The 57,671-nt window shown below is 74.0% G+C and carries 49 protein-coding genes (2 of these 49 running past the window's edge); 21 read left to right on the forward strand and 28 right to left on the reverse strand.

Annotated features, from left to right (window positions below):
* The 5 genes from J4709_RS44010 to J4709_RS44030 all read right to left on the reverse strand — a co-directional run.
* Positions 1-1,227, reverse strand: partial view of a WD40 repeat domain-containing serine/threonine protein kinase gene (locus J4709_RS44010; RefSeq protein WP_208251160.1) — the 5' portion only. It extends 708 nt beyond the left edge of the window; 1,227 of the gene's 1,935 nt are visible here — the first part of the coding sequence; it begins with the start codon at positions 1,225-1,227; its stop codon lies off the left edge, out of view.
* Between the two features lie 52 nt (positions 1,228-1,279).
* Positions 1,280-1,828: a chorismate mutase gene (locus J4709_RS44015; protein WP_208251162.1), complete on the reverse strand. Its 549-nt coding sequence runs from the start codon at positions 1,826-1,828 to the stop codon at positions 1,280-1,282.
* Positions 1,829-2,011: 183 nt separating this feature from the next.
* On the reverse strand, positions 2,012-2,344 hold the full coding sequence (locus J4709_RS44020; protein WP_307802065.1) for a TraR/DksA family transcriptional regulator: 333 nt from the start codon (positions 2,342-2,344) through the stop codon (positions 2,012-2,014).
* Positions 2,345-2,476: 132 nt separating this feature from the next.
* On the reverse strand, positions 2,477-3,919 hold the full coding sequence (locus J4709_RS44025; protein ID WP_208251168.1) for a serine/threonine-protein kinase: 1,443 nt from the start codon (positions 3,917-3,919) through the stop codon (positions 2,477-2,479).
* 69 nt (positions 3,920-3,988) lie between these two features.
* Positions 3,989-4,612, reverse strand: a complete 624-nt coding sequence (locus tag J4709_RS44030; RefSeq protein ID WP_232384961.1) for a maleylpyruvate isomerase family mycothiol-dependent enzyme — start codon at positions 4,610-4,612, stop codon at positions 3,989-3,991.
* 103 nt (positions 4,613-4,715) lie between these two features.
* On the opposite strand from J4709_RS44030, the gene J4709_RS44035 reads away from it, so the two are divergent.
* The 3 genes from J4709_RS44035 to J4709_RS55195 all read left to right on the forward strand — a co-directional run bounded on the left by J4709_RS44035 (position 4,716) and on the right by J4709_RS55195 (position 9,895).
* A complete protein-coding gene (locus tag J4709_RS44035) occupies positions 4,716-5,705 on the forward strand; it encodes a sigma-70 family RNA polymerase sigma factor (protein ID WP_307802066.1) in 990 nt (329 codons plus the stop codon).
* Positions 5,706-5,767: 62 nt separating this feature from the next.
* Positions 5,768-6,835 (forward strand): CaiB/BaiF CoA transferase family protein, encoded by a 1,068-nt coding sequence (locus J4709_RS44040; RefSeq protein ID WP_208251172.1) that lies wholly within the window; start codon positions 5,768-5,770, stop codon positions 6,833-6,835.
* A 42-nt stretch (positions 6,836-6,877) separates the two neighbouring features.
* On the forward strand, positions 6,878-9,895 hold the full coding sequence (locus J4709_RS55195; protein ID WP_307802067.1) for a helix-turn-helix transcriptional regulator: 3,018 nt from the start codon (positions 6,878-6,880) through the stop codon (positions 9,893-9,895).
* A 223-nt stretch (positions 9,896-10,118) separates the two neighbouring features.
* On the opposite strand, the gene J4709_RS44050 is transcribed toward J4709_RS55195, so the two are convergent.
* Both J4709_RS44050 and J4709_RS44055 read right to left on the reverse strand, forming a co-directional pair.
* A complete protein-coding gene (locus J4709_RS44050; RefSeq protein WP_208251173.1) occupies positions 10,119-10,937 on the reverse strand; it encodes a class I SAM-dependent methyltransferase in 819 nt (272 codons plus the stop codon).
* Between the two features lie 267 nt (positions 10,938-11,204).
* Positions 11,205-13,190 (reverse strand): acyl-CoA dehydrogenase family protein, encoded by a 1,986-nt coding sequence (locus J4709_RS44055; protein WP_208251176.1) that lies wholly within the window; start codon positions 13,188-13,190, stop codon positions 11,205-11,207.
* A 215-nt stretch (positions 13,191-13,405) separates the two neighbouring features.
* Here J4709_RS44055 and J4709_RS44060 point away from each other — a divergent pair, with 215 nt between their 5' ends.
* Entirely contained in the window at positions 13,406-14,170 is a 765-nt protein-coding gene (locus J4709_RS44060; RefSeq protein WP_208251178.1) for an IclR family transcriptional regulator, read from the forward strand.
* Positions 14,171-14,177: 7 nt separating this feature from the next.
* Here J4709_RS44060 and J4709_RS44065 read toward each other — a convergent pair whose 3' ends face one another.
* From J4709_RS44065 to J4709_RS44080, 4 genes are all read right to left on the reverse strand, one after another.
* Positions 14,178-14,972, reverse strand: coding sequence for an enoyl-CoA hydratase-related protein (locus tag J4709_RS44065; RefSeq protein WP_208251181.1), 795 nt, complete (start codon positions 14,970-14,972; stop codon positions 14,178-14,180).
* A 112-nt stretch (positions 14,973-15,084) separates the two neighbouring features.
* Positions 15,085-16,218 (reverse strand): acetyl-CoA C-acetyltransferase, encoded by a 1,134-nt coding sequence (locus J4709_RS44070; RefSeq protein WP_208251183.1) that lies wholly within the window; start codon positions 16,216-16,218, stop codon positions 15,085-15,087.
* 150 nt (positions 16,219-16,368) lie between these two features.
* A complete protein-coding gene (locus tag J4709_RS44075; protein WP_208251189.1) occupies positions 16,369-18,408 on the reverse strand; it encodes an MFS transporter in 2,040 nt (679 codons plus the stop codon).
* A 138-nt stretch (positions 18,409-18,546) separates the two neighbouring features.
* Entirely contained in the window at positions 18,547-18,945 is a 399-nt protein-coding gene (locus J4709_RS44080) for a hypothetical protein (RefSeq protein WP_307802068.1), read from the reverse strand.
* Positions 18,946-19,052: 107 nt separating this feature from the next.
* Here J4709_RS44080 and J4709_RS44085 point away from each other — a divergent pair, with 107 nt between their 5' ends.
* Together J4709_RS44085 and J4709_RS44090 are read left to right on the forward strand one after the other, a co-directional pair.
* A complete protein-coding gene (locus tag J4709_RS44085) occupies positions 19,053-19,217 on the forward strand; it encodes a hypothetical protein (RefSeq protein ID WP_173096635.1) in 165 nt (54 codons plus the stop codon).
* A 129-nt stretch (positions 19,218-19,346) separates the two neighbouring features.
* Complete coding sequence (locus J4709_RS44090) at positions 19,347-20,165, forward strand: class I SAM-dependent methyltransferase (protein WP_208251191.1); 819 nt, start codon at positions 19,347-19,349, stop codon at positions 20,163-20,165.
* A gap of 118 nt (positions 20,166-20,283) precedes the next feature.
* On the opposite strand, the gene J4709_RS44095 is transcribed toward J4709_RS44090, so the two are convergent.
* The 3 genes from J4709_RS44095 to J4709_RS44105 form a co-directional block, all read right to left on the reverse strand.
* On the reverse strand, positions 20,284-21,264 hold the full coding sequence (locus J4709_RS44095) for a zinc-binding alcohol dehydrogenase family protein (protein ID WP_372442236.1): 981 nt from the start codon (positions 21,262-21,264) through the stop codon (positions 20,284-20,286).
* A 14-nt stretch (positions 21,265-21,278) separates the two neighbouring features.
* Positions 21,279-23,618 (reverse strand): SpoIIE family protein phosphatase, encoded by a 2,340-nt coding sequence (locus J4709_RS44100; RefSeq protein WP_208251193.1) that lies wholly within the window; start codon positions 23,616-23,618, stop codon positions 21,279-21,281.
* Between the two features lie 234 nt (positions 23,619-23,852).
* Positions 23,853-24,554: an iron-dependent transcriptional repressor DtxR gene (locus J4709_RS44105; RefSeq protein WP_208251196.1), complete on the reverse strand. Its 702-nt coding sequence runs from the start codon at positions 24,552-24,554 to the stop codon at positions 23,853-23,855.
* A gap of 100 nt (positions 24,555-24,654) precedes the next feature.
* Here J4709_RS44105 and J4709_RS44110 point away from each other — a divergent pair, with 100 nt between their 5' ends.
* Positions 24,655-25,359: a UdgX family uracil-DNA binding protein gene (locus J4709_RS44110; RefSeq protein WP_208251198.1), complete on the forward strand. Its 705-nt coding sequence runs from the start codon at positions 24,655-24,657 to the stop codon at positions 25,357-25,359.
* Between the two features lie 66 nt (positions 25,360-25,425).
* Here J4709_RS44110 and J4709_RS44115 read toward each other — a convergent pair whose 3' ends face one another.
* Complete coding sequence (locus tag J4709_RS44115) at positions 25,426-26,820, reverse strand: MFS transporter (protein WP_307802069.1); 1,395 nt, start codon at positions 26,818-26,820, stop codon at positions 25,426-25,428.
* Complete coding sequence (gene pdxH, locus J4709_RS44120; RefSeq protein WP_307802070.1) at positions 26,817-27,551, reverse strand: pyridoxamine 5'-phosphate oxidase; 735 nt, start codon at positions 27,549-27,551, stop codon at positions 26,817-26,819. Before pdxH ends, J4709_RS44115 begins: the two co-directional genes overlap by 4 nt.
* A 130-nt stretch (positions 27,552-27,681) precedes the next feature.
* Here pdxH and J4709_RS44125 point away from each other — a divergent pair, with 130 nt between their 5' ends.
* On the forward strand, positions 27,682-28,791 hold the full coding sequence (locus J4709_RS44125) for a citrate synthase 2 (protein ID WP_208251203.1): 1,110 nt from the start codon (positions 27,682-27,684) through the stop codon (positions 28,789-28,791).
* A 272-nt stretch (positions 28,792-29,063) separates the two neighbouring features.
* On the opposite strand, the gene J4709_RS44130 is transcribed toward J4709_RS44125, so the two are convergent.
* The gene (locus tag J4709_RS44130) at positions 29,064-29,534 is read right to left on the reverse strand and encodes a hypothetical protein (RefSeq protein WP_208251205.1); all 471 of its coding nucleotides are present in this window, start codon (positions 29,532-29,534) and stop codon (positions 29,064-29,066) included.
* 241 nt (positions 29,535-29,775) lie between these two features.
* Here J4709_RS44130 and J4709_RS44135 point away from each other — a divergent pair, with 241 nt between their 5' ends.
* Both J4709_RS44135 and serC read left to right on the forward strand, forming a co-directional pair.
* A complete protein-coding gene (locus J4709_RS44135) occupies positions 29,776-30,111 on the forward strand; it encodes a hypothetical protein (RefSeq protein ID WP_208251207.1) in 336 nt (111 codons plus the stop codon).
* 10 nt (positions 30,112-30,121) lie between these two features.
* Positions 30,122-31,258: a phosphoserine transaminase gene (gene serC / locus J4709_RS44140; RefSeq protein WP_208251214.1), complete on the forward strand. Its 1,137-nt coding sequence runs from the start codon at positions 30,122-30,124 to the stop codon at positions 31,256-31,258.
* A 41-nt stretch (positions 31,259-31,299) separates the two neighbouring features.
* Here serC and J4709_RS44145 read toward each other — a convergent pair whose 3' ends face one another.
* Complete coding sequence (locus J4709_RS44145) at positions 31,300-32,196, reverse strand: class II glutamine amidotransferase (protein ID WP_208251217.1); 897 nt, start codon at positions 32,194-32,196, stop codon at positions 31,300-31,302.
* 222 nt (positions 32,197-32,418) lie between these two features.
* Between J4709_RS44145 and J4709_RS44150 the strand changes: the two genes are divergently transcribed.
* Positions 32,419-33,450 (forward strand): hypothetical protein, encoded by a 1,032-nt coding sequence (locus tag J4709_RS44150; RefSeq protein WP_208251218.1) that lies wholly within the window; start codon positions 32,419-32,421, stop codon positions 33,448-33,450.
* A 349-nt stretch (positions 33,451-33,799) separates the two neighbouring features.
* On the forward strand, positions 33,800-35,971 hold the full coding sequence (locus J4709_RS44155) for a hypothetical protein (protein WP_232384963.1): 2,172 nt from the start codon (positions 33,800-33,802) through the stop codon (positions 35,969-35,971).
* Here the strand turns inward: J4709_RS44155 and thpR are convergent.
* The 3 genes from thpR to J4709_RS44170 form a co-directional block, all read right to left on the reverse strand.
* Positions 35,908-36,531, reverse strand: coding sequence for an RNA 2',3'-cyclic phosphodiesterase (thpR, locus tag J4709_RS44160; protein ID WP_151547085.1), 624 nt, complete (start codon positions 36,529-36,531; stop codon positions 35,908-35,910). The two genes, J4709_RS44155 and thpR, sit on opposite strands and share 64 nt — an antisense overlap.
* Before the next feature lie 155 nt (positions 36,532-36,686).
* Positions 36,687-37,928 carry an MFS transporter gene (locus tag J4709_RS44165; RefSeq protein ID WP_208251261.1) on the reverse strand — a complete coding sequence of 414 codons (1,242 nt, stop codon included), beginning with the start codon at positions 37,926-37,928 and terminating at the stop codon, positions 36,687-36,689.
* A gap of 570 nt (positions 37,929-38,498) precedes the next feature.
* Positions 38,499-38,966: a MarR family winged helix-turn-helix transcriptional regulator gene (locus J4709_RS44170; protein WP_208251220.1), complete on the reverse strand. Its 468-nt coding sequence runs from the start codon at positions 38,964-38,966 to the stop codon at positions 38,499-38,501.
* Positions 38,967-39,077: 111 nt separating this feature from the next.
* Here J4709_RS44170 and J4709_RS44175 point away from each other — a divergent pair, with 111 nt between their 5' ends.
* The gene (locus J4709_RS44175; RefSeq protein ID WP_208251222.1) at positions 39,078-39,641 is read left to right on the forward strand and encodes a TetR-like C-terminal domain-containing protein; all 564 of its coding nucleotides are present in this window, start codon (positions 39,078-39,080) and stop codon (positions 39,639-39,641) included.
* A 36-nt stretch (positions 39,642-39,677) separates the two neighbouring features.
* The gene (locus J4709_RS55980; protein WP_208251224.1) at positions 39,678-40,049 is read left to right on the forward strand and encodes a DUF2530 domain-containing protein; all 372 of its coding nucleotides are present in this window, start codon (positions 39,678-39,680) and stop codon (positions 40,047-40,049) included.
* 27 nt (positions 40,050-40,076) lie between these two features.
* Here the strand turns inward: J4709_RS55980 and J4709_RS44185 are convergent, their stop codons facing one another.
* Positions 40,077-43,067, reverse strand: a complete 2,991-nt coding sequence (locus tag J4709_RS44185) for a sacsin N-terminal ATP-binding-like domain-containing protein (protein WP_372442237.1) — start codon at positions 43,065-43,067, stop codon at positions 40,077-40,079.
* Positions 43,068-43,134: 67 nt separating this feature from the next.
* Entirely contained in the window at positions 43,135-43,881 is a 747-nt protein-coding gene (locus J4709_RS44190) for a DUF3027 domain-containing protein (RefSeq protein ID WP_307802072.1), read from the reverse strand.
* 274 nt (positions 43,882-44,155) lie between these two features.
* Here J4709_RS44190 and J4709_RS44195 point away from each other — a divergent pair, with 274 nt between their 5' ends.
* Entirely contained in the window at positions 44,156-45,574 is a 1,419-nt protein-coding gene (locus J4709_RS44195) for an MFS transporter (RefSeq protein ID WP_232384964.1), read from the forward strand.
* Here the strand turns inward: J4709_RS44195 and J4709_RS55200 are convergent.
* Together J4709_RS55200 and J4709_RS44205 are read right to left on the reverse strand one after the other, a co-directional pair.
* The gene (locus J4709_RS55200) at positions 45,571-45,966 is read right to left on the reverse strand and encodes a cold-shock protein (protein ID WP_173096655.1); all 396 of its coding nucleotides are present in this window, start codon (positions 45,964-45,966) and stop codon (positions 45,571-45,573) included. The two genes, J4709_RS44195 and J4709_RS55200, sit on opposite strands and share 4 nt — an antisense overlap.
* Before the next feature lie 175 nt (positions 45,967-46,141).
* Entirely contained in the window at positions 46,142-46,792 is a 651-nt protein-coding gene (locus J4709_RS44205; RefSeq protein ID WP_307802071.1) for an HAD family hydrolase, read from the reverse strand.
* 337 nt (positions 46,793-47,129) lie between these two features.
* Here J4709_RS44205 and J4709_RS44210 point away from each other — a divergent pair, with 337 nt between their 5' ends.
* Positions 47,130-47,600 (forward strand): hypothetical protein, encoded by a 471-nt coding sequence (locus J4709_RS44210; protein WP_208251227.1) that lies wholly within the window; start codon positions 47,130-47,132, stop codon positions 47,598-47,600.
* Between the two features lie 36 nt (positions 47,601-47,636).
* Here J4709_RS44210 and J4709_RS44215 read toward each other — a convergent pair whose 3' ends face one another.
* Positions 47,637-48,110: a GNAT family N-acetyltransferase gene (locus tag J4709_RS44215; protein WP_232384965.1), complete on the reverse strand. Its 474-nt coding sequence runs from the start codon at positions 48,108-48,110 to the stop codon at positions 47,637-47,639.
* Positions 48,111-48,282: 172 nt separating this feature from the next.
* On the opposite strand from J4709_RS44215, the gene J4709_RS44220 reads away from it, so the two are divergent.
* From J4709_RS44220 to J4709_RS44230, 3 genes are all read left to right on the forward strand, one after another.
* Positions 48,283-48,900, forward strand: a complete 618-nt coding sequence (locus J4709_RS44220; protein ID WP_208251228.1) for a TetR/AcrR family transcriptional regulator — start codon at positions 48,283-48,285, stop codon at positions 48,898-48,900.
* Between the two features lie 237 nt (positions 48,901-49,137).
* The gene (locus J4709_RS44225) at positions 49,138-51,519 is read left to right on the forward strand and encodes a helicase-associated domain-containing protein (RefSeq protein ID WP_208251229.1); all 2,382 of its coding nucleotides are present in this window, start codon (positions 49,138-49,140) and stop codon (positions 51,517-51,519) included.
* A 102-nt stretch (positions 51,520-51,621) separates the two neighbouring features.
* Positions 51,622-52,023, forward strand: coding sequence for a hypothetical protein (locus J4709_RS44230; protein ID WP_208251230.1), 402 nt, complete (start codon positions 51,622-51,624; stop codon positions 52,021-52,023).
* On the opposite strand, the gene J4709_RS44235 is transcribed toward J4709_RS44230, so the two are convergent.
* The gene (locus J4709_RS44235) at positions 51,999-53,438 is read right to left on the reverse strand and encodes an MFS transporter (RefSeq protein WP_208251232.1); all 1,440 of its coding nucleotides are present in this window, start codon (positions 53,436-53,438) and stop codon (positions 51,999-52,001) included. The two genes, J4709_RS44230 and J4709_RS44235, sit on opposite strands and share 25 nt — an antisense overlap.
* Positions 53,439-53,545: 107 nt before the next feature.
* On the opposite strand from J4709_RS44235, the gene J4709_RS44240 reads away from it, so the two are divergent.
* Positions 53,546-53,851, forward strand: coding sequence for an ArsR/SmtB family transcription factor (locus J4709_RS44240; protein ID WP_208251234.1), 306 nt, complete (start codon positions 53,546-53,548; stop codon positions 53,849-53,851).
* Between the two features lie 130 nt (positions 53,852-53,981).
* Positions 53,982-55,634 (forward strand): DNA repair helicase XPB, encoded by a 1,653-nt coding sequence (locus J4709_RS44245; RefSeq protein ID WP_208251235.1) that lies wholly within the window; start codon positions 53,982-53,984, stop codon positions 55,632-55,634.
* Positions 55,635-55,703: 69 nt separating this feature from the next.
* Here the strand turns inward: J4709_RS44245 and J4709_RS44250 are convergent, their stop codons facing one another.
* Positions 55,704-57,671, reverse strand: partial view of an N-acetylmuramoyl-L-alanine amidase gene (locus tag J4709_RS44250; RefSeq protein WP_208251237.1) — the 3' portion only. Its footprint extends 195 nt past the window's final position; only the last 1,968 of its 2,163 coding nucleotides appear in the window; the start codon falls outside the window, past its right edge — the gene reads right to left on this strand; it ends in the stop codon at positions 55,704-55,706.

Raw genomic sequence — 57,671 nt, forward strand, 5'->3', positions numbered from 1 at the left:
CCCGGTGACCAGGGTCCTCCCCTTCGGATCGAACGCGACCGAGAGCACCGCGTCCTTGTGGCCGGTGAGGGGCTGCCCGATGGGCGCGCGGGTCGCCAGGTCCCACAACCGCACGGTGCCGTCGTCGCTCGTGCTGGCGAGGGTCTTCCCGTCCGGGCTGAACGCCACCGCGGTGACCCGGCCCGTATGGCCCTTCAGCACCTTCCCCAGGGACGGCGGGCCCGAGGCGGCGGGAGTAGGGCTCGCGTGGGGGCGCCGCGACTTCCCGTCGTGCGTGAGGGCGTAGCCGACGGGGACGGCCAGGGCGACGGCGGCGGCGCCTCCGCTGAGCAGGAAGGCGCGGCGGGAAGGCTCCGCGAACGGCACCGGCGGAACGACGTCGTCGGCCGCCGGGGGCTCGGCGGGCGGGTTTCCGGCCAGCGTGTTGAGGGTGGCGGCGACGGCCTCGGCGCTCGGACGCCGCCGCGGGTCACGGCGAAGCATCTCGCGCAGCGCCGGCGCCAGGATCCGGGCGCGCTCCATGGGCGTGGGCTCGCCCCGCGAGATGGCCAGCAGCAACGCCGCCATGCTGCCGCCGGTGAACGCGGGCCGCCCTTCGACGGCCGCGTACAGGGTGACGCCGAGGGACCAGACGTCGGATGCCGCGGTCGCCTCCCGGTCGTCGACCTGCTCGGGCGCCAGGAAAGCGGGAGTGCCGAGCAGGACGCCGGTCGCGGTGAGGGCGGTCTCGCCGGGCACGGCGGCGAGCCCGAAGTCGGAGACCACGACCCGCTCGCCTTCCAGCAGGATGTTGGCCGGTTTGATGTCGCGGTGCACGACCCCCGCCCGGTGGGCGGCCGCCAGCGCCTCGGCGATCCGCGCACCGATCCGGGCGGCCTCCGCCTCGTCCAGCGGACCGCCGTCGGCGATCGCGTCGGCCAGGGACCGTCCCCGCACCAGCTCCATCACCATCCACGGCAGGCCGTCCTCGTCGTGGAACTGGTCGTGGACGGTGATGATGCCGGGATGCTTGAGCATCCCGACCGACCGGGCCTCCCGCTCCATGCGCGCCACCAGCTGGTCGCGCAGCCCCGGTTCCAGGCTCATCGGCAGCTTGAGCCGCTTGAGGGCCACGTCCCGGCGCATCCGCTCGTCGTGCGCCCGCCAGACGGCGCCCATCCCGCCCTCGCCCAGCAGCTCCACGAGCCGGTACCGGCCCATCACGACGTGTCCCGCATCCCGTGTCACAGAGGCACACAATCATGCCGACACGGGATCCAATAACCCCGAAGAGCGCATCTCAGCAGATCGACGGAATGGCCCGGACCAGCGCGACGCGGTGCAGGGCGTCGGGACGCCGGGCCGCCTCGACCCGCCCGACGGCGCCGGCCAGCTCAGCGCGGCAGGACGCGCCGCGCCGCACGTCCCGCGTGTCCTTGATGTCCGCGAGCAGCTCGCCGGTGATCCGGTCGAGCAGCGGCCGGACGTCCTTGCCCAGGTCGGGACGGTGCGCCGGGATGTCACCGGGCCTAACCGCCCACCGGGCGAACAGCCCGCGCTGGACGAGCTTGCCCGCCTCCATCTGGTCCCGGAAGATCCGCTGCGCGGTCCGCGGGTCGATGCCCATCTCCGCCGACCGCTCCGCGACCGAGTCGAGGATCTGCTGCTCGCGCGCCTTGTCCTCGATGGGCATGCCCGTCCCCCACTTGGCGGCCGCGACCATGTCCGCGACGTCGAGCCGCCGCGCCACCACGTCGACCAACGGCGTCAGCCCGTCGTCCGCCGCGTACGCCGGAACGGCGAACCCGCACAACAACGCAACAACCACACCGGCAACAGCGACCTTCACCCGCCAAGCGTAGGCCGCACACGAACGCCCACCCGACCGGCAACTCGTTGACTTGCGGCGTGTCGTCCTTATCCGGCCGCCGATAAGGACGACACGCCGCAAGTCAACGCACCTCCAGAGGTCCCGAGGAGGACGAGACCTACAGGTCCAGCTCGCCGGCCTGACGCCGTGGCGGAGATGGCGTCAGGCGCAGCCGACGCAGGTTCGGGCCGTCGGCCGGACGGCCAGGCGCTCCGTCGCGATCGGGCCGCCGCAACGTTCGCAGGTCCCGTAGGCGCCGTCGGCGAGCCGGCGCAGCGCGCCGTCGATCTCGGCCAGATGGGCTCGGGCGCGGCTCAGGGACGCCTCGATCCGGGCGCGCTCGAACGCGATGGTGGCGCCCTCCGGGTCGTGCTCGTCGTCCGCGTTGCTCTGCGCCGACGCTTCGACGACGCCCTCCCAGTCGCGGCGCAGCGACGCCAGGAGTTCCAGCGTGCCCGCGCGGTCCGCGGTGAGTCGTTCCTCCGCCGTGGTCACACCGCGTTCAACGCCCGCCGCGCCCGGCGCGATTCCTCCATTTGTGGCGGGTCGGGGTGAACTCGGATGGGGCGGGGTGCATCAGACGTAGTGGTGGCCGTGGTGATCGGGGGACCACGGCCACCACTTGCGCTATTTCGGGATCCTGGGCGCGACGCTCTGGGCGAGGGCGCCGGCCTTGCCGCACAGGTCCGTCACCGACGAGTTCTTCGCGTAGGCGTTGACCGCGACGTTCCCGAAGGACGCGGGCCACTGGATGAGGCAGTTGTAGGAACTGCTCACCATCTGCGCGGACGACGGCAGGCCCGTGACCGACGGCGGCGAGGGCTTCCCGCCGTTCTGCACGCTGACCTCCAGCGAGCCGTAGGCGAGCATGAGGTACCCGTCGCCCCAGCCCGGCGGGTACCAGCGGCAGACCCGCAGCCAGGGCTTGCCGGTGCCGGGCTTGCCCGTGCCCTGCGCCTGCCCGGCCCAGAGCTTGAACGTGCGTTTGGTGGTGTCGTCGGGGGTCTGGCAGGGGTCGGGCAGGCCGTCCGCGTCCGTCGGGACCGGGGCGGGCGGCGCCGTGGTGGTCTTCGCGGCGGCAGGGTGAAGCCTTGTCGCGGACGGGTGGTCCTTGTGGCCGCCCCCGGCCGTGGCCACAAGGACGACCGCCGCCGCGCCCACGAGGGCCGCTGCGCATCCGCCGGCGATCAGCGCGTTCCGCCGCCCGTGGACGGGCCGGAGCGTCCGGGTGGGGAGCGACGGCGCGCCGATCATCTCCAGCGCCCGCGGGACGGACGGACGCGCCGCCGGGTTCTTGCTCAGCAGCGCGGTGATGAGCGGCGCGAGGCCGCCCGCGCGCTGCGGCGGCGGCGGGTCGTGCATGATCACGGCCCGGAGCGTCCCGCTGGGGCTGTCGCGGCGGAACGGCGAGAGGCCCTCGACCGCGCGGTAGAGGGTGACGCCGAGGGAGAACAGGTCGCTCGCGGCGTCGCCGTCGGCGCCGTCGGCGCGTTCGGGGGCGAGGTACTCGGCCGATCCGATGATCAGGCCGGTGGCGGTGAGCGCGGTGTCGGCCTGGTGCACGGCGATGCCGAAGTCGGTGAGCAGGACGTCGCCGTTCTCGGCCAGCATCACGTTCGCGGGCTTGACGTCGCGGTGCAGGATGCCGGCGGCGTGGGCGGCGCCGAGCGCGTTGAGCAGCCCGGCCGCCACGTGGGCGGCCTCGGGTTCCGGCAGCGGGCCGCCGGCGCGGAGCCGGTCCTCCAGCGACCGGCCGGTCACCAGCCGCATGACGATCCATGGGACGCCGTCCTCGATGACGACGTCGTGCACGGTCACGATGTTGGGGTGGTCGCGGAGCCGTGCGGCGTTGCGGGCCTCGCGTTCGGCGCGGGCGAGGCGCTGCCCCAGTTCGGCGTCGGCCCCCGGTGGCAGCCACATGCCCTTGACCGCCACGACCACGCCGAGCGCCTCGTCCCGCGCCTTCCAGACCTGCCCGAACCCGCCCGAGCCGAGTGGCTCGAGCAGCCGGTAGCGGCCGCCCACCAGATGTCCGGGCCGGATCCGTCCGGTGACCTCGTTGTCCGTCACGGTGACGATTATGCGCCCAAACAGACATTGGTGTCTATGTAATCGCGAGGACCTGCGGGAACGCGCGCGTCACCCCGTGAACCGCGCCGCCGCCTCCCCCTCGACACGCCCCTCGGGCAGGCGCCGCCCGCACACCACGAGCAGCAGGTCGCCCGCGAGGCCGCGGACCGGCGTCCCGGTGCCGTAGCTCCAGTCGAGGTCGGTCGCCTCCAGCTTGACCCCGTCCAGATCGGTCTTGAAGTAGGCGACGTTCTTCGGCCGCATCCCGTCCAGCACCAGGGCGATCCGGTCCACGGGAGGGCGGCGGTCCAGGCCGGCCCCCACCGTGATGTCCAGCCCGTGGATCACGTCGTGGGAGAGCGCGCCGACGGCGCCTCCCCCGGGCGGCGTCCACGGATGGTCGATGTTGTCGCGCAGCTGGGCGAGGAGCTGATCAGCGGAGAGCGCGGCGGCGTCGCGGCGCGCGGACCGGTCGGCCATCAGGTTGAAGCGGCCGCCCGCCTTCACCATGTCCAGGAGAAAGCGCGGGAGCGAGGTCCGGTACGGCATCGTCGTGTGCGCGATCACCTCCCGCACCCGCCACCCCTCGCACAGCGTCGGCGCGTCCCACTGCTCGGGCCGGAGCCCCGCGAGCATGCCGGCCTGCTCGCGGCGCTCCGCGGCCACCTCGGCGCGGATCTTGTCTTCGGTCATCACGGTCTCCTCCTGCTGGCACTGGCCTTCCCAGGGGATACGACGCGGACACCGGAAACTCATCGGTGGCCGGAACGTCGGGGGCCGCGCATAGGGTCGGGGCGTGACGGAGGCGTTGACCGGTGCGGCCTCCCGCCTGGAGCCGTACCGGACGGAACTGACCGGCTACTGCTACCGGATGCTCGGGTCCGGCTTCGAGGCCGAGGACGCGGTGCAGGAGACCCTGCTGCGGGCGTGGCGGTCGTTCGACCGCTACGACGAGCGGCGCGGGTCCCTGCGGACGTGGCTGTACCGCATCGCGACGAACGTCTGCCTCGACATGCTGCGCAGCGCGCAGCGCCGGGCCCTCGCCATGGACCTCGGTCCCGCCGCGGACGGTTCGGGCCCGCCGGACCTGGGCGCGCCCCGTCCCGAGGCCGGCTGGGTCCAGCCGGTGCCCGACGCGCTCGTCCTGCCCGCCGACGGCGATCCGGAGCGGCTGGCGGTGCAGCGCGAGACGGTCCGGCTGGCGTTCGTCGCCGCGCTCCAGCACCTGCCGCCCCGGCAGCGGGCCGTGCTGATCCTGTGCGACGTGCTGTGCTGGAAGGCGGCGGAGGCCGCGCAGGCGCTGGACTCCACGACGGCCTCGGTGACCAGCGCGTTGCAGCGCGCCAGGACGACCTTGAAGGCCGTGAGCCCCGGGCTCGGCGAACCGTTCCACCCATCGGACGCCGCGCAGCGCGACCTGCTGGCCCGCTACTGCGACGCGTTCGAGCGGCACGACGTCGCCGCGCTGGTGGCGCTGATCCACGAGGACGCGACGATGTCGATGCCGCCGTTCACCTGGTGGCTGCGCGGCCGCGGCGCGATCCGGCGGGCGCTGCTCGCCCCGGAGGCGTCGTGCGCGGGCGCCCGGCTGGTCCCGGTCGCGGCGAACGGCTCGCCGGCGTACTGGCAGACCCGTCCGGGGCCCGACGGCGTCCACGCGCCGTTCGCCCTGGTCGTCCTCGACCTCTTCGAGGGGCTGGTCGGCGGGAGCACGACGTTCCTGAACACCGATCGGCTGCTGCCCCTCTTCGGCGCCCCGCCGGGTCGCAACCAAGCGCTCGCTTGACCGTCGGCCGGTCCGCCGGACACCATGGCGGGGCCCCGGACGAGCCGACGCGGAGGAGACCCATGGCGCCGCTGGACGGACTGCGCGTGCTGGACCTGACCATGTGGCGGCCCGGCCCGTACACCACGCAGCTGCTCGCCCAGCTCGGCGCCGACGTCATCAAGGTGGAGCCGCCGGGCGGGGAGCCCATGCGGATGTTCCAGGGCCACTTCGACCTGCTCAACCGGCGCAAGCGCAGCATCGCCCTCGACCTGAAGTCCGACGCCGGGCGGGAGCGGTGCCTGGAGCTCGCGGCGGACGCCGAGGTGTTCGTCGAAGGATTCCGGCCCGGCGTCGCGGACCGGCTCGGCGTCGGCGACGCGGCCGTGCGCGCGCGCAACCCCCGCCTCGTCTACTGCTCCATCTCGGGCTACGGCGCGGACGGGCCGCTCGCCCAGGTGCCGGGCCACGACGTCAACTACCGCGCGTACGCGGCGACGCTGCCGCCGGACGCGGTGTCCCCGTCGCTGGAGGAGCTGCCGGTCGCCGACATGGCCGCCGCGACGATGGCCGCGTTCGCGATCACCGCCGCGTGCCTCAAGGCCCGCGCGAGCGGGGAGGGCGACCGGATCGACCTCGGGATGGCCGACGTGCTGGCGCACTGGACGAGCACCGTCCCGGAGGCCACCCGCCCGCAGCCGGCCCCCGAGCCCGCGGAGCCGGCGCCGCACGTGACCGGGCCCGTCCCCGGGTACGGCGTCTACGCCACCAAGGACGGCCTGCGGATCACGCTCGGGGTCGTGTCGGAGGAGCGGCTGTGGGCGGCGACGTGCGGCGCGCTCGGCCTGGACGGGGCGGCGGGCGTCCCGTTCGCCGAACGGCTCGGCCGGGTCGCCGAGCTGGACGCGCGGATCGCCGCCGCGATCGCCCGGCTGACCAGGGACGAGGCGATGGAGCGGCTGTCGGCGGCGGGGGCGCCGGTCGCGCCGCTGCTGTCCGGCGCCGAGATGCTGGACCTCGATCATTTCCGGGCGCGCGGCGTGCTGGACTCCGGTCCGGTCCGCACCGCCGCGCACCCGCCGCTGCCCGGCGGGCCCGTCGCCGGGCTGGACGAGCACCGCGGTCAGGGCTGGCACCGTCTCACCGACTGATATTCAGGTGGGATTGTCGGATTCATTTGGCATCCTTGTGACGTGAGCGCGCGTGCGATGAGTCCTGTCCTGGTCGGCCGGGCAGCCGAGCTCGGCCTGCTGGAGGACGCGCTGGCGTCGGCCCCCGGCGCCGTGCTGGTCGGCGGCGAGGCCGGCCTCGGCAAGACCCGGCTGATCCGCGAGTTCGCCGCGTCCGTCGGCCGCGGCCGGGCCCGCGTGCTGATCGGCGGCTGCCTGGAGCTCGGCTCCGACGGCCTGCCGTTCGCGCCGTTCACCACCGTGCTGCGCGGCCTGGTCCGCGACGTCGGCATCGACGGCGTCGCGGCGCTCGTCCCGCGCGGCGACACCGGGTCCCTCGCCCGGCTGCTGCCGGAGTTCGGGGAGCCGGAGAGCGACGCCGCCACCGGTGAGGAGCGCGCCCGGCTGTTCGAGGTGGTGCTGACGCTGTTCGAACGGCTCGCCGAGCGCGAGCCGGTGGTCCTGGTCATCGAGGACGCGCACTGGGCGGACCGTTCCACTCGCGACCTGCTGGCGTTCCTGGTGCGCAACCTCAGCGTCGCGCCGGTCCTGATCGTCGTCACCTACCGGTCGGACGAGCTGCACCGCACGCATCCGCTGCGGCCGCTGCTCGGCGGGCTGGAGCGGGTCGACCGGGTCAGCCGGCTGGAGATCGGCCGGCTGGCGCGCTCGGACGTCGCGGCGCTGGTCACCGAGGTGCTCGGGCACGCGCCGCCGGCCGGGCTCGTCGAGCGGATCGACGCCCGCAGCGAGGGCAACCCGCTGTTCATCGAGGCGCTGCTCGACGACGACGGCACGCTGGCGTGCGAGCTGCCCGAGTCGCTGCGCGACCTGCTGCTGGCGGGCGTGCAGCGGCTGCCCGAGGAGACCCAGGACGTGCTGCGCGACGCCAGCGGCGGCGGCACCCGCATCGAGCACGCGCTGCTGGCCGCCGTGTCGGGCCTGGACGACTCCGCGCTGACCCGGGTGCTGCGCCCGGCCGTCGCCGCGAACGTGCTGGTCGTGGACGGCGACGGGTACGCGTTCCGGCACGCGCTGATCCGCGAGGCCGTCCACGACGACCTGCTGCCCGGCGAGTACACGCGGCTGCACACCCGCTACGCCGAGGCCCTGGAGAACGACCCGGGCCTCGTCCCGTCCGGGCGGCTCTGGGTGGAGCTCAGCCACCACTGGAAGGCCGCCAACGACGCCACCTGGGCGCTGGTCGCGTCGTGGCGGGCGGCGGCCGACGCGCGCAAGGCCCTCGCCTACGCCGAGTGCCTGACGATGCTGTCGCGGGTGCTGCACCTGTGGGACCGGGTGCCGGACGCGGCGGAGCGCATCGGCGCCGACCACACCAAGGTGATGGAGGACGCCGCGGTCGCCGCCGACCTGGCCGGCGAGTACGACCGGGGCATCAAGTTCGTCACGGCGGCGCTGAAGGAGGTCGAGGCCGCCGGCGATCCGGGGGCCTGCACCGGCGAGGCCGAGGCCGACATCGGCGAGACCGTGATCGACATCGAGCGGTGGGCGTCGCTGCTGGAGCTGCGCGGCCACATGCGCTACGAGATGGCGCGGCCCGGTTTCGTCGACGACCTGCGGGCCGCGGTGAAGGCGCTGCCGGCCGATCCCCCGACCGTGCTCCGCGCGCGCGTCCTCGCGACGTTCGCGACCTACGTGCGCTTCTCCACCGACATCCCGGAGGCCCAGGCCGCGGCCGCGGAGTCGCTCGCCATCGCGCGCAAGCTCGCCGACCCGGTCGCCGAGGCGCAGGCGCTCATCACGCTGTTCTGCGCCGACATCGACTACTCCGACTACGGCGCCGCGACGGAGGGCACGCTCAACGAGATCGAGCGGATCGTCACCGCCGCCGGCAACCACCGGGTGCAGCTGCGCTACTACGTCATCAAGTCGCACTTCCTGGAGGGCGCGGGCAAGCACGAGGAGGCCGCGGCGGTCGCCGCGAAGGGCAAGGAGCTGGCCCGCGAGTACGGCGTGGCGCGGACGCAGGGCACGTTCCTGTGCATCAACCAGGCCGAGCCGCTGGTCTCCCTCGGCCGCTGGGACGAGGCCATCGCGGTGATGAACCACGCGATGGAGGAGGAGCCGGCGGTGACGATCCGGACCTCGCTGCTGGTCCTGTCCGGCGCCGTGGCGCTCGCCCGCGGCGACCTCGACACCGCCCGCGAGCGCCTTGAGGGCTCCCGCGAGGTCATGCGGCTGAAGATGAAGTGGCGCAAGACGCAGGACTACTTCAGCAGCCTGTGGCTCGAAGCGCGGCTGGCGCTCGCCGAGGGCCGCCCGCAGGACGTCCTCCCGGCCGTCGAGCACGTGATCGAGGAGGCGGGCCTGCCCGACGACGCCCGCTACGCGCTGCCGGTGCTGGTCGCGGGCGCCGCGGCCTGCGCCGAGATCGGCGCGCCCGCCGCGCCGGTGCTGCGCCGGATCGAGGAGCGCGCCGCCGGCCTGACGATCAGCGGCCCGCTGCAGCGCGCCCACAGGCTCGTCCTCGACGCCGAGACGTCACGGGCCCGGGGCGTCCCCGACCAGGCCGGCTGGGACCGGGCCGCCGCCGCGTGGGAGGCCATCGGCAACCCGTACGGGCGCGCGCAGGCGCTGGTCCGCGCCGCCGAGGCCGCGCTGGCGGACGGCGACCACGACGCGGCGTCCGAACGGCTGCGGATCGCCGGCGACGCCGCCGCCGGCCTCGGCGCCGCGGCGCTCGCCGAGCAGGTCGCCGAACTGCTGCGCCGCACGCGGGCCCCGCGCCGGACCGCCGCCGACCCGTCCGCCCCGCTCGGGCTGACGCCGCGCGAGTACGAGGTGCTGCGCCTCGTCGCCGAGGGGCGCAGCAACCGCGACATCGCCGAGGCGCTGTTCATCTCGGTGAAGACGGCGAGCGTGCACGTGTCGAACATCCTCGGCAAGCTGGAGGTGGCCAACCGCGGCGAGGCCGCCGCGACCGCGCACCGGCTGGCGCTGTTCGCCGGGTCCGCCGGGGGCCCGGCCGCGGGCGGGCGTGGCTCGGTGGCGGGAACCCCCCTCCCGGGCCCCCGCCACTGAACCGTCGGACCACACGGGAACTGACGTGGCCGGCCTTCACGGGCGCGCACCGCGGAAGCATGCGGTGCTCCTCCTGACGGAGAGGCGGTCCGCGACCGTTCCGGCCACTGCCCAGTGTGCTCCGCCCACCGCGCCGTGTGACGGGCGACATACCGAAAACGGCGGGCACGAGTTCACATGGTGATGATCTCGTGCCCGCCGTGCCGCCGGCCGGGGCCTCCCGCTAGCGCGGAACGCGCGCCACACAGAAGACGGTCTGGCCGAACGGCGGCCGGACGACGCGCTCGATGCCGCGCGTCAGCGGCACGACCGTCCGGTCGTAGATCTTGACCAGCCGCGGGTCGGGGTAGCCGGCGCCGCCGCGGCGGACCGCGAACCACCAGGCGATCCCGCCCAGGAAGTTGATGGGCTTGAGCACCTCGGGGACGAGCCCGGCCTCGCGGACGGAGGCCTCCAGCGTCTGCGGGGTGTACCGGGTGACGTGCCCGACCTTGCGGTCGAAGTCGCCGTACAGCTGCATGTAGCCGGGCACCCAGATCACGATCCGGCCGCCGGGCAGGGTGACCGAGGCGAGGTCGCGCAGCGCCTGGACGTCGTCCTTGATGTGCTCCAGGACGTTCATCATCACGACGGTGTCGACCTTCTGCCGGATCTCGATCTCGGCCGGCAGTTCGAGGTCGATGACCTCGACGTCGTCGTTGCCGTCGTAGCGCTTGCGCAGCTCGCCGACGCAGTAGGGGTCGTTGTCGCTGACGACGAGGTAGTCGAGGCGGCCGGCGAACTGCTCGGAGAAGTGCCCGAGCCCGGAGCCGATCTCCAGCAGCGAGCGCCCGACGTGGGGAGCGACGGTCTCGTACTCGTACTTGCGGTAGTTGCGGGCCTCGTCACCGCCCAGGTGGTTCTCCAGCGCCCCGTCGCCGGCGGCGGGCTGGATGAGCTCTCCGTCCCCCGCGGTCGGCGTTGCGGGCGCGGGTTTCGGACCGCTTCCGAGTAGATTGAGTAGGGTTCCTGCGATGGACTTCTTCTGACCAGGTTGCTGCATACTTCCCGCTCGCTGGGTGCGTTGGCGTTCTGCCTGTTTTCGCCGGATCGATGTGCCGGATCCCTCGGGATGGCTGATCTCTGGCGCAAGGTCGGGTCAGTCTACCCATCCGTACGCGAGCGCAATGCCCGGCGTTCAGGAATCGGCGCACGGCGGACGGAGACCGGTCGCCCCGGCGCGGCCGGACCGGTCGGCCGGCCGCGGGGCCAGGTCACCGTAGCGCACGGCAGTCCGCCGGTCACGTACCGCAGGTCAGCGCGGACGCCCTCAGCCGATCGTGCGGTGCACGCTCTCCCGGTCGCTCGGGCCTGGTTCGGCGGGCGCGATCCACGGTCCGGGAATGGAGGGGTCCAATACGCCTTCCTCCACCCAGGCGAAGTCGCCGGCGAGGACGGCGCGCGCGAGTTTCACGTCCATCTCGTCGGTGTTGCGCCATAGTCCGTCGAACAGTTCGTCGACGCGGACGCGCGCCTGGCGGCAGAACGCGTCGGCCAGCAGCACGGCGGAGGCGCCCGGAACATTGGCCTCGCCAACCCCGTCCATAATGGATCCGGAAAGCGGACCAAGGCCGGCGGAATCGGCGTTGGCGCGGACGCATACGGCGCTCATCGCGAACAACTCGGCGCCGATGTCGACCATTCGGCCGAGGAAGCCCTGCTTGTACTCCAGCTTCCCCTGCCAGCGGCCCGCCGCGTAGAAGATGGAGCGGGCGAGCTTGCGGGACGCGCGCTCCACGTACCGCAGGTGCTTGGCGAGCGCACCGAACTCGGCGTAGGCGTTCGGCCGCTGCCCGGCGCCCGTCACCAGCGTCGGCAGCCAGCGCGCGTAGAAGCCGCCCGCCTTGGCCGCCGCGCGCGCCTTCGTCCCGGTGGAGGCGTCGGGGTCGATGATGTCGCCCGCGACGGACAGGTGCGCGTCCACCGCCTCGCGCGCGATCAGCAGGTGCATGATCTCGGTGGAGCCCTCGAAGATGCGGTTGATCCGCAGGTCGCGCAGCAGCTGCTCGGCGGGCACGCCCCGCTCGCCGCGGGCGGCCAGCGACTCGGCCGTCTCGAAGCCGCGGCCGCCGCGCAGCTGGACCAGCTCGTCGGCGATCCGGCAGGCCATCTCCGACGACCACAGCTTGGCGAGGGCCGCCTCGATCCGGATGTCGTTGCGCTCGTCGTCGGCGAGCTGCCCGGACAGGTCGAGGACCGCCTCCAGCGCGTACGCGGTGGCGGCGATGAACGCGACCTTGCGGGCCACGGCCTCGTGCTCGCCGACCGGCCGGCCCCACTGCACCCGCTCCTTCGACCACTCGCGGGCGATCTTGGCGGCCCACTTGCCGCTCGCCGCGCAGATCGCGGGGAGCGACAGCCGCCCGGTGTTCAGCGTGGTGAGCGCGATCTTCAGGCCGGCGCCCTCCTTGCCGATCAGGTTGGCCTTGGGGACGCGCACGTCGTGGAAGCGCGTCACGCCGTTCTCGATGCCGCGCAGCCCCATGAACGCGTTGCGGTTCTCCACCGTGATGCCGGGCGCGGACATGTCCACGATGAACGCCGAGATGCCACCGTGATGGCCGTCCGACTTCGGCACGCGCGCCATGACGACGACGAGGTCGGCGACGACGCCGTTGGTCGTCCACAGCTTGACGCCGTTGAGGACGTAGCCGTCGCCGTCCGGGACCGCCGTGGAACGCAGCCGCGCCGGGTCGGAGCCGACGTCGGGCTCGGTGAGCAGGAACGCGCTGATCTGCCTGGCGCACCGCGGCAGCCACTCGTCCTTCTGCTCCTCGGTGCCGAACATCTTGACCGGCTGCGGGACGCCGATGGACTGATGCGCCGACAGCAGCGCCCCGAGTGCCGGGCTGACCGACCCCACGACCATCAGCGCCCGGCCGTAGTAGAGCTGGCTGAGCCCGAGCCCGCCGTACCGCTCGGGGATCTTCATGCCGAGCGCGCCCATCTCCCGCAGGCCGGCGACCACGTCGTCGGGGATGCGGGACTCGCGCTCGATCAGCGCGGGGTCGATCCGGGTGGCGCAGAACTCGGTGAGCCGCGCGAGGAACGCCTCGCCGCGGCGCCGCGACTCCTCGTCCGGGCGCGGATGCGGGTGGACGAGGTCGAGCCGGAAGTCGCCGAGGAAGAGCTGCTTGCCAAAGCTCGGCAGCCGCCACTCGGACTCGCGGGCCTCCTCGGCGACCCTGCGGGCGGTCCGCTCGTCGACGTGGCCCTCGGTGCGACTCGGCTGGCTGGTGCGACTCGGCTGGCTCATGCCGGCTCCTCGGAAGCGATGCCCTCCGCTCCCGCCCTTCGGGCGGCAGCCCTGGGGGTCTGGGGGATCGGCCCCCAGAGGTTGCACTGTCCCGAAGTTACTCCCCGGTCGGCGGGCCGGGTACTCCCCCGCCGTCCAGGCGTGTCGCGGGCGATGGCGCCCGAGTAGGGGCAAAGGCCTTGACCTCGCCGGGCCGGAGGGGTTCGCTGTGCGTGATGGATGAGACACGCAAGCCCACTCTCATCGCCTCGGTGCAGCGCGCCCTGCACCTCATGGAGGTGGTGGCGTCGCATCCCAGCGGCGCGCCCGCCAAGCAGCTGGCCCGCGAGGCCGGGCTGCCCCTCGCGACCGCCTACCACCTGCTGCGCACCCTCGCGCACGAGGGCTACGCCATGCGGCTGCCCGACGGCGTCTGGGTGCTCGGCGACCGCGTCCAGTCACTGCACGGCCGGAGCCGGACGCAGCAGCTGCTCGCGCGCGTCCGCCCGACGCTCGTCGCGCTGCGCGACGAGCTGGGCGCCGCCTGCTACTTCGGCATGCACGTCGACGACGAGATCCGGCTCATCGACGTCGCCGACGGCCCGCGCGCGCCCCGCGTCGACGTCTGGGTCGGGTTCGACGAGTCCGCGCACGCGACCGCGCTCGGCAAGTGCATGCTCGGCCAGCTCGACGAGGACCGGCGCCGCGACTACCTCGCCCGGCACCCGCTCGTCGACCTGACCCCGCACACCATCACCGAGCCCGCGCGGCTGCTGAGCACGCTCAGCTCGCCCGCCGGGCTCTCCCTCGACCGCGAGGAGTACGCGCTCGGCACCGGCTGCGCCGCCGTCCCCGTCACCGACGCCGCCGGCGCCGCCGTCGGCGCGCTCGCCGTCTCCTGCCGCACCGGCAAGCTCACCAGGATCGAGAGGTCGGTGGACCGGATGCACGCGCGCGCCGCCGAACTGCAGCGGACGCTCACCTTCACCACCACCGGCTGACCGCCGGTCAGCGGCCCTGGAAGTCGGGGGCGCGGTTCTCCAGGAAGGCGGTGATGCCCTCCTTGGCGTCCTCGGTCGCGGCCAGGCCGACGAGCTCGGACAGCAGGTGCTCCACCTGGTCCTCCAGCGGACGGCCCTCGATCGCGAAGAACGCGTCGCGGCCCCGGCGCAGGCCGAGCGGGCTCTTGGCCGCGATGGTGCGGGCCAGCTCGTCCACCCGCGCGTCCAGGCCGGCGCGCGGCACGACCTCGGTGACCAGGCCGATCTCGCGGCCCTCAGCGGCGGTGACGCGCTGCCCGGTGTAGTAGAGCCTGAACGCGTGCTTCGGCGCGACGTTCCGGTTGATGATCGCCATGATCATCATGGGCCAGAGGCCCACGTTGACCTCGGGCGTGCCGAGCTTGACGTCGTCGGCCGCGACCACCAGGTCGCAGGCGGCGGCGAGGCCGAGCCCGCCGGCGACCGCGTGCCCGGCGAGCCGCGCGATGATCGGCTTGCCGAGCTTCGGGAACGCGGTGAACAGCCGGAACGGGGCGCTCTCGCGGATCGCGGCGGGATCCGCGACGGACCGCCCGTCCGCCTGGGCCGCGCCGAGCCCGCCGAGGTCGGCGCCCGCGCAGAACGCCCGGTCGCCCGCGCCGGTCAGCACGATGACCCGCACGCCGCCGTCGGCCTTCGCCCGGTCGAACGCGTCGAGCAGCTCGCCGATCATGGTGTCGCTGAGCGCGTTGCGGGCGTCGGGCCGGTTCAGCGTGATCCGCGCGACCCGCTCCGCGACCTCGTACACGATCGTCTCGTACATGCTCTGCTCCCTGGCGGTCCACCGGCACGACCCGGCCATCATCCCGTCCGGCGCGAACGCCCGTGGCCCACCCCCGGACCGGGGATGGGCCACGGGGACCGCCGTGCGGGGACTAAAGACGCTCGATGATGGTGGCGTTGGCCTGGCCGCCGCCCTCGCACATCGTCTGCAGGCCGTAGCGGCCGCCGGTGCGCTCCAGCTCGTGCAGCAGCTTGGTCATCAGGATGCCGCCGGTCGCGCCCAGGGGGTGGCCGGTGGCGATCGCGCCGCCGTTGGGGTTGGTCTTGTCCAGCGAGGCGCCGGTGTCGTGCGCCCACGCCATCGGGACCGGGGCGAACGCCTCGTTGACCTCGAAGACGTCGATGTCGTCGATCTTCAGGCCGGCCTTGGAGAGGGCCTTCTCCGTCGCCGGGATCGGGCCGGTCAGCATGTAGACCGGGTCCGAGCCGGTGATGGCGAGGGTGTGGATGCGGGCGCGCGGCGTCAGGTTGTGCTGCTTGACGGCCTCCTCGGAGGCGATCAGCACGGCGGACGCGCCGATGGAGATCTGCGAGGACACCGCGGCGGTGATGACGCCGCCCTCGCGCAGGGTCTTCAGCCCCGCCATCTTCTCCAGGGTGGTGTCGGGGCGGGCGCCCTCGTCCTTGGACAGCCCGGCGAGCGGGGCGATCTCGCGGTCGAAGTAGCCGGCCTCGATGGCCTTGGCGGCGCGCTTGTGGCTCTCCAGCGCGAACTTCTCCAGGTCCTCGCGGGTGAAGCCCCACTTCTCGGCCATCAGCTCGGCGCCGCGGAACTGGGAGATCTCCTGCCGGCCGTAGCGCTCGCCCCAGCCCTCGCCGTACGGGAAGTCCAGGCCGGCGACGATGCTCGAGCCCATCGGCACCTTGGCCATGTGCTCGACGCCGGAGGCGACGACGACGTCCTGGGTGCCGGACAGGACGCCCTGCGCGGCGAAGTGGATCGCCTGCTGCGACGACCCGCACTGCCGGTCGATGGTGACGCCGGGGACGCTCTCGGGCAGGCCGGCCGACAGCCAGGCGGTGCGCGCGATGTCCAGCGCCTGCGGGCCGGCCTGCATGACGCAGCCCATGATCACGTCTTCGACCGCGGACGGGTCGACGCCGGTACGGTTCACGACCTCCTTGAGCACGTGCGCCCCGAGGTCGGCGGGGTGCACGTCCTTAAGGGCGCCCTTCTTGGTACCGACGGGGGTACGGACCGCGCCGACGATGTACGCCTCGGCCACTACGCCTCCAAAATTCTGGGGTTCCGTCCCGAAACCGAGTGAGATTCGGTCGTCAGTATGAGATTACATCCCTCCTAGCGCAACGCCATGTGAGCTGAGTCTCGGCGCGGCACCCCTCACCGTGCGACGGAACCCGCCGCGCGACGCACGTCAGGAGGGCGTCTCGGCGGCCGTGCCGGACTTGAGGACCTTGCCGTCGGCGTCGTCGCCGAGCGACACCCGCGCCAGGCGGGTCAGCACGTCCGACAGCTCGGCGTGCTCCTCGGGCGACCAGCCCTCGACGTGCTTCGACAGGCCCTCGCGCCGGGCGGAGAACAGGCGTTCCGCGGTCGCCTCCCCGGACGGGGTGATGGCGAGGACGCCGTCGGTGCGGCGGACGTACCCGGCGTCCACGAGCCGGTCGACGTAGGGGCGGCCCTCCTCCAGGGGGACGCCGGCGCGGTCGGCGAGGTCCATGCCGGCGACGGTCCGGTCCTTGGCGATGCGGCACAGCGCCCAGATGCTGCCGGCGGGCATGTCGACGCCGCAGAGGCGCGCAAGCCGGTTGTAGACCTCCGCGGCCTTCGCGTCCCGCCGCATCAGCTCGCTGAGCGACCGCTCGATCTCGTGCCGGGACGAGCGGACGGTCGGCGCCGCGCCGAACCCCTCGCCGTAGTCGGGGGTCTGGGACGTGGCGCGCAGCGGCACCTCCCGCAGGAACCAGGTCAGCACGAACGCGACCGCCGCGACGGGCACCGCCCACAGGAACACGGTGTCGATGGACTGCGCGTACGCGTGCAGCACGCCCTGCTTCACCGAGGCGGGGTACTTGTCGAGCAGCTTCGGGTTGCCCTGCACCGCGGACGGGTTGAAACCGGGCGGCAGCAGCCGGCTCTTGGCGAGGTCCCCGACGTGCTTGGCGAGCTCGTTGCTGAAGACCGACCCGAACACCGCGACGCCGAACGACCCGCCGATCTGCCGGAAGAACGTGACGCCGGACGTCGCCGACCCCAGGTCCTGGTAGGAGACGGCGTTCTGTACGGCGATGACGAGGACCTGCATCACCAGCCCGAGGCCGAACCCGAGCAGCGCGAACCGCAGGCTCATCGACAGCGTCGAGGAGTTCTCGTCCAGCCGCGACAGCAGGTACAGGGCGATCGCGATGAGCGGGGTGCCGACCACCGGGAAGACCTTGTACCGGCCGGTCCGGCTGATCAGCTGCCCGGACCCGATCGAGGCGACCAGCATGCCGATCATCATCGGCAGCAGGTGCACGCCGGACAGCGTCGGCGAGACGCCGTGCACCACCTGCAGGAAGATCGGCAGGAAGGTGAGCGCGCCGAACATCGCGAAGCCGACCACGAAGCTGATCGCCGAGGACAGCGCGAACACCGCGTGCCGCAGCAGGTGCGGGGGCATGATCGGCTCGGCGGCGCGCCGCTCCACCAGCAGCCAGACGACGATCAGCACCACCGACACGACCGCCAGCACGATGATCGGCGCGGACAGCCAGTCGTAGCGGGTGCCGCCCCAGGTCGTCATCAGCACCAGGCCGACGGACCAGCCGACGATCAGCAGCGTGCCGAGGTAGTCGATGCGGTGCCGCTCGCGCTCCCCGGAGGCGTGCAGGACGGCGGCGATGACCAGCAGCGCGACGATGCCGATCGGGATGTTGATGTAGAACACCCAGCGCCACGACAGGTTGTCGACGAACCAGCCGCCGAGCAGCGGCCCGCACACGCTGGAGACGCCGAAGACGGCGCCGAACAGGCCCTGGAACCGGCCGCGGTCGCGGGGCGGGACGACGTCCCCGACGATCGCGACGACCAGCACCATCAGCCCGCCGCCGCCGAGCCCCTGCAGCGCCCGGAAGAAGATCAGCTCGTTCATGTCCTGCGCGATGCCGCACAGCGCGGACCCCACGAGGAAGATGACGATCGAGCCCTGGAACAGCCGCTTGCGGCCGTACTGGTCGCCGAGCTTGCCCCACAGCGGCGTCGAGGCGGTGGACGCGAGCAGGTACGCGGTGACGACCCAGGACAGGTGGTTGAGGCCGCCGAGGTCGCTGACGATGGTGGGCAGCGCCGTGGAGACGATCGTCTGGTCCAGCGCGGCGAGCAGCATGGCCAGCATCAGCGCGCCGAGGATGACGTACAGGTCCCTGCCCTTGGGCATGGCCTTCTCGCCGCGCGCCACCGTGTCAGCGGTCATGCCGCCGTCCCCCCTCGCCAATTGGACGAGGGAGGTGTACCCACGGAGATCACCCCAAATCGGCGCCGGCGGCGCCGGATCCGCGCCCCGGCGCGGGAGCCGGGACGCGGATCGGAGGCGGTGGATCGGGGCGGGAGGTCAGCGCATGATGTCGCGGGCGACCTTGGCGGCGCCGAGCGCGGCGGAGCCGCCCGCGATGGCGGTGGCGCCGGCGGTCACCCACAGCGGGAGGCCGCGGCGGGTGCGCAGCCCGCTGACGGTGTCGAGCGCGTCGACGAGCAGCCCCGCGCGGGCCCACAGCTTGCGGCCGGGCCCGTCGCTGAGCAGGTAGCCGGCGCCGAGGGCGATCTCGCGGGCGGCGAACATCCGGGCGACGTAGTCGCGGCCGGGGTCGGTGCCGCCGGCCGACGTCATCGCCTTCACGGTCAGCTTCGGCGCGGCGAACGCCGCGAGGCCGAGGGCGACACGCGCCCGGGCCACGTTGGTCATCAGGTCGTCCAGCCGGTCCCGGCCGTCTACTTCCTTCGCATCTGCCACATGCGCGAGGTTATCGGGCGGCCCGGGCGGCCCCTACTCCGAGGTAACCCTTGCCTTACGCGTCTATCGTTCTCAGTGGCGGCACTCCCCCCGGATTGAAGGTGACCATGGACGAGGGCCTTCTCAGCCTCGCGGTCGTCGCGCTCCTCGCCGCGTTCTGCGTGCGCTGGGTCGCGGTGAAGCTGCGCATGCCGATGCCCACCCGCGCCGCGGTGATCATCGTGTTCGTGCTGGTCGTGGGGGCGCTGTACGGCGAGCACCTGCGCGGCTGACGGGCCGGGCGGCGAATTTCCCCGCCGCCGGATCCGAACTTCCCCGCCGGACCGGGAGTCATAAGTGGCGAAACCGGCTTCGCGCCTGTTCCCGTTCGCGGCGCCGGTCCGAGCCGAGGGAGACCACCCGTGCCGCATCCGGCGACCGCGGTCCAGGAGACCGCCGGCGGCGTCGCCCCGCACCTGAGGCGGCTGCTGGAGTTCGTCGAACCCGACCGCGACGACGTGTGCCTGGACGTGGCGCGCGGCCGCGGGCCGATGCCCGCCGCGCTGCGCCCGCAGGTCCGGCACCTCACCGCGGTGGACGCGACGCCGGCGCCGGAGGAACCGGGCCGCAGCGGCCGGATGGCCACGGTCGAGTTCGGGACGGGCCCGGTGCGCATCACCGGCCCGGCGGGCGACGGGGACCGCCCACCCGCGACGGCGACGCGCGAAGACCCGCGGCCCCGGCCGGCGAGCCCCGCCGTCAAGGCCGACGCCACCGCGCTGCCCTACCGGGACGACGCGTTCTCCCTGGTCACGGCACGGTTCTCGCTGTACACGCTGGGCGAGCCGGACCTGGTGCTGCGCGAGCTGCTGCGGGTCTGCCGGTCCGGCGGCCGGCTGGTCATCGCCGATCTCGTCCGCGGCAACCTGGCCGGGCCGGAGCGGGACCGGATCGAGCGGCTGCGCGACCCCGACCATCCGGGCACCCCGTCCATCGCCCGGCTCACCGAGATGATCACCTCGGCGGGCGCGACGATCCGCCGCCTCGACGTGTTCACCGTCGAGCGGCCGGTGGAGCCGTGGCTCGCGAGCGCGCGGGACGAGGCGTCCGCCGACCGGATCCGCGAGGCGCTCATCGACGAGGTCGACGGCGGGCCGCGCACCGGCGCGAAGCCCCGGGTGATCGGCGGCGAGCTGTGGTTCACCCAGTCCTGGGCGCACGTGGCGGCGGAGCCGATCTAGCGCGCCCGGGCGCCTTCATGCTTGCGGCGTGCCGTCCTCTTCCAGAGCCTCGGGGCCGGCACGCCGCAACCTCACTCTAGGGGACGAGTACGGCGCTCTAAGGAACCAGCGCAGTGCTCTAGGGGACGAGTACGGCGGCGCCCGTGAAACGGTCGGCCGCGAGGTCGGCCAGGGCGCGGTCCGCCTCGTCCAGCGAGTACGGGTGCGTGGTGACGGCGACGCCGAGCCGCGCCGCGAGGCGGAGGAACTCCTCGCCGTCCGCGCGGGTGTTCGCGGTCACCGACCGGACCTGCCGCTCCTGGAACAGGTGCCGCTGGTAGTCCAAAGACGGGACGTCGCTCAGGTGGATCCCCGCGATCGCGAGGGTGCCGCCGCGGTCGAGGCGTTCGAGCGCCGCCGGGACGAGCCCGCCGGCCGGCGCGAAGACGATCGCGGAGTCGAGCGGGTCGGGCGAGGCGTCGAAGGAGCCGCCCGCCCACGACGCCCCGAGGTCGCGGGCCAGCTCGCGCGCGGCCGGGCTGCGGGTGAACACGTGCACGTCGGCGCCCTCGGCGATCGCGATCTGCGCGGCGAGGTGGGCGGAACCGCCGAACCCCCAGATGCCGAGCCGCCCGCCCGGCGGCAGGGCGGCGCGGCGCAGCGCGCGGTAGCCGATGATGCCCGCGCACAGCAGCGGCGCCGCGCGGACGTCGTCGAGCTCGGGCGGCAGCGCGTAGGTGTAGGCGTCGACCGCGACGGCGTACTCGGCGTAGCCGCCGTGCGCGTCCCAGCCGGTATAGACCGAGTACGGGCACAGGTTCTCGGCGCCCCGCCGGCAGAACCGGCACGCGCCGCAGGTGCCGCGCAGCCACGCGACGCCGACCCGGTCGCCCGCGGCGTACAGCGCGCCCGCGCCCGCCTCGACGACCTCCCCGACGATCTCGTGGCCGGGCGTCACCCCCGGCAGGTGGACGGGCAGGTCGCCCTCCGCGACGTGCAGGTCCGTCCGGCAGACGCCGCAGGCCAGCACCCGTACCAGCAGCTCCCCCGGCCCCGGCGGCGGAACGTCCCGGTCGGCGCGGCGCAGCGGCCCCGACGCGATCGGGGTCGGTTCCCGCACCGCCCAGGCCCGCATCACGGGGTCAGCGGCAGCTCGAACCAGACGGCCTTGCCGTCGTTCGTCGGCCGGGCGCCCCACCGGGTGGCGAGCTGGTCGACCAGGTACAGCCCGCGGCCGCCCTCGTCGGTCTCGCCCGCGCTGCGGATCCGCGGCAGCCGCATGTCGGAGTCGAACACCTCGACCCAGATCGCGTCGTTCCCGCGCCGCAGCCGGAGCCGGAACTCCTTGGTGGGCGGCTCCCGGCGGCCGAGGTCGGCGCCGAGGTCCCAGTCGTCCTCGTCGAACCCGCCCGCGTCGATCGCCGGGTCGAGCGGGGCGTCGAACGCGCCGCCGACCTGCGCGGTGTTGAACTGGACGGGCGGCGGCGCGCTCAGCGGCTCGCCGCCGCGGCCGGGCGGCCCGGCGGGCACCGGCACGACCGTCTCGCGGCGCGGCTGCGGGGTCGCGGTCGCGTGCAGCACCACGTTCGTGACGACCTCGGAGACCAGCAGGCAGGCCAGCTCGGCCTGCTCGTCGAGCATGCCCCAGGACGCGAACGCGTCCGCCGCCATCCGGCGCGCCTCCGACACCATGATCGGCTCGGCCGGGAACGTGCGCTCCTCGACCGCCAGCTCGTCGCCGGCGGTGCGGATCACCACGATCGCCACGTCGTCGTCGATGTCGCCGGGGACGGCCTCGTAGGCCGCGTTCGCGATGACCTCGACGCCGCCGCGCGCGACCCGCTGGACGGCGTCGCGGACCATCTCGCGGGACTCCTCGCGCGTGTAGTACTCGCCGTCGTCCTTCGGCCGCCGGTCGATGAGGCCGTCGGTGTACAGCACCAGCGTGGACCCGGGCTGCAGCTCGCACTGCTCCTCGTTGAAGAGGATCTCGCCGCCCATGCCGGGCGCGCGGACGCCGAGCATAGCGCCCTCGCTCTCGAAGTCCAGCTCGCCGACGTCGCCGCCCACGATGAGCAGCGGCGGGTCGTGGCCGGCGTTGGCGAACTCCAGCACCCGCGACCACGCGTCGTACACGAAGTAGGTGCACGACACCAGCGGCGGGCGGACGAGGTCGTCGCTGTTCCAGCCGGACCGCATCCGCTCCGGCCGGGTCATCGTGCGGACCCACTCGTCGAGCTTGCGCAGGATGTCGGCCGGGGGCTTGTCGTCCTGGGCGAAGGCGCGCAGCGCGGCGCGCAGCTGCCCCATCACCGCGGCGGCGCGGGCGCCGCGGCCCTCGACGTCGCCGATGACGAGCCCGACGCGGCCGGCCGACAGCGGGATCACGTCGTACCAGTCGCCGCCGACCTGGGTCTGGATGCCGTGCCCGTGCGACTCCAGCGGGCGGGCCGGCTCGTACCGCCAGGCGATCTGCAGGCCGTCCAGCGGCGGCGGCTGCTCGCCGGGCAGCAGGTGCTTCTGGAAGGCGAGCGCGGTCTCGCGCTCCTCCTCGAACAGCAGCGCGTTGTCGACGGCGAGCGCGACGCGGCTGGCGATGGCGCCGAGCAGGTCGCGGTCGAAGCCGTCGTAGTGCGGGTCGGGCCGCTTGGACAGGTTGGACAGCGCCAGGCTCATCACGCCGAGCAGCTCGCCGCGCACCAGCAGCGGCGCGGAGATCACCGAGGTGATGCCCATCGACTCGCCGAGCCGCAGCGACGACTCCGACGGCGCGGCGAAGCGGTGCTGCACCATGTCCTCGACGAGGACGGCGTCGCGGCGCGCCATCGCCTTGGCGCTGAAGTGGCCGGGCGGGTAGGAGACGGGCTCGCCGACCTCCGCCCAGGTGCCGGGCGGCGGCTCCCAGTCGCCCGCGTGCCGCGACACCCGCCGGTAGAGCCGGTCGCCGCTGTACAGGTCGATGAAGCAGTGGTCGGCGAACTGCGGGACGAGGGTGTCGGCGACCCGCCGCAGCGTCGCCTCCAGCTCCAGGGACCCGGCGAGCCGCTCGCCGATCCGCTCCAGCAGCCCGTAGCGCTCCTGGTCGCGCTGGTTGGAGCGCAGCGCCTCCCGCGCGAAGATGACGACGCCGTCGACCGCACCGGACGGGTGCCGCAGGGGGACGGCGTGCGCGCGCGTGTACACGGTGGTGCCGTCGGCCCGCAGGTTGCAGAAGGTGCCCTCCCAGACGCCGCCCTTAAGGACGTGCCGGGCGAGCTCGGTGGCCTGCTCGTGGTCCTCCTCGGCGATGCCGAGCGACAGGATGGAGTGCCCGATGATCTCGTCGCCGCCGAACCCGAAGAGCTGCCGGGCGAACGCGTTGCCGTAGATGACGTTGCTGAAGCGGTCGCAGACGATGACCGCCATCTCCATCTGGCTGAGGACGGTCTCGGGCGGCAGGTGCGCCTCGAAGGGCGCTTCCCCCCAACGCTTCATCTCCCCATCCCGATCACAGTCGCGGACCCGCCGGCGGCCGCGCCGCCTGCACGCGGCCGGGCCGCACCGCCCGCGGCGGCGGTCACCGGGCGTCGCGGCGCGGTCGTCGTACGTGTTCTCCTCGTCGTATTGAACGACGAACCCGTCGCCGGGATACGCCCGAACGGCGCGATCGTATGGAGATCTTCGGTATAGACCGTCGCGGCGGGGGCGGGGGGCGGCACGCCGACCGTGTCAGCGCCTGCTGACGAAGACGTGCTCGGCGATGTCGCGCGGCAGTTCCGTCGCAGCATCGTCGGCCTCGTCGTCACAGGTCACCCGCACCCCGTCATCGGTCGCCCGGAGAGTCACCTCTCGTCCCGGTTGTATCCCTATTTGCTTGAGTCTAAGCATCAGGTCGCTGTCCATCTGCACCTGCTCGCTGATCCGCCGGACGACGGCGGCGGCGCCGGAGGCGCTCGCGACCGCGGTCATCACCGACAGCGGCGCGGCGGCCGCGTCGTCGCCGTGCCCGCCGAGCTCGTCCAGCCCGGGGATCGGGTTGCCGTGCGGGCAGGTGGTCGGGTTGTCCAGCAGCGCGACCAGCCGCCGCTCGACCTCCTCCGACATCACGTGCTCCCACCGGCAGGCCTCGATGTGGACGTCCTCCCAGGGCAGTCCGATGACGTTGACCAGCAGGCACTCGGCGAGCCGGTGCTTGCGCATCACCCGGGTGGCCAGGCCGCGGCCGCTCTCGGTCAGCTCGAGGTGCCGATCTCCCTCGACCCGCAGCAGCCCGTCGCGTTCCATCCGCGCGACCGTCTGGCTCACCGTCGGGCCGCTCTGGGAGAGCCGCTCGGCGATGCGCGCGCGAAGGGGGATGATCCCCTCCTCTTCGAGCTCGAACACCGTCCGGAGATACATCTCCGTGGTATCGATCAGGCCGTGTGAGGTCACAGCTCCCTCCAGTCTTATGGCCTTGAAGTCTACTTGCTCGGGCCCTCCGCCGCCGGATCGCGCGAATATCCCGGAGAGGGCGGGTACGGGGAAACGCGAGATGAACGCGGAAACTTCCCACGACGCCGGACCGTTCCTTCCGGACTCCCCGAAGGAGCGCTCCGACCTGGCCGCGCTGCGCCGCGCGGCGGCGGGCTGCCGGGGCTGCGGGCTCTACGAGAACGCCACGCAGACGGTGTTCGGCGAGGGCTCCGCGGGCGGACGGGTCGTGCTGGTCGGCGAGCAGCCCGGCGACCAGGAGGACCGGCAGGGCCACCCGTTCGTCGGCCCCGCCGGACGCGTCCTGGACCGCGCCCTTGAGGAGGCCGGGATCGAGCGCGGCGAGGTGTACGTCACCAACGCCGTCAAGCACTTCAAGTTCAAGCGGCAAGCGGGCGGGAAGCGGCGCATCCACGAGACGCCGAACGTGGGCGAGATGCGCGCCTGCCGCCCCTGGCTGCTGGCCGAGCTGCGTGCCCTGGACCCGGACGTCGTGGTCGTGCTCGGCGCGACGGCCGGGAAGGCGCTGCTGGGCTCCTCGTTCCGGGTGACGAAGCTGCGCGGCCGGCTGCTCGCGCTGCCCGGCCTGGAGACGATCGGCACCCCGTCCGCCGCCCGCGAGATCGACGAGACGCCGCCCGGCGAGGCGGGCGCCCAGGTCGTCGCGACGATCCACCCGTCCGCCGTCCTGCGCGCCGAGGACCGCGACGCCGTGTACGCCAGCCTCGTCGACGACCTCAAGATCGTCGCCCAGGCCCTGCGTTGACTTGCGGCGTGTCGGCCTTATGGAACGGTCCTTAAGGCCGACACGCCGCAAGTGAACGTGGTTCGGTCAGGTGGCGGGGACGGTCTCGGCGGTCCTCGTGTCGTAGCGCAGGAGCGCGGGGACCAGGAGGGCCACGACGACGACGAGGACGGCGCAGGCGATGCCGCCGCCGACCCAGGACGCGGTGGCGCCGGCGACGCTCGCGACCGCGCCCGCCCGCACGTCGCCGAGCCGGGGACCGCCCGCGACGACGACGGTGAACACGCCCTGGAGGCGGCCGCGCATCTCGTCCGGCGCGTACGTCTGGAGCATCGTCTGCCGGAACACCGACGACACCAGGTCGGCGCCGCCCCCGACGGCCAGCAGCGCCACCGCCAGCCACAGCTCGTGCGCGAGGCCCGCGGCGGCCACGGCGAGGCCCCACACGGCGATCGACACCACCAGCGCGATCCCCTGCCGGTGCACGCGGCCGATCCAGCCGGAGATCAGCCCGCCGAGGAACGCGCCGACCGCGATCGCGGCGAACAGGTAGCCGACCGCGCCCTCGCCGCCGAACCGCGTCTCGGCCAGCTCGGGGAACAGCGCGCGCGGCATCGCGACGCCCATCGCGATGATGTCGACGACGAACGACATCAGCAGCACCGGCTGGGTGCCGAGGTAGCGCAGCCCGTCGATCACCGACCGCAGCCCCGGTGACCCGGTGACGTCGCCGAGCGGCGGGATCGACGGCAGCCGCAGCGCCGCCCACAGGCCGACGGTGAACAGCGCCGCGTCCATCCCGTAGGCGGCGCCGTAGCTCCAGCGGGCCAGGATCACGCCGGCGAACAGCGGGCCGGCGAGCATCCCGACCTGGCTGGCGGTGAAGTTCAGCGTGTTGGCGGCCGGGACGAGCGACTTGTCCACCAGCCGCGGGATGATCGCGCTGCGGGTCGGCGAGGACACCGCGAACCCGGTCGCCTGCACCGCCACCACCACCATGATCAGCGGCAGGTTCTCCAGGTGCAGCAGCGCCTGCAGGAGGAGCAGCAGCGTGGCGACCCACATCACGCAGGACGAGGAGAACAGCAGCCTGCGCCGGTCCATGTGGTCGGCGACCGCGCCGCCCCACAGCCCGAACACGATCAGCGGGACGAGGTTGACCAGGCCGAGCACGCCGACCCAGAACGACGACCCGGTCATGTCGTAGACCTGCACGGGCACGGCCACCGCGGTGACCTGGAAGCCGATGAACGACACGCCCTGGCCGAGCCACAGCCGCCGGTACGGGGGGTGGCCGAGGGGCCGGGTGTCGATCGCGACCCGCCGCAGCATGCCGCGGCGGCCCCGCCCTTCCGGCGGGGAGCCGGGTTCTTCGGGTTCGGGGGGATTGTCGGGCTCGTCGGCCGCGGCGGCGGTGTCCGCGGCGCCCTCCCCGGGAGCGTCAGGAGCGAAGGCGGGGGGTGGCTGCTGTTCCGGTGTCACGGAGACAGTCTCTCCGTCACCCACCGGCCGGCCGCCTCCGGGTCGGCGTCGAGCGGGCGGCCCTGATCGTCCAGGGCGGTGCGCCGGTACCGGATGCGGTCGTGCAGCCGGTCGCGCCGGCCCTGCCAGAACTCGATGGTCTCCGGGACGACCCGGTACCCGCCCCAGAAGCCCGGCAGCGGCACCGCGTCCCCCTCGTCCCCCCCGGCGGACGGCGAGGCGTCCGGATCCGGCCACCGCTCGGCGAGCTCGGCGAACCGGCGCTCCAGCGCCGCGCGGTCCGCGATCACGCCGGACTGGTGCTCGCTCGCCCACGCGCCGATCCGCGACCCGTACGGCCGGGTCCGGAAGTAGGCCTCGGACTCCTCGCGCGACAGCGGGAAGACCGGGCCCGCGACGCGCACCTGGCGGTGCATCGGATGCCACGGGAAGACGAGCGCCGCGCGCGGGTTCTCCGCCAGGTCGCGGCCCTTCGGCGAGGTCAGGTTGGTGAAGAGGCGGAACCCGTGCGGCCCGTAGCCCTTCAGCAGGACCGTCCGCGCGCTCGGCACGCCGTCCGCGGACGCGGTCGCCAGCACCATCGCGTTCGGCTCCGGCAGCCCGAAGGCGTGCGCGTCGGCGAACCACGCGGCGAACAGCGCCAGCGGATCGGCGGGGACCGCCCGCTCCGCCAGCTCGCCCCCCTCGTAGGACCTGCGGAGCCGCGCGGGGTCGGGCGTTGGGGAATCCACAGCGTCAGAGCCTCTCACCTGGAGATTGTGCATCTCACATGGACCTGGGTACTGGTCGGTAAGGCGGACAGGGTTCAATGGCATGGCACTGCACCGCCTTATCACTCTTGGGGACGAAAGGCAGGACGACATGTCCGACTTCAAACCCGGTCTTGAGGGGGTCGTCGCCTTCGAGACCGAGATCGCCGAACCGGACAAGGAGGGCGGCGCCCTCCGCTACCGGGGCGTCGACATCGAGGAGCTCGTCGGCCGCGTCTCCTTCGGCGACGCCTGGGGCCTGCTGGTCGACGACAGCTTCGACCCGGGCCTGGCCCCCGCCGACCCGCACGTCCTGCCGGTCACCTCCGGCGACGTCCGGGTGGACGTGCAGGCCGCGCTCCCCACCCTCGCCCCCGCGTACGGGATGAAGCCGCTGCTGGACATCTCCGACGAGACGGCCCGCGCCGACCTCGCCCGGGTATCGGTGACCGCGCTGTCGTTCGTCGCCCAGTCGGCGCGCGGCATCGGCGTCCCGATGGTCCCGCAGAGCCGGATCGACGAGGCCTCGACCATCACCGAGCGGTTCATGGTCCGCTGGCGCGGTGAGCCCGACCCGCAGCACGTCCGGGCCATCGACGCCTACTGGGTCTCCGCCGCCGAGCACGGCATGAACGCCTCCACCTTCACCGCCCGCGTCATCGCCTCCACCGGCGCGGACGTGGCGGCCAGCATCTCCGGCGCGATCGGCGCGATGTCCGGCCCGCTGCACGGCGGCGCCCCGGCCCGCGTGCTGCCGATGATCGAGAAGGTCGAGCAGCTCGGCGACGCCCGCAAGGTCGTCACCGGCATCCTCGACTCCGGCGACCGGCTGATGGGCTTCGGCCACCGCGTCTACCGCGCCGAGGACCCGCGCGCCCGGGTGCTGCGCCGCACCGCCAAGGAACTGGACGCGCCGCGCTTCGAGGCCGCCAAGGCCCTGGAGGACGCCGCCCTCGCCGAGCTGCGCGAGCGCCGCCCGGACCGTCCGATCGAGACGAACGTGGAGTTCTGGGCCGCGGTCATCCTGGACTTCGCCGAGGTCCCGACCGCGATGATGCCCGCGATGTTCACCTGCGGCCGGACCGCCGGCTGGGCCGCGCACATCCTGGAACAGAAGCGCACCGGCCGCCTCGTCCGGCCGAGCGCCCGGTACGTCGGGCCTGGCAGCCGCTCGATCGACGACGTCGCCGGCGCGGCGGAGGTCCTCAAGCGCAGTGCTTGACCGCACGGCCGGCTGACCCGGCCGGCCCCGCCCCCGCCCGAATGCGCCTGAGGCCCCCGGTTCACCCGGAACCGGGGGCCTTCGTGCGCCGTCGTCCATGCGTCTTCATCCGTGGGTCTTCATCCGTGCGCCTTCGGCGGGGCGATTCGGACGGCGCGGCGCCACCGCTTCTAGGGGCCACCAGAGTCCAAGGGTGGGGAGGCCGGGTGCGGAACCCGGCCTCCCCTGGGTCGCTCAGCCGTTCGGTCCGGGGACCTCGCGGCCGGGCAGCTTCAGATGGTGCCCCTGGTGACGACCACGGTCAGGATCGCCGCGATCGTGACCAGCTGCACCAGATGGTGGAGGTTCGTCTCGGCAGTGCGCTTGACGAACGTCTGCTCCGTCTTCGTCGTGGGGGGCTCGTCCCCGGTCTTGGTGACGTACATCTTCTCGTCCACGAGCACCCAGGGGCACTTGGACTTGAACCGGGAGTAGGCGAGGACGTCCAGGACGACGTGCCCTGCGAAGACGACCCCTTGCCCCACCACGAAGCCCGGCCAGTTGATGAAGAGGTAGTCGCTGAAGGCGGCCCATGCGAGGAACACCGCGACAGCGATGAAAGCGGTGTGCAGCGCCGCGTGCTTGAGCAGTGCACCCTCGTGGGCACCGTGCTGGACCTTGCCGGCGACGCTCCCGCAGGACGACCACTTCCACTGGTCGAGCCTCTTGGTCGCGGCCCGCACCAGGAGGGACAGCACCCCCATGGTCAGGACGATATACACAGGTTCGAAGAACTGGTACATCTCATACTCCTTCTGGTTTTTCGCCCCCCGCGCCGGGGGCAAGCACTCACCGAGCGAGTGCAGCGAGACCCCCCGGGATTGAGGGGCCACGTACTCGACAGTGCGAGCACGGCGGGAATCGGCAAGCGACCGAGCGCGGACGGGGCGGGAGCAGCCGCTCAGGGCGACGAACCACCTGCACGGGTTTGCCATCATGGGATGCGTGACCGAGGACCCGGACGAGCCGCTGGAAGGCGACATCGGCCCCGCCGCCGGCGCCGTGCGCCCCGCCGAGCGCGAGGCCGACCCGGCCGAGGAAATGCGCCGGTACGCGGCGGAGCGCGAGGAGCGGCGCCGCCGCACCAACGCCGTCTCCACCCGCGTCGCCGCCGCCCTCGGCGCCGTCCTGCTGGCGTTCCTCACCTACGACGCCGTCCGCGCCGCGATCGACGACCACGCCCACGGCCGCGACTGGATCTATCCGCCGGGGATCGTCGCCGCTGTCTGCGGAGTGATGCTGGTGGCCCTGCTTACCTGGGCCGTACACCGCACCAAGTAGCCTTCTGCGAGTGACCGAAAGCGCGAATCCAGCCATAGCCATTCCCGCCGACATCAAGCCCGCAGACGGCCGCTTCGGATGCGGGCCGTCCAAGGTCCGCCCCGAGCAGCTCGCCGCGCTCGCCGAGTCCGGCTCGACCTACATGGGCACCTCCCACCGGCAGAAGCCGGTCAAGTCCCTCGTCGGCCGGGTCCGCGAGGGCCTGGCGCAGCTGTTCTCCCTCCCGGAGGGCTACGAGGTCCTGCTCAGCAACGGCGGCACCACCGCCTTCTGGGACGCCGCCGCGTTCGGCCTCGTCCGGCAGCGCTCGCAGCACCTGACGTTCGGTGAGTTCTCCAGCAAGTTCGCCAAGGTCACCACGGGCGCGCCGTGGCTGGGGGACCCCACCGTCATCACCGCCCCGCCCGGGCAGCACCCGGAGGCGTCCGCCGAGGAGGACGTCGACGTCTACGCGCTCACCCACAACGAGACCTCGACCGGCGTCGCGATGCCGATCAAGCGTCCCGCCGGCACCACCGCGCGCGAGGGCCTCGTGCTGGTGGACGCCACGTCCGGCGCCGGCGGCCTGCCCGTGGACGTCGCCGAGACCGACGTCTACTACTTCGCGCCGCAGAAGTGCTTCGCCGCCGACGGCGGCCTGTGGGTCGCGCTCGCCTCGCCCGCCGCGCTGGAGCGGATCGACGAGATCGCCTCGTCCGACCGGTACGTGCCGGAGTTCTTCAACCTGAAGACCGTCCGGGACAACTCGTCCAAGGACCAGACCTACAACACCCCGGCCGTCGCCACCCTGATCCTGCTCGCCGAGCAGATCGAGTGGATGAACGGGCAGGGCGGCCTGGACTGGACGACGTCCCGTACCGCCGACTCGTCGCAGCGCCTCTACACCTGGGCCGAGAAGACCTCGTACACGACGCCGTTCGTGACGGACCCCGCGGCGCGCTCGCAGGTCGTCGGCACGATCGACTTCAACGACGACGTCGACGCGGCGGCCGTCGCCAAGACGCTGCGCGCCAACGGCATCGTCGACACCGAGCCGTACCGCAAGCTGGGCCGCAACCAGCTGCGCATCGGCATGTTCCCGGCGATCGACCCGGCGGACGTCGAGGCCCTCACCACCTGCATCGACTACGTCGTCGAGCGCCTTTAGTCCCTCGCCGCACCCGTCCCCGGGGCACTCCCGGGGGCGGGTCAGGCGACGGGGGCGAGGTCGGGGGTCGTCAGGCGGTGGCGGAGGGTCGCCTGGTCGCGGGACCGGTCGGCGTCGGTGAAGCCCGTCCAGACACGGTCGTCGCGGTCCGCGGGCCGCGCCGTCGGGACGAACGAGGCCGCGGCGAGCACCCGCGGCCGGTCGCGGCGGCCGGGCGCCCGCTCCGTGCCGACCCGCAGGTAGGTGCCCTCGCGGAGCATGACGATCGTCGCGAACCGGACCCGCGTGTAGCGCTGCGCGACGCGGAACCAGCGCGGGTTCGACGCCCAGTAGATGTTCTGCTCGCAGTCCACGGCGACGGCCAGCGGGCTCAGCGCGGCGCGCGCCAGGTGGACCTGGGACGGGGCGTCGCGCTCCACCCAGGCGAGCGCGGTCCGTCCGGCCAGCGCCTCCAGGGCGGCCGTGACGCCGGACGGGCCGTGCCGCCCCGCGAGCAGCTGGAACACCGCCTCGCTGTCGGTCCCGCCGGACGGGGCGGGCAGCGCGAACCGCTCCCGCAGCGCCCCGGCGTCCACGTCGCCGTTGTGCGTCCCGACGATCCCCGCGGACCTCGCGCCGGGCGCGGCGACCAGCATCGGGCTCGCGTTCGCCGCCTCCGCCGGGGACCCCTTCGTCGCCCAGCGGGTGTGGCCCATCGCGACCGGCGCCCGGTCGAGCTCGGCGAGCAGCTCGGTGCGCCAGACGCCGGAGAAGCGGCCGCGGCCCTTCACCACGCGGCAGCCGTCGTGCGCGAGCCCCGGCCAGCCGCCGAGCAGGGCCACCCCCGCCGCGTCGGTGCCGCGCTCCTCCGCGAGCGCGCCCAGCGTCACGAACACGTCGGACGCCCGTCCCGGATCGCCCGCGAACGGCGAGCGCACCACCCCGAACAAACCGCACATGCCAGATGAGATGCAGATCATCGCCGTCCGGTTCGCGCCGTGCGCGGGGCCGCATAAGCTCAATGCGTGAACCGCGCGCCCCAATGGCTGCTCCCCACCGTGCTGACCGCGCTGATCCTGGCCGTGGTCGTCGGCGCGCTGCTGCGTTGACCGCGGGAGCGGTCCCGGCACGGGGGCCGCGTCATATGATCGTCCGGGCGGGGGAACGGGGTTGATCACGAGATGGCAGTGCGTCCGGCCGCCCCGCGCGCCCTCCTCGGCGGCCTCGCCGCGCTGGCGCTCGGCGCCGCGGCCGTCGTTCCCTGGGCGCCGCCCGCCGCGGCCGGGACGGGATCCGGCGGCACCGTCGCCTTCACGATCACCGACGCGCGGATCACCGAGTCCAGCGGGCTCGCGGCGAGCACGCTGCACCCCGGCATCGTCTACACCCACAACGACTCCGGCGGCGTCCCCAAGGTGTACGCGCTGGGCCCGGACGGGCGGGTGCGGGCCGTGCTGACGTTCGGCGGCGCGGGCGCGCGCGACTGGGAGGCGATGGCGCTCGGCAAGGACGAGCGGGGCCGTCCCGCGATCTACATGGGCGACATCGGCGACAACCTCGGCGGCGCCTGGCCGTACGTCACCGTCTACCGGATTCCGGAGCCGGCGCAGCTGCGCAGCCAGACCCTGCACGCCACCGCGTTCAAGATCAAATACTCGGACGGGCCGCGCAACGCCGAGACCCTCATGATCAACCCGCGGACGAACCGGCTCTACATCGCCAGCAAGCTGTTCGGCGGGGCGGTCTACGAGGCGCCCAAGCGCCTGCGCACGTCCGGCTACAACGTCATGCACAAGATCGGCAAGGCGCCGGCGATCGCGACGGACGGGGCGTTCGCGCCGGACAGCCGCACCTGCGTGATCCGCACCTACTTCGGCGCCCGCATGTACGCGGTGGACGCCGGCGGCCGCCCCGGCAGGTCGCTCGGCTCGGTGTCGCTGCCGTTCCAGCCGCAGGGCGAGTCGATCACCTACACGCCCGACGGCAAGTACTTCCTCGTCGGGTCCGAGGGCGAGAAGCAGCCCGTCTACAAGGTGCCCGTGCCCGGCGCGGACAAGCCGTCGCCGTCGCCGACCGCCACGACGAAGGCCGAGAAGAAGAAGGACAACGCCGACCAGGGCCACCGCGACGCCGGCGGCGTCCGGACGGGCCTGTTCGTCGCGCTCGCCATCGCCGCCCTGGTCGGCTACGGCCTGTTCCGGAGACGCGGATGACCCGCGAGACCGGAGGGACGGCAGTGGCGCGGGCGACGGGGGTGGCCGGTGTGAACGGCCGTGACCTGTCCGTCCGGCCACGGTCTGCTCCGCGAACCCCCGAACCTCTGCGAATCCCGCGCCGCGCTTGCGAGAATTCGACCGCGAACCGAGCCGAAGCATCCCCCACGTTCGCCCAGCTGCCCGCCGAAGGAGGGCACGGAATGCCCCAGGCCGACACTCCCTCCGCCCCCCAGGCCGCCCCTCACCCGCCTCTCCCGAGGACGCCGGCGAGGGTGAGCGGTCCGCACATCGCACGCGGTGCCCTCCGAAGGAAGGCATCCCAAGGTCCGACGCCGGGAGCCGCGCGATGAACATCGACACCGAACTGGTCGGGCTCTCCGGGGTCGGCGGACGGTGGCGGCCCGTCGCGGCGGGGCCGTTCGCGCTGCTGGCGCTCGCGCTGGCGCTGCTGCCGATCCGCCCGGTGTGGCTGTGGGCGCTGCTGATCGCGGTGGTCTCGGCGTCCCCGTGGGTGCTCGGCGCGGCGCCGGAGGCGCGCCGGCGGCGGCCCCGGCCGTACTGGCGGCTGTCGGCGGCCGGGCTGGAGCGGATCGGCAAGGGCGGGCTGAGCATGGTCCGCTACGAGCGGGACCGGATCGACGGCCTCGCGATCACGACCGGCGACGGCATGCTGACGGTCTTCCACCGGTTCGGCCGGACGGCGGTCGGCGGGCTGACGGCGATGGGCCTGGAGCCGCTGGCGCTGTTCGTGACGGCGCGCCGGCTCGGCATCCCGATGCACGTCCTGGACGGCGAGGCGAGCGACCTGCTGGACCCCGCGCTGGACGAGGCGCTGCGGCACCAGGGCGCGGACGCCGACGTCCCCGCGGCGGGGCCGCTGCCGCGCGACCACGCCGCGGAGCAGCGGCTCCTCGACCAGGAGGCCGCGCTGCTCGCGGCCGTCCACGAGCCGCCCCGCGCACAGGACGGCGACGGCCCGGCGCGGGAGCGTACGGAGTTCCGGCTCGACACCCCGGACCCGCTGCCGAGCCGCCGCCGGGTCGCGCTGCTCGGCACGCTCACCGCCGTGCTCGGCGGGGTCATGATCGTGCGGATCGCGGTGCAGGGCGCCGGCGGGTTCGAGGCGCGCCTCGCCGCCGGCTGCTGGGCGCTCGCCGCGATCACCGGGGTGCTGGCGGCGCGGCGGCGGCTGCTGCGGGCCGCCCGGGTGCGCTGGACGATCACCGCGGAGCGGCTGCTGGTGCGCGCCCGGCCGGGCCGCCGCCGCCAGCAGGACCTGCCGTCCGGGCAGGTCGCGGCGGTCGTGGTGGGGCCGGGGCTGCGGCTGGACCCGCTGAGCGGAGAGCCGCGCCGCGCCGAGCTCGCGGCGCTGGCGTTCGGGCACCGGATGGAGCTGGTCGCGCGGCTGCCCGCGCACGGCCTGGACGGGTTCCAGCTCGCGCACGCGCTGGACGACCACGGCTACCACGTGATCACGCCGGGGGCGCGGCCGCCGCGCCGCCCGGACTACGGCCTGGAGGGGCTGCCGGACATCTTCGCGCAGGTCCCGGGCGGGCGCCTCGTCGTCGCGGACGGCGGCCTCGGCTGGGCGGACGCGGCCGGCGACGTGGTGCTGAAGATGCCGGAGGACCGGATCGGCGGCATCGAGCTGCTGACGATCGCCGGGCACGCGTGGGTGCGGCTGTACGACACCGACGGCGACGAGTTCTTCGCCGCGCCGCTGTCGGCGCTGCGGATCTCCCGCACGGACCTGCGCGAGTCGGCGCGCAAGGCGGGCCTGCCGGTCAACGACGCCGAGTACGACGCCTACCTCAGCGCCGCGTTCCACTCGGCGATGTCGACGCTGACGGCGCCGGAGCCGGAGACCCGCGCGACGGCGTCGCTGCCGGCGCCGGGCGCGGCCTCCGACACGGCTTCGGACGGGGGCGCCTCCGACGGGGCCGGGCCGGGCCCGCGGGACGTGTCCCCGGCGTCCGGCGGGCTCCCCGGCGAGCCGGACCTCACGTTCACCGTCCCGGACCCGCCGAGCCCGGTGACCGCGCCCGGCGCGCTGCTGGACGCCACGCGCCGGTCCCGCGTCGGCACGTACGGGATGAGCGTCCTGCTGTGCGAGGCGGTCGCGCTGATCGGCGCGGTGTGGCTCGGCCCGGACCTCGGCGGCTTCGGCACCACGGCGAGCTGGTCGGTGCCCGCGGGGCTGCTGATCGGCCTCGCCGGCTACTGGCTGTACGACCGGAACCGCTCGCAGCTGCGCGTGTCGTCGGCCGGGCTGGCCGTGGTCACGCGGCGCGGGAAGGTCGAATGGGACCTCGCCCGCGACCGCATCGGCGGCGTCGGCATCGACGAGGCGGCCGAGCGGCTGCCGAGGCTGGTCGTGTGGGGGCCGTCAGGGCGCGTCCTGCGGCAGGTGACGTTCCCGCCCGACCTGGACGAGCTGCGCCGCGCCTGCGAGCGCTACGGCGTCCCCTGGGGCCCGCCGGACGCGGACCTGCCCGCCCCTCCCCCGCCGGAGCTGTAGCGCAGCGACCAGGTCTTCAGCGGCTCGTAGGTCAGCTGGTCGTACTGCTTGCCGGGCAGGTGGCTGCACATCAGCTGGACGGCGTCGGCCGTCCACGACCCGGTCGCGAACGCCGACAGCGCCTCCATGAGCGGCCGCACGTCGGTCGGCTGCCGGGACCGGGCGAGGGTCATGTGCGGCCGGAACGAGCGGTGCTTGTCGGGCGGCGTCCCGGCGCGGCGGCCCGCGGCGGCGACGGACGCCGCCAGCCGGGCGAGGCCGCGCCGGTCGCCGTACAGGCCCGTCCACAGGACGCGGGCGTGCGCGCCGTTGCTCGGGAACGCGCCCCCGCCGGCCAGCGACAGCGTCATCCGCTCGTGCCGCCGGGCGGCGCGCTCCAGCCGGGGCAGCAGCCGGTCGACGGTGCGGTCGTCGCACTCTCCGAGGAAGGCGAGCGTGACGTGGAGCAGCTCCCGCCGGACCCATTTCAGCTCGGGGACGTCGTCCTTGTGCGGAAGGACGGCCTCCTCGAGCTCGTCCAGGATGTCCGGTGGCGGTACGAGCGCCACGAAGAGCCTCATGGGAACGTCCGGAGAGCCACCACTTCAGCTTTCCAGCAGACGGCACCCGTTGTCACGCGGTTGCGCTGCGCCATCGGCGCCGGTCGCCGCGCCCCACCGGCCGGGGGGCGCGGCTCAGCCGCCGAGGGCGCGGCTCAGCGGCCTGCGACCGAGCCTCAGCGGCCGGCGGCCGGGACGCGGCGCAACCGGGCCAGTGCGGGCCGGACGGACCCGCGCGGCGCCGCCAGCGCCGCCACCACGATCGCGGTGGCCATCGAGATCAGCCCGCCGAGCACGATGCTGAGCCGGGGCCCGAAGTGCTCGGCCATCCAGCCGACGGTGGGCGCGCCGAGCGGGTTGGTCCCCATGAAGACGAACATGTAGAGGCCCATCACGCGGCCGCGCATCTCGGGCTGGACGCCGAGCTGCATCGTCGCGTTCGCCGACGTCGTGAAGGTCATCAGCGCGATCCCGGCGGGGACGAGCAGCACCAGGAACGACCAGTACGTCGGGGCGAGCCCGGCGGCGGTCTCCATGACGCCGAACACCACCGCGGCGATGAGCATCAGCCGCAGCCGCGGCCTGGTCGAGCGCCGTGCGGCGAGCAGGGCACCGGTCAGCGCGCCGAGCGCCAGCATGCTGGACGCGAGGCCGAACGAGGACGCGCCGCTGTGGAAGACCTCCTTGGCGACCAGCGCGGTCGTCATCTGGAAGTTCATGCCGAACGTCGCGACGAACCCGACCATCACCAGGACGAGGACCAGGTCGCGGCGTCCCCGCACGTAGCGCAGCCCCTCGCGGAGCTGCCCCTTGGCTCGCTTGACGGTGCCGGAGTCGTGCAGCTCGCTCTCGCGCATCGCGTACAGGCCGAACAGGACGGCGCCGAACGAGGCGGCGTTCACCAGGAACACCGGGCCGGTGCCGATGACGGCGATCAGCACGCCGGCGACGGCGGGGCCGAGCAGCCGGGCGCCGTTGAAGGTGGCGCTGTTCAGCGCGATCGCGTTCGGCAGGTCGCGCTTGCCGACCATCTCGATCACGAACGACTGCCGGGTCGGGTTGTCGACGACGGTGGCGAGGCCGAGGCCGAACGCCAGCAGGTACACGTGCCAGACCTGCGCCTGCCCGGTGACGGTGAGCACGCCGAGGATCAGCGCGAGGGCGCCCATCGACACCTGCGTCAGCATCAGGACGCGGCGCTTGGGGTAGCGGTCGGCGATCACGCCGCCCCACAGCCCGAACAGCAGGAGCGGCAGGAACTGCAGGCCGGTGGTGATGCCGAGCGCGGTGCCGTTGTTGTGGGCGAGGTCGAGGACGAGCCAGTCCTGCGCGACGCGCTGCATCCAGGTGCCGGTGTTGGAGACGACCTGGCCCATGGCGTACAGGCGGTAGTTGCGGGTCCGCAGCGAGCGGAACATGCCCCCGCCGCCGGTCCCGGTGTCGTCGTCGTCCGCGTCGCCCGCGTCGTCGGAGGCGGCGTCCTGCGGCGTGGCGTCTCGCGGCGCAGTGTCTCGCGGTGCGGTGTCTCGCGGTGCGGTGTCCTCGGGGGGTTCGACGACGGCGTCGGTCTCCTCGGCCGTGACGACGGCCTCGGCGGCTTCGCGGGCCTGGTCGGCGGGCGGCTCGGCGGTCGTTTGGACCGCTCCAGCCGGGAGCCCGGCGCGCTCGGCGTGCGGCGGCGGCCCGGCGGCGTCCGTCCGGCCGGCCGGGTGCGCGGACGTGTGCGGGGAGGTGTGGGGAGTACGGGCGGGGGTGCGGGGGGCGGGACGGCGGCGGTGCGCGCGGGGTGCCAGGGGCAGGGCGGCGCCGCGCCGTGCGGGCCGCCCCGAGCGGGCCCCGCGCGTCGGGGCTCCGTCCGGGTCGTCAAGACCATCGTTAGCAGAAGTCATTATCAAGGCTAACGATAATCGCGCGATCGCTATTCCGGCAACCGCGCCGCCGCGCGGCCCGGTCCGCAGGCGGGTCCCCGGGCGGGTCCCGGGCGGGTCTCAGGAGCGGCTGAGCTTGTCGATGATCGGCGCCGCGCGGCGCAGGATCTCCCGCTCCTCGTCGGTCAGCTCGCCGAGCCGCGTGGACAGCCACGCCTCCTTGCGGCGGCGCTCGGTGCGCAGCAGCGACAGGCCCTCGTCGGTGACCTTCAGCACCACCTGCCGGCCGTCGGTCGGGTGCGGGCTGCGCACCACGAGCCCGCGCTCCTCCAGGTAGGCGATGACGCGCGTCATCGACGGCGGCTGGACCTTCTCGTGGTCGGCCAGCTCGCGGGGCGTCATGGCGCCGTGCCGCTCGATGGCGGCGAGCGCCGCGAACTGGGTGAGCGACAGCGGGTTCGGCCCGCCGCCCGGCGCGGGCGGCCGCAGGTGCCGGAGCCGGCGCGACAGCCGCGCGATCGAGATGCGCAGCTCCTCGGCCAGCCCCGGAGGCGTGGCGGTCCGGCCGCCGCTCGTTGGCGTTGTCATCGTCATCGTTCTCCCGTGCTGATGGCCCATGCTGCCACGCCCGTCTCCTTGACATGCCCGGCTAACACGATTAGCTTTTTGGCTATTAAGTAGTCGAAGAAGGGGGTCGGGATGCCGCGCGCGGGCCTGTCGCCGGACGCGGTGGTGGACGCCGCCATCGCCGTCGTGGACGCCGGCGGACCCGGCGCCCTCACGCTCGCCGCGGTCGCCGGAAGGGCCGGGGTCGCGACCCCCTCCCTCTACAAGCATGTCCGCAACCTGGCCGAGTTGCGACAACTGGTGACCGCGAGAGTCCTGGAAGAACTCGCCGACCGCCTCGGCACCGCCGCCATGGGGCGCTCCCGGGACGACGCCGTGGCGGCCGTCATGCGCGCCTACCGCGGCTACGTTGTGGAGCACCCTAGCCGCTACGCGTCGATGCAGCAGTCCGCCGAGGACGTCGGCGCGGGCGGCGCCGCGGGCGAGCGCGTCCTCGACGTCATCTACGCGGTGCTGCGCGGCTACGGCCTGGACGGCCCGGACCTCGTCCACGCGACCCGCTGCCTGCGCTCGGCCGTGCACGGCTTCGCCATCCTGGAGGCCGCGGGCGGCTTCGGCCTCCCGGCGGACCTGGAGGCCAGCTACGAGCGGCTCATCACCGTGCTCACCTCCGGTTTCTCCCAGACCAGGGTGTGACGGCCCTCTCCCACGCCCGCCGCGTAACCTGATCGCATGACCCCTCCGCGCCGCCCGGACCCGCCGCCCATGCGGACCAACGACGTCCGCGTGGCCCTCGCGGGCACCGCGGCGTGGGCGGTCGCGCTCGTCGTCCTGCTGATCACTGGGACGCCGTCCGGGGACCGCTGGTGGCTGTGGGTGTGCGTCACCGGCATCGTGACCGGGCTGTTCGGCGTCTGGTACATCCCGCGGCTGCAGGCGGGCCGCGAGCGGCAGGAGGCCGCCCGCGCCGCCCGGCGCGACGCCGCGGTCGAGGACGCGGTGCAGGTCTCCGGGGCCGGTACGGCCGGGGCCACGCGCCAGGACCTCGTCGCGGAGACCTCCGCGGCCTCCGACCCCGCGGAGACCTCCGACGCGGACGTCTAGGGCTCTACGGCTCCAGGCTCTACGGCTCTAGGGCTCCAGGTCGTCCTCGGCCAGCAGGACGGGCAGGGCGTCCGGGTCGCGCAGGACGGCCTCGGCGAGGAGCCTGGCCGCCCAGTCCCCGCAGGCCCAGGCGAGCGCGCGCGCGAGGCCGCCGGTCCCGCTCGCGTGGATCTCGCCGTCCCGCGTCCACCATGGGACGTCCTGGCCGTCGACCATGAGCCGCTCGTGCGCGAGGTAGGTGTCCGGTGCGTCCGGCAGGACGGCCCGGACGGCGTCCGGCACGGGCCGCTTCTCTCCGGCCGTTTCCACCGCGCCCGGCACCTCGTCGCCGGCCAAGGGGAGGTCGAGCAGTTCGGCGAGCCGTGTATCCCGGCCCTGCGCGGCGATCACGAGTGGCTGGCCCGCCAGGAGCGGCAGGACGTCGGGGCCGTCCAGGACGAGGGCGTCCGCAGCGTCCACGACCTCGACCGCGCCGTCCACGACCGCGCGCACGTGTTCGGGCGGTTCCACGGTCACGTCGGCGTCGGCGAGGGCCGTCCACAGGCCGCCTAGTTGGACGCGGCTGACGGCGCGCTCCGGATCGCCCATCCGGTCGAGGAGTTCCTGCGCTCCACCGGGTTCCGCAAGCAGATCGGGCAGGGACGTACGGACGCCCAAGGCCAGCAGTAGCTGCTCGTCGAACCCTTCAGGCGCGACGTCGTAGAGCCCTGCGAGCGCCTCGTCCCCCTCTAGCCGGAACTCTCCCGGCCTACGGCCGTCCAGGATGGGGCGGTGGCTCAGCCACCACGCCGTGTAGGACGCCACAACGGCACGGTGTCCCGTGTACAGGGCGACATGGGCGGGTTCCACGATCGCGGACCGCCATGGCGGCGCGGCCAGGAGCCGCAGCGCGCCCGGCCAGTCGTCGACGAGCTCCAGGTCGCGGACGGCCTGGAACTCGGGCACGAGCGGCGGCAGTTCCTGCGGGCCGATCCGTTCGAGGACGTCGTCGGCCCACCGGTCCTCGTCGTCGAGATCGAGGGTCTCGGCCTCGTCCACCAGGCCGGACAGGTTCACGTCCTCGGCGCTAGCGAGCGCGAAGCCGTCCAGCACGCCGGCGGCGGCGAGGGTCTCGGCGCCCCACCGCTCCAGCGCCTCCGGGGCGACGACGCCGAACGGCGCGTCCCCGGCCATCACGGTGCGCAGCGGGCTGTCCGGCAGGAGCAGCTCGCCGGCCGGGTAGAGATCGCCGTCGTCGCCGGGGAGCGCCAGCTCCGACAGCCACGGCTCGTCGCCCGGGTCGAGCCGCGCCGCCGCGACCAGGCCCAGCACGGCCTCGGCGACCGCGCCGGGGTCTTCGGCGTCGAAGGAGTCGTCGACCGCGGCCCGCACCGCCGGGTCGGCGAGCACCGCCCGCGGGCCCGCCTCGACCGCGCCCAGCCGCAGCAGCAGCGGGTGCACGGCCTCGGGGTGCACGAACCGCAGCCCGAGCGCGTCCAGGCCCGCCGGGTCGACACCGTCCGCGACGAGCAGGCCGCGCGGCCCGCGCACCAGCCGCCCCGTCTCTCCCGCCAGTGGCACCGGGAGCGCCCCCAGGGCGTCCCTGGCGGCCTCGGTGAGCGCCTCGTACACCCGGTGCCACCAGCGCGGTCCGCGGTCCACAGCGGCCAGCTCGTCGACGACGTCGGCGATTTCGACGCGGCGGACGCCGAGCGCGGCGAGCGCCGGGCTGCGCGCGGGCCAGCCGGGCGGCAGCAGCCCGCCGACGACGGCCTCGTCGCCGGCACGGCCCGCGAGCAGGTCCAGGAACGCGGCGGGGGCGTCCAGCGCAACGGCGTCCCGGCCGCGCATGCGGCGGCCTTCAGGGTCGTCGGGAACCGGGAGCAGCGCCGCTTCCGGGAGCAGTTCGCGGATGGCCCGCCGTAGCTGCGCGTCCAGTTCCCCTGCGCCCACAGGCCCGGGCACAAGGTCGAGCAACCGGGGCTCTGCAGGACGCGCCTTGAGCAGCTCCACATAAGCCTCAGCGGCACGAGCCACCAGGAAGTCGGTCAAGGGCCCAGGCGCGACATGCCGCCTGTCGGGGGCGAGCGGGAACGACGCGATCAGCAACGCCGGCAGGTCGAGCCGCTCATCGCTGGGCGTGGGCGCATGCAGTACAGCGGGCGTGCCGTCGGGCAGCCCGTCCTCAGGCAGCGCCCACCGGACCTGCCATGAGGCGCGCGCCCGTTCCTCCACGGGCCGGTCCTCTAGCAGTTCTCCAGGCGTCGCCCCATGCGCCTCGACGGTCCGCCACGCCTGCCCGTCGACGACGACCAGGCCCGCTTGGCGCCGCTCCGCGGAGAGCACGCGCACGTCCCCGTCGATGTCGATCTCGACGGACTCCAGAGCGGGCAACGCCAGCATCAGCGCCGCGTCCACCTGCTCCAACTGCCGCCGCACGGACTCGGCCGCACCCGCCCGCAGCGGCAGCCGCACCACCGTGTCGAACCCGCCGGGGATCTCCGGCGGCTCGTCCGCCGCGAACGGCAGCCGCAGCAGCGGGACCCGGCCCTCCCGCCGCGCCAGCTCGTCCGCGACCCCGGCGAGGCCGCCCGCCAGCTCCCGGGCCCGCTCCTCCGACCACGCGACCCCGCCCGTGCGCGACGCGATCGACGGCGCGGACGTCACGGCCACGACGGCGGCGAACCCGACGCCGAACCGCCCCACCGCGCCCGCGTCGTCGCGTTTCGCCGACGCCCGCAGCGTCGACAGCGCCTCGACGCCCGCGGCGTCCAGCGGCGCGCCCGTGTTGGCCGCCGTCAGGACCGCGCCGGCGGAGTGCAGCGCCAGCCGCAGCCGCCCCGGCACGGCGGCGCGCAGCGCGGCGTCCGCCGCGTTCTGCGCCAGCTCGATGACCACGCGGTCGCGGTAGCCGCCGAGGGCGTGGTCCTCCTCGGTGTTGGCGTCCTCGCGGAACCGCGCCGGGGACTCCTCCCAGGCGCGCAGGACGCGCTCGCGCAGCACGCGCGTGCCGAACGGATCCGGGGCCACCGCCGTCACCACCTCGCCGCGCGGGCCGCGGCTCGTCGCGGGGACGGGCGGCGCCCCCGATCCGGTCTCGTCGCGATCAGCTGTGCCCGAGCGCCTCGTCGTCCAGCGGCTCGGCCTCCTCGGCCGCCGCCGGGACGACGTCGTAGCCCAGCTCGTCGATCACCGGCGGGTTGTGCTCGGACGCCGCCGGGAGGTTGACGGCCTCGGAGTGCGCGCCGCAGCCGTGGTCGGCGGACACCACGCGCCCGTCGTCGGGGGCGTACTCGTTGGCGCACACGCCGAACACCTGCCGCAGGCCGCCGGCGAGCGCCACGTAGAACCCGCAGGTGGAGCACTGCGCGGGCGCGGACGCGGCGATCGGCGCGCGGGGCCCCGCGACGCCGTCGTACCAGCGGGCGGCGGCCTCGTCGCGGCCCTCGCGCGACAGCACCCGGGCGCGGCCGAGGCCGAGCTCCCACTGCGCCTCGCGCTCGGCGGAGTCGTCGACCTGCGCGTAGCCGGGGGTGAGCCGGACGTCGTCGGGCGCGGTCGGCAGCAGGTCGCCGGGGCCGAGGTCGCCGGGCCGCAGCCGGTCCAGCCACGGCACCCACTCCGGCGCGAGCAGCGCGTCGTCGCCGGGCAGCAGCACGCACTCGCTCACCGTGACGATCTTGGCGCGGGCGGCGCGGGTGACCGTGACGGCCCAGCGCCAGCCGACATAGGCCGGGTCCAGCGCGGCGAAATAGTGCGTGACCACCCGGTCGCCCTCGGCGCGCAGGCCGAGGTGCTCCCCGACCGGCGCCGGGCGGGCGGTCTCCTCGGCGGCCGTCCGCGCGAGGTCCACCGCCTCGGCGCAGGCGGGGTCGACGGCGGGCGGCCGGGCCCGGCGGGCGGACCCGGAGGCGGTGGGCGCGGCGGCGGTACGCGCGGGGCTGGACTGACGCGTTGGGCTCACCCCTCGATTCTCGCGCATCACGGGGCATGACCGGACACGCGGGCCCGCGGCGGGCGCGAGGTGATCCGGCCCGCCGAAGGGGAACGTACCCTCAATCAAGCGGCCGGGCGGGCCGCGACGGGCCGGGACCGGCACGGACCCCGCGAGGAGAGAACAGGGCGCGATGGGACTGCGACGCTCCGTGCGCGCCGGTGCGAGCGGCGCGGGCAGGACGCTGCGCGGCATGCGCTCGGCGGTGTCCGGCGCGGGCCGGCTCACCCGGCGCGTCACGCACGCGCGCGGCGCCGGGCGCAGCGGCCTCGGCGACCTGATCGAGGCGTCCGCGCTGAACTCGGCCGGCGACGCGCTGGTCACCGTCGCGCTCGCCGGGACGCTGTTCTTCGGCCTGGACGTGAACCAGGCGCGCGGCCAGGTCGCCCTGTACCTGCTGGTCACGATGGCGCCGTTCGCGCTGGTCGCGCCGCTGATCGGGCCGGCGCTGGACCGGATGCGGCACGCCCGCCGGTACGCGGTCGCCGCGACGTTCGCGGTGCGCGGCCTGCTGTGCTGGGGGATGGCGGGCGCCGTCGCGCACAACGACCCGGTCACGTTCCTGCCCGCCGCGTTCGGCGTGCTGGTGACCTCGAAGGCGTTCGGGGTGCTGCGCGCCGCGGTCACCCCGCAGCTGCTGCCGGACGAGATCACGCTGGTCACGGCGAACGCCCGCGCCTCGTTCGCCGGGCTGGTCGCCTCGTCCGTCGCCGCCCCGGCGGGCGCGGGCCTCGCCGTGCTGATCGGCCCCGGCTGGGTGCTGCGCATCGGCACGGCGGTGTTCCTGCTCGGCATCGTGTTCGCGATGCGGCTGCCCAAGCACGTGGACCTGCCCGACACCGCCCAGCCCCCCGACGCGGACGCACCCGACGCCGCGGCCGACGAACCCGCCGCGCCCGCCCGGCACTGGCGGACGCTGCCGCGCGTCGGCCCGGTCGTCGCGGAAGCGATGCAGGCGAACGCGGTGCTGCGCGCCCTGTCCGGCTTCCTGGTGCTCTACCTGGCGTTCCTGCTGCGCCAGGAGCGGTTCGACCCGGTGTCGCACAACGTCGCGCTCGGCCTGCTCGCCGCGTTCGCCGGCGCCGGCGGCCTCGTCGGCACCGCGCTCGGCGCCTGGATGAAGGCGCGGGCGCCCCGGCTGATCGTCACCGCGACGCTCGCCGCCGTCACCGCCGTGACGGCCGTCAGCGCGCTGTTCTTCGGCCTGTGGGCCGCGCTCGCGGTGGCGCTCGCGGCCGGACTCGGCCAGGTCCTCGGCAAGCTGTCGATGGACGCGGTCGTCCAGCGGGAGATCGGCGACGAGGTCCGCTCGTCGACGTTCGCGGTGACCGAGACCCTGCACCAGCTCGCCTGGGTGGTCGGCGGGCTCGTCGGCCTCGGCATGTCGATCGTCGCCGACGGCCGCGTCGCGCTCGCCATCGTCGCGGCGGCGCTCGCGCTGTCGCTGGGCCTGCTGCTGACCCGCCGCGCCGGCGCGCGCCGCCGCGTCCGCTCCGACCCGGGCGCCGCCGTCAAGGACGACGCCCACGGCCGGATGCGCGCGCCCGGCTAGGCGCTGATGTCGTCGGCCACCGCGCGCAGCACGGTCGCGATCTTCTTCGCCTCGGCCGGGGCCGGGTGCTTGCCGCGCCGGTAGGTGTTGGAGATCCCGTCCAGCAGCTTGATCAGGTCCTCGGTGATGACGACCATCTCGTCCGGCTTCTTGCGCCGCTGCTTGGCGATGGTCCGCTCGACCGACGGCAGGCTCTCCAGCACGCGCACCTGCAGGGCCTGCTGCCCGCGCCGGCCCTCGACCACGCCGAACTCGATGCGCTGGCCCGGCTTCAGCGCCGTCACGCCGCCCGGCAGCGCCGAGGAGTGCACGAAGACCTCACCGCCGTCGTCGCGGGTGAGGAAGCCGAACCCCTTGTCGGAGTCGTACCACTTGACCTTGCCAGTCGGCACGGGATACCTCGTTCGGTAATCGTCCTGAATCGACCCCAAGATTAGTGCCTCGCCGGATACCGGGGAACATGCCGGGACCCCCCCGCGAAGCCCCTGGGGCAACGGGATGAAGCTATCCCGGACATCGCCCCCGCGGCACCCCGATATCGCCCGGCCCGGCACCCGCGGACGGCGGTCAGGCGGCCGCGAACTCCGCGAGCCACCCCGGGAAGGCGTTCAGGTCGGGAAGGACGACGTCCGCGCCGTAGGCGGTGAGCGCGGCGGAGTCGAACGCGCCGGTCGCGACCCCGACGGCCACGGCGGACGCGGCGCGCGCCGCGTCCACGTCACCGGTGTGGTCGCCGATGTAGGCGCGCGCGCCGTGCTCGCGCAGCACGGTGCCCTTGTCGGCGCCGAACAGCCCGCCGACGGCGATGTCCACGTCCAGGCCCAGGAAGCTCACGGTGCGCTCGGTGTCGCGCTGGTTCTTCCCCGACACCACGACGACCTGTCCGCCCACCGACCGGACGGCCTCCAGCGCCGCGACCGCGCCCGGCATCAGCCCGGTCGCGGGGATCGCCACGTCCGGGTAGATCTCCCGGTAGAGATCCATCATGGCGGGCACCCGCTCGGGCGGGAACCAGTAGGCCATCTCGACCTCTAGCGGCGGGCCGATCCGTTGCAGGACCAGGTCCGTGTCGATGGCCACGCCGGTCTGCGCCGCCATCGCGGTGTACACGGCGGCGATGGCGGCACGCGTGTCGGCCAGCGTGAGGTCGAGGTCGAAGCCGACGGAGAATCCGGCACCATCCGGACGGGGAATCTTCGGCGAATCAAGGTCCAGCACGCTTCACAGGGTAAAGGTCCGGTATGGAGCGATTGCCAACGCCGGGGCGCGCGCGGGACGGAACGGGCCGCACGGGCCCGGACGCAAGTACCCGCGCTCTCCCGGTAGTGGCGATGCGACGGGATCCGAGTAGGAGAGCGCGGGAACTCTTGGCGCGGGGACCTTGTCGTGCCCGGCCCGGTCTGGTCTGCCGGGTTCCGGGCGGCCGCCCGTGCCGTGGTGATACCCGCGCCCCCTGCCGAAAACCGCGTGACCAGGAAAAACGTAGGGCTCGAACGAGCCACCCGGACCCCAAGGACGAGCAGCCGCAGGCCGGCCCGGCGAAGGAGGGCGCCCCATGGCAGACAACAGGGCAGACGACACCGACCGCACGGTGGGCGCGCAGGAACCGGTGAGGCCGGACCCCGGCCGCACCGAACCCGCGGGCACGGGCACGACCGCCCGGCACGCCATGACCGGGACGCGCCTGGACCCGGGCGACAGCCGGTCCCGGCGGCCGTTCGCCGCCTCCGCCGCGGCCGCCCGCAAGCGCACCGTCGACCTGATCGCCGCCGTGATCTCCATCGTGACGACGGTCGTGGTGCTGGTCCTCGCGTTCCACATCCTGTTCGTGGTGTTCGACGCCAACACCGGCAACGACCTCGTGCACTGGTTCGGCGCCCGCGCGGACGAGCTGGCCTGGCAGTTCAAGGACGTCTTCCAGCCCGACAACGCCAAGGTCGGCGTGGCCGTCAACTACGGCCTCGCGGCGCTGGTCTACCTCGTCATCGGGCGGATCGTGGTGGCCCTCGTCCGCCGCGCCGCCTGATCCGCCGGGGACACCGAGGTCACCGGAGCACCGGGGTCACCGGCCGGGGAAGCGGACGACGTCGAAGGGCCACGCCGTGGTGACCCATTCGCGGACGAAGTCCTCCAGGTCCTTCTCCAGCGCGGTGTCCTCCTCGTCGGCGCGGACCCAGAACACCACGACCGCGTCGGCGCCGGGCTCGCCGGACGGGGCGACGTGGATGCGGCCGAGCTGCCGCTCCCCGTCCGGCGTGTTCACCACGTAGCTGAAGGAGCGGCGCAGCTGGCCCTCCTTCTGCAGCCACGCGACGTCGATCAGCGCCTGCTCGAAGGTGAACTCGCGGTCCGGCCAGCCCCACTCCGGGCCGAACCGGCCGGCGAGCCGGTCCAGGCTGCCGATCACCGCGCCGTAGTCCTTGACGACGTCGTGCACGGTGATCGGGCGGATCTGGAACCGGGGTCCGGCGACCAGCGTGGGCACCACGAAGTCCTCGGGGAGGAAGGCCCCGTCGGCCGCCTTCCGCGGAGACATGAACATCGTCGACCCTTCCGGGGACGCCCCTTCCGGCACAGGGGCGCGGGGCATCGAACTCTAGTCGCCCCCGGGGCGGGGCGAGGCGCGTCACGAATTCGGGCGCGCCGGGGCGCGGCAGGGGCCCGCAGGTCCAACATGCCTTACTGTTCTTCCGGAGGAATTCATCACCATGACGACATCTACGCGCGAGCGGATCGTGAGCGAGTCGCTCCGCCTGTTCGCGGACCGGGGCTACGCGGCGACCTCGGTGGCCGAGATCGAGGCGGCGGCCGGGCTGTCGCCCGGCGCGGGGGGCCTGTACCGGCACTTCCGGTCCAAGGAGGAGGTGCTCGCCTCCGCCATCCGCGAGCACATCGAGCGGACCCGCGAGCAGATCAGCACCGTGCTGGACCATGCGGAGGTCTTCGCGGACCGCCCGCTCGAGGTGCGGCTGCGGATGACCTGCCAGGCGGGGCTGGCGAAGATGCGCGAGGAGCAGGACCTGATCCGGGTGCTGTTCCGCGACCTCGACCAGTTCCCGAACCTGGTCGCGGAGATGCGCGAGGGCATCGTCAACCCGCTGTACGACGGGATCGCGACCTGGCTGTCGCAGCAGCCGGAGTACGCGGGCGCCGAGGAGGACTGGGCGGCGGTCGCCTCGATCCTCGGCGGCGCCGTCGTCAACTACTGGCTGGCGAACGAGTCGATGTACGAGCCGCCGACGCGGATCGACGAGAAGCGGTTCGTGGAGAGCTGGGCCCGGCTCGGGCTCGGCCTGGTGAACCTGGAGCGCACGCCGGCGTCCTGACCCGCCGTTCCCGGCCGTTCCCGTACCGCGCCGGACGGCGTGTCCGGCACGCGTTCCTCCACGTGCCGCGGCCGCCTCTCACGTGCCGCACCGGCCGCCTTCCGCGTGCCGCACCGGCCGCACCGTCGCGCCTCTTACCCTGGGAGGGTCCCGCCCGCAGCGTCCCGACATGCGCGAACGCGCCGTCGCCGGGGCGCGGCGAGCCGGGGCGCCCGCGACACTAAGGTGGCGAACGGCATGGAATCGTATGCGGACTGGCTCCGCGCGCGAGGCGACGACGAGCTTCGCGCGCTGCTGGCCGCGCGTCCGGAGCTGCTCGCGCCCGTCCCCGCGGACCTGACCGCGCTCGCCGCGCGCGCCGCGACGCCCGCCGCGGTCTCCCGCGCCCTCGACCGGCTCGACCGGTTCACGCTTGCGGTGCTGGAGGCGGTGCTCGTCGTGCCGCCGCCGGTGCTCCCGGACGCGCTGGCCGCCGCGCTCGGCGCCGCCCCGGGGCTGGTCGGCGACGCCGTCGAGCGGCTGCTGCGGTTCGGGCTGGTGTGGCGGAACGGCGGCGGCGCGCTGAACGCGGCGCCGGGCGTCCGGCAGGGCCTGCCGCATCCGGCGGGGCTGGGCCCGCCCGTCCAGGAGGTCTTCGCCGGGTACCCCGTCGAGCGGCTGTCCGAGCTCGTCACCGATCTGCAGGACGAGGCGCCGCGCGGGTTCGCCGACGCGGCGCGGCTGCTGCGCCGGCTCGCCGAGCTGCTCGCCGACCCGGCGCCGCTGGTGGAGGCGGCCGGCCCGGAGGCGCGGTCCGCGCTGGACGCGCTGGCCTGGGGCCCGCCGGTGGGACGGGTCGCCGACGCGCGCCGTCCCGTCCGGGTCGACACCGCCGCCACCCCGATCGAGCGCCTCCTCGCGCGCGGGCTCCTCGCCGCCGAGGACGACCGGACGGTCACGCTGCCCCGGGAGGTCGCGCTGCATCTGCGCGGCGGCCGGCTGTTCCAGGACCTGCAGGCCGAGCCGCCGCCGCTCGGCCAGGAGCCGTCCGGCGCGCCCCGCGGCGAGGACATGGTCGTCCGCGCCGCCGCCGGCGAGGCGTTCAACGGGGTCCGGCTGATCGAGGAGCTGCTGGAGCGCTGGGGGCTGGAGCCGCCGCCGGTGCTGCGCAGCGGCGGCCTCGCCGTCCGCGACCTGCGCAACGCCGCGACGCTGCTGGACGTCCCGGAGTGGAAGGCGGCGCTGCTGGTCGAGGTCGCGTACGCGGCGGGCCTGCTGACCCGCAGCGGCGACCTCGACGGCGAGTGGCTGCCGACCCCCGCCTACGACCTGTGGCTGATGCGCGACACCGCGGGCCGCTGGACGGAGCTGGCGCGCGGCTGGCTGAAGTCGGACCGGGCCGCCGGGCTCGCCGGGGAGCGCGACGACCGGGACCGGCTGATCAACGCGCTGAGCGAGGCGATGGTGCGCAGCAGCGCCCCCGCGACCCGGCGCGCCGCGCTGGAGATCCTCGCCGGCGCCGAGCGCGGCACGCCGGTGGACGCCGACGCGCTGCGGGCCCGGCTGGCGTGGCTGCGCCCCCGCCGCGGCGGCCCGGCCCGCGACCGGCTCGTCGGCTGGACGCTGCGCGAGGCCGCGGCGCTCGGCCTCACCGGGTTCGGCGAGCTCGCGCCGTTCGCCCGCGACCTGCTCGCCGGCGACGACCCCGAGCCCGGCCTGGAGAAGTACCTGCCCGACCCGGTCGACCGGATCCTCATCCAGGCCGACCTGACCGCGGTCGCGCCGGGGCCGCTGGTCACCGAGCTGAGCCGGGAGCTGGCGCTCGCCGCCGACGTCGAGTCGACCGGCGGCGCGACCGTGTACCGGTTCACCCCCGAGTCGATCCGCCGCGCCCTGGACGCCGGCCGCACCGCCGACGACGTCAGCGGCCTGCTGGCCCGGCACTCGGCGACGCCGCTGCCGCAGCCGCTCACCTACCTCATCGACGACGTGGCGCGCCGGCACGGGCACCTGCGCGTCGGCTCCCTCGCCTCCTACGTGCGGACCGACTCGGCCGGCACGCTCGACGAGATCCTCGCCGACCGCCGCGCGGCGGCGCTGCGGCTGTACCGGCTCGCCCCGACGGTGCTGGCGTCCAGCCTGCACCGCGGCGAGCTGCTCGACGGGCTGCGCGCGATGGGCCTCGCGCCGGTCGCCGAGTCGCCGGGCGGCGGCGTGATCGTGACGCGGCCGGACGCGCAGCGCGCCGAGCCGCCGCCGACCGCCGAGATCGTCCGGCTGCGCCCGGACGACACCGCGGACGCCTCGATGATCTCCGCGGCGGTGCGCGCGCTGCGGGCCGGCGACGAGGCGTCCCGGCACGGCGCCGAGCAGGCCCGGCTGCGCGCGGACGCCCCGTCCGGCGAGCCGCCCCGGTCCCCGGCGATGGCGACGATCGAGCGGCTGCGCGGCGCCGTCGACCGCGGCGGCCGGGTGTGGATCGGCTACCTGGACCAGCAGGGCCAGGCGTCCAGCCGGATCGTCGAGCCGGTCCGGGTGGAGGGCGGCTTCCTCACCGGCTACGACGCGACCCGCGCCGCGGTGCACCGGTTCGCGCTGCACCGCATCACCGGCGTCGCCGAGCTGGACGACGAGGCCTGATCCGTCCGGGTCCGGCCGCACGGAACCACCGGGCCGCCCGATCTGTCCAACCATGTGTCCTATCGGGCGGGTACCGTGCCCTCAAGCGCGAGGAGGCGACCGGTGAGCGGATACGGAGGGGTGCCGCCCGGCTGGCACGACCCGTACGGCGGTCAGGGCGGCTACGGCGGGACGCCGGGGTGGGACGACGGCGGCGCCTACGGCCCGTACGGGCCGCCCGGCGTCCCGCACGCGCCGGCGAGCAACGGCTCGGCGATCGCGGCGCTGGTCTGCAACTGCGTCGTGGCGCTGCTGTGCTGCAACATCGTCGCCATCCCCGGCATCGTGACGGGCGCGCTCGCCCTCGGCCGCGTGCAGACCGACCCGGCGTCGGCGCGGCGGCTGACGATCTGGAGCTGGTCGCTGTTCGCGGCGTCGGTGCTCATCGGCATCATCCTCCTGATCGTGTACGTGGCCTTCATCGTCACCAGCGACTCGGACTACACCTCGACCGGCGGCGTCTGAGCCGGGACGGGCGCGGCGGCGCGCGGGCGGCGCAGCGCGAGCGCGACGAGCGTCCCGGCGGCCATGCCCGCGGCGGCGAGCAGCACGGCGGTGCGGCTCCCGTCGGCGATCGCGGCCCGCAGCAGGTCGCCGGTGCGGCCGCCCGTCCCGGCGTTCGCGACCGCGGTCAGCACGGCGAGGCCGATCGCGTTGCCGAGGTTCAGCGCGGTCGACGCCATCCCGTTCGCGACGCCCTGCCGCTCCGGCGCGACGCCGGTGGACGCGGCGATCCACATCGCCGTCCAGACGAGCCCCTGCCCGACGCCGGACACGACCAGTCCCGGCACGGTCGTGAGGAACGCGGCGCCGATGGCGAACCCGGCGGCGAGCGCCGCGGTGCCGGCGACTCCGGCGGCGAACCCGGTGACGAGCGTCGGCCGCGTCCCGAGCCGTCCCACCATCCGCTCGCCGAGCTGGGTGCCGGTGGCGATCGCCACGGACGGGACGAGGAACGCCAGCCCCGTCTCCAGCGCCGAGTACCCGTGCACGTTCTGGAACAGGACGGTCAGGAAGTACGGCAGCGCGCCGAACGTCCCCATGAACACGAACGTGGTCGCGACGCCGACGACGAGGCTGCGGTTGCGCAGCAGCCCGAACGGCATCAGCGGGTCCGCGCCGCGCGCCTCGACGGCGGCGAACGCGGCCAGCAGCACGGCGGCGACGGCGAACGCCCCGATGATCAGCGGGTCCGTCCAGCCGGCCTCCGGCCCCTGGACGAGCCCGAACACCAGCAGCGTCGCGCCGCCGGTCACGGTCAGGGCGCCGGGCAGGTCGAACCTGCGCCGTTCCCGGACGGCGCCGCGCCGGTCGTCGGGGATCACGAACAGCGCCGCGACCGCGACGAGCCCGGCCAGCGGGACGTTCACGAAGAACACGGCGGGCCACCCGAACGCCTGCGTCAGGACGCCGCCGAGCAGCGCGCCGACGGTCAGCCCGCTCGCCCCGGCGCCGCCCCACACCGCGAGGGCCCGGTTGCGGCGCGGCCCCTCCTCGAACAGCGTGTTGAGCAGCGACAGCGTGGACGGGAGCAGCAGCGCCCCGCCGATCCCCTGCACGGCCCGCGCCGCGATGATCACGCCGGGGGCGCCGGCGAGCCCGCCCGCGAGCGAGGACAGCGCGTAGACGGTGAGGGCGGCGACGAACGTCCGGCGCCGTCCGAGCAGGTCGGCGGCGCGCCCGCCGAGCAGCAGGAACCCGCCGGCCAGCACCACGTAGGCGCTGATCACCCACTGCTGGGTCTGGCCGGAGAAGCCGAGGTCGGCGCCGATGTCGGGAAGCGCGACATAGACGATGTTGAGGTCGAGGGAGAAGATCAGCTGCGCCAGGGCGAGGAGCGCGAGGCTCCCGGCCGTCCGGCGCTGGTCGGGTACGGACATCCGAACGGTGCCTCTCGGAGGATCGGTCATGACTGTTCGAATGTTGTCGTACAGTCCAACTGTTCGTCAATATACGTACTGTCGTACCGTCGCGTAGACTGGCCCGCATGATCGCCCAGCACCCCGACCGGGACCAGATCCTGCTGGAGAACGTCCTCGCCGCCCTCGGCAACCCGCTGCGGCTGCGCATCGTCGGCGTCCTCGCCGACGGCGGGGAGCACAGCTGCGGCAGCATCCTCGACGACATCTCCAAGTCGACGCTCACCCACCACTGGCGCGTCCTGCGCGACAGCGGCGTCATCTGGCAGCGCCCCCACGGCCGCGAGAACCTCCTCTCGCTGCGCCGCGACGACCTCGAAGCCCGCTTCCCCGGCCTGCTCGCCTCCGTCTGCGGCGCGCTCGGCCACGCCTGACGCAATATCCCGGACGGATCGGGCGTTGAACCCTGCGGTCCCGTCCGGAACGCGCGACGAGCCGGCACGCCTCGGGTAGCGTGCACGGCGTCCGGACGAGCCATCGCGATCATCGACGGGGGCTTCTGCATTGACCGACGGTCCGCTCATCGTCCAATCCGACAAGACCCTGCTGCTGGAGGTCGACCACGAGCTGGCCGGCGCCTGCCGCAAGGACATCGCCCCGTTCGCCGAGCTCGAACGGGCACCGGAGCACGTCCACACCTACCGCGTCACGCCGCTCGCGCTGTGGAACGCCCGCGCCGCCGGGCACGACGCCGAGCAGGTCGTCGACACCCTGATCAAGTACTCCCGCTATCCCGTCCCGCACGCGCTGCTGGTGGACGTCGCAGACACGATGGCGCGCTACGGGCGGCTGCGGCTGGAGAAGCACCCCGTGCACGGCCTCGTGCTGGCCTCCTCGGACCGCTCGGTCCTGGAGGAGGTGCTGCGCGCCAAGAAGGTCAAGGGGATGATCGGCGACAGGGTCGCCGACGACACCGTCGCCGTGCACCCGAGCGAGCGCGGCGCGCTGAAGCAGGCGCTGCTCAAGCTCGGCTGGCCCGCCGAGGACCTCGCCGGTTACGTCGACGGCGAGGCGCACGCCATCTCCCTCGCCGAGGACGGCTGGGAGCTGCGCTCCTACCAGCGCGACGCCGCCGAGGCGTTCTGGCACGGCGGGTCCGGCGTCGTCGTCCTGCCGTGCGGCGCCGGGAAGACGATCGTCGGCGCCGCCGCGATGGCCCGCGCCGAGGCGACCACGCTGATCCTCGTGACCAACACCGTCTCCGCGCACCAGTGGAAGCAGGAGCTGATCCGGCGCACCTCGCTCACCGAGGACGAGATCGGCGAGTACACCGGCACGAAGAAGGAGATCCGGCCGGTCACCATCGCCACTTACCAGATCATGACGACGCGCCGGAAGGGCGTCTACACGCACCTGGAGCTGTTCGACGCCCGCGACTGGGGGCTCGTCGTCTACGACGAGGTCCACCTGCTGCCCGCGCCGATCTTCCGGATGACCGCGGACCTGCAGGCCCGCCGCCGCCTCGGCCTCACCGCCACCCTCGTCCGGGAGGACAACCGGGAGGGCGACGTGTTCTCCCTCATCGGCCCGAAGCGCTACGACGCGCCCTGGAAGGACATGGAGACGCAGGGCTGGATCGCGCCCGCCGACTGCGTCGAGGTCCGCGTCACCCTCACCGACTCCGAGCGGCTCGCCTACGCCACCGCCGAGCCGGAGGAGCGGTACCGCTTCTGCGCCACGACCGACACCAAGACGAAGCTGATCCAGGCGCTCGTCGACCGGCACAAGGGCGAGCAGCTCCTCGTCATCGGCCAGTACATCGACCAGCTCGACGAGCTCGGCGCGCTGCTGGACGCACCGGTCATCAAGGGCGAGACGCGGGTCCGCGAGCGCGAGCGGCTGTTCGACGCGTTCCGGTCCGGCGAGATCAACGTGCTGGTCGTGTCGAAGGTCGCGAACTTCTCCATCGACCTGCCGGAGGCGTCCGTCGCCGTCCAGGTGTCGGGCGCGTACGGGTCGCGGCAGGAGGAGGCGCAGCGCCTCGGCCGGCTGCTGCGGCCGAAGGCGTCCGGGCAGGGCGCCCGGTTCTACGCCGTCGTCGCCCGCGACACCCTCGACCAGGACTACGCCGCCCACCGGCAGCGCTTCCTCGCCGAGCAGGGCTACGCCTACCGGATCGTCGACGCCGACGCGGTCCTCGCCGGCGAGGAGATCTGACCGTCCGAGCAGGCCGAAGGGCCCGGCGTCGCGCACGCCGGGCCCTTCGGTGTCTCGGTGTCCGCCGCGTCAGGGCAGGTAGGCGATCCCGTCGATGCAGACGGTCGGCCGCTTGGACGTCCCCGCGACGACGACCTTGATGGTGTGCTTGCCGCTGCCCTTCCAGGCCCGCGTCCAGACGAGCTGCCGGTACGCGAGCTTGGAGCCGCGGGTGTCGAGCGTGCCCGCCTTCACACCGTCCACGTAGACGACGACCGCGCCCACGTTCGTCGCCCGCTTGACGACCAGGCCCGCGCTGCGCCCCGTGAACGTCCAGCTGGCGCTCGCGCCCTTGGCGCTGCTGTACAGCCCGTACCCGCCGAGGTAGTGGCTGTTCGTCGTCTTCTTCCAGGACCCGGTGCGCTGCGACTGGCCCTCCGGCATGAGCGCGACGCTCTGGGACGTCGCCGCCGTCGCGGCGTTCCCCGCGGCATCGGCGGCGGTCAGCGACCACGACTGCGCGGCGCCCGGCTTGGCCGTCGCCGCCCAGCTCGTCGTCGTCCCCGCGAACGTCTTCGCCGCCGGCGAGGTCGCCTTCACCGATTGCACCAGCGCGTTGTCCGTGGCCTTCCAGCCGAGCGTGACGGGCACCGCGGCCGGATCCACCGTCCCCTTCCGCAGCGCCAGCGCCGGCGGCGTCGCGAAGACGGGCTTGGTCACGTCCGCGACCACCGTGTACGCGGGCGAGTCGGCGGTGCCGCCGTTCCCGTACGCGGCGCGCAGCACGATGTTGTGCGTGCCCGGCTCCAGCGTCACCTCGGCGGACGTCGCGCCCTCCGCCGGCTTCGCCACTGCCTTGCCGTCGACGAGCACCTGGTACGTCGTGGACGCGGCCGGCTTCCATCCGACCGTCACCGTGCTCTTGGTGTAGTACCGGCCGCTCACGTTCGTCGCACCGGTCAGCGTCGCCGCGACCGACGGGGTGACGAGCTTCTTCGCGGCGGTGCGGATCGCACCGAGCTTGGCGTACAGCTGGTCGCCCGGGCACGTCGTCGCGAACCCGTCCCGGTGCCCGGAGATCGTGTTGAACGACACCTTCTTCCCGTACGGGTACTTCCCGTCCTTCACGTTGGACGTCAGCGTCGTCTTCCCCGCCGGGTCGACGCCCGTCAGGCTCAGCTTCCACGCGGCGACCTTCGCGACGCCGGTCAGCGCCGCCTGCGTCGGCGCGACCCCCGCCGGCTTCTGCGTCTTGCCGGTGTAGGTCCCGATGACGGCGACCCCGGTCGTGTCGGTGTTGAACCCGTAGGTGTGCGCCCCGTGCACCGGCCGCTCCAGACCGCCCGCGCGGCCCGCGTAGATGGTGCCGCACTTGTCCACGAGGAAGTTGTAGCCGATGTCGTTCCAGCCCAGGCTCTTCACGTGGTACAGGAAGATCGACCGGACCACCGACGGCGCCTGCTTGCACGTGTAGGAGTTGCCGGTGTCGGTGTGGTGCACGAAGACGGCCTTCACCGACGCGTCGTACTGCACCGGCTCCTTGACCAGCTTCTCGTCCGCGCCCCACTGCGCCCGCGACACGATCGCCGGCCGCGGCGCCACCGCCACGGCGGCCGCCTGCAGGCTCAGCGCCGGCACGCTGGGCGGCGGCGTCTCGACGGGCGCGGTGGCCGCCGCCAGGCGGACATCACTCCCGCCCTGCCCCGCCGCTCTGGGCTGGTCGCTCTCGCTCCCGCCCGTCCCGCCGGTGGACGAGGTCGTCCCCGAACCGGGATCGACGAGGTCCACCCGCAGCCCCGGCGGCAGCGTCCTGCCGTACCCCGCGACCCGCACCTCGACGCCGTTGGACGGACCGACCCACAGCCCGCTCGTCCCGGACCTCTCGCCCGCCTGGGCGTCGGGCACGTCGTCGGTGTCCGGTTCCACGGCCCGCCAGTCGGACCATTTCCCGGTCGCCTGGTCCCTCGTGCGGAGGCGGACCGTCCCGTGCAGTTCCGAGCGCGGTTTCTCCCACGTCACGCCGACCAAGCTGAACGGCTGCGTGGACGCCGCCGGCAT

It is taken from the genome of Actinomadura violacea, from assembly GCF_017573465.1.
Lineage (GTDB): Bacteria > Actinomycetota > Actinomycetes > Streptosporangiales > Streptosporangiaceae > Spirillospora > Spirillospora violacea.

Coding starts and splice junctions, on each gene's coding strand:
- J4709_RS44165 (WP_208251261.1), bottom strand. CDS start 37,928: ATGTTCCGCTCGCTGCGGACCCGCAACTACCGCCTGTACGCCATGGGC.
- J4709_RS44055 (WP_208251176.1), bottom strand. CDS start 13,190: ATGAGCCAGCCGAGTCGCACCAGCCAGCCGAGTCGCACCGAGGGCCAC.
- J4709_RS44145 (WP_208251217.1), bottom strand. CDS start 32,196: ATGTGCGGTTTGTTCGGGGTGGTGCGCTCGCCGTTCGCGGGCGATCCG.
- J4709_RS44040 (WP_208251172.1), top strand. CDS start 5,768: ATGGCGCCGCTGGACGGACTGCGCGTGCTGGACCTGACCATGTGGCGG.
- J4709_RS44030 (WP_232384961.1), bottom strand. CDS start 4,612: ATGACCGAAGACAAGATCCGCGCCGAGGTGGCCGCGGAGCGCCGCGAG.
- J4709_RS44125 (WP_208251203.1), top strand. CDS start 27,682: ATGTCCGACTTCAAACCCGGTCTTGAGGGGGTCGTCGCCTTCGAGACC.
- J4709_RS44175 (WP_208251222.1), top strand. CDS start 39,078: ATGCCGCGCGCGGGCCTGTCGCCGGACGCGGTGGTGGACGCCGCCATC.
- J4709_RS44085 (WP_173096635.1), top strand. CDS start 19,053: ATGGACGAGGGCCTTCTCAGCCTCGCGGTCGTCGCGCTCCTCGCCGCG.
- J4709_RS44220 (WP_208251228.1), top strand. CDS start 48,283: ATGACGACATCTACGCGCGAGCGGATCGTGAGCGAGTCGCTCCGCCTG.
- J4709_RS44240 (WP_208251234.1), top strand. CDS start 53,546: ATGATCGCCCAGCACCCCGACCGGGACCAGATCCTGCTGGAGAACGTC.
- thpR (WP_151547085.1), bottom strand. CDS start 36,531: ATGAGGCTCTTCGTGGCGCTCGTACCGCCACCGGACATCCTGGACGAG.
- J4709_RS44075 (WP_208251189.1), bottom strand. CDS start 18,408: ATGACCGCTGACACGGTGGCGCGCGGCGAGAAGGCCATGCCCAAGGGC.
- J4709_RS44215 (WP_232384965.1), bottom strand. CDS start 48,110: ATGTCTCCGCGGAAGGCGGCCGACGGGGCCTTCCTCCCCGAGGACTTC.
- J4709_RS55980 (WP_208251224.1), top strand. CDS start 39,678: ATGACCCCTCCGCGCCGCCCGGACCCGCCGCCCATGCGGACCAACGAC.
- J4709_RS44235 (WP_208251232.1), bottom strand. CDS start 53,438: ATGTCCGTACCCGACCAGCGCCGGACGGCCGGGAGCCTCGCGCTCCTC.
- J4709_RS44050 (WP_208251173.1), bottom strand. CDS start 10,937: ATGCAGCAACCTGGTCAGAAGAAGTCCATCGCAGGAACCCTACTCAAT.
- J4709_RS44060 (WP_208251178.1), top strand. CDS start 13,406: ATGGATGAGACACGCAAGCCCACTCTCATCGCCTCGGTGCAGCGCGCC.
- J4709_RS44110 (WP_208251198.1), top strand. CDS start 24,655: ATGAACGCGGAAACTTCCCACGACGCCGGACCGTTCCTTCCGGACTCC.
- J4709_RS44155 (WP_232384963.1), top strand. CDS start 33,800: ATGAACATCGACACCGAACTGGTCGGGCTCTCCGGGGTCGGCGGACGG.
- J4709_RS44150 (WP_208251218.1), top strand. CDS start 32,419: ATGGCAGTGCGTCCGGCCGCCCCGCGCGCCCTCCTCGGCGGCCTCGCC.
- J4709_RS44170 (WP_208251220.1), bottom strand. CDS start 38,966: ATGACAACGCCAACGAGCGGCGGCCGGACCGCCACGCCTCCGGGGCTG.
- J4709_RS44065 (WP_208251181.1), bottom strand. CDS start 14,972: ATGTACGAGACGATCGTGTACGAGGTCGCGGAGCGGGTCGCGCGGATC.
- J4709_RS44195 (WP_232384964.1), top strand. CDS start 44,156: ATGGGACTGCGACGCTCCGTGCGCGCCGGTGCGAGCGGCGCGGGCAGG.
- J4709_RS44100 (WP_208251193.1), bottom strand. CDS start 23,618: ATGAAGCGTTGGGGGGAAGCGCCCTTCGAGGCGCACCTGCCGCCCGAG.
- J4709_RS44225 (WP_208251229.1), top strand. CDS start 49,138: ATGGAATCGTATGCGGACTGGCTCCGCGCGCGAGGCGACGACGAGCTT.
- J4709_RS44130 (WP_208251205.1), bottom strand. CDS start 29,534: ATGGGGGTGCTGTCCCTCCTGGTGCGGGCCGCGACCAAGAGGCTCGAC.
- J4709_RS44210 (WP_208251227.1), top strand. CDS start 47,130: ATGGCAGACAACAGGGCAGACGACACCGACCGCACGGTGGGCGCGCAG.